Below are 57,671 nucleotides of genomic sequence, written 5' to 3'. Positions count from 1 at the left end.
TATCTTCTCTGAGCAAGTGACCGATACTGTTTTGGATGAAGCTGCGGTTCAGGCTGATCTTGAGAAGCATGCTTTCTTTGCGATCGAAAGTTTGCCTGGACAATTTGACCAACGTGCGGCATCTTCACAGGAAGCTTTGCTGTTGCTTGGTAGTTCAAATGATGTAACGGTGAACACAGCACAATTGTACTTGGTTAACAAGGATATTGATGCGAATGAGTTGGAAGCTGTTAAAAACTACCTCTTGAATCCAGTGGACTCTCGTTTCAAAGACATCACTGTTGGTATTGCGAAACAGGATTTCTCTGAGTCTGACAAGACCATTCCAAATTTGGATTTCTTTGAAACTTATACAGCGGAAGATTTTGCACAGTATAAGACAGAGCAAGGATTGGCCATGGAAGTGGATGATCTTCTCTTCATTCAAGATTACTTCAATTCTATTGGACGTGTTCCAACTGAGACTGAGTTGAAGGTGTTGGATACTTACTGGTCTGACCACTGCCGTCACACCACTTTCGAGACTGAGTTGAAAAACATCGACTTCTCAGCTTCTAAATTCCAAAAACAATTGCAAGCGACTTATGACAAATATATCGCCATGCGTGATGAGTTGGGACGTACAGAAAAACCTCAAACCTTGATGGATATGGCGACTATTTTTGGTCGTTATGAGCGTGCCAATGGTCGTTTGGATGACATGGAAGTGTCTGATGAAATCAATGCCTGCTCCGTTGAAATTGAAGTAGATGTCAACGGTGTGAAAGAACCATGGCTTCTCATGTTCAAAAACGAAACTCATAACCACCCAACGGAGATCGAACCATTTGGTGGAGCGGCTACTTGTATCGGTGGTGCCATTCGTGACCCATTGTCAGGGCGTTCCTACGTTTACCAAGCCATGCGTATCTCAGGTGCTGGCGATATTACAGCTCCAATTTCAGCGACTCGTGCTGGTAAATTGCCACAACAAGTCATTTCTAAAACAGCGGCTCACGGTTATTCTTCATATGGTAACCAAATTGGTCTTGCAACAACTTATGTTCGTGAATACTTCCACCCAGGTTTTGTTGCTAAGCGTATGGAGCTAGGTGCCGTGGTCGGTGCGGCTCCCAAGGAAAATGTGGTCCGTGAAAAACCTGAAGCAGGTGATGTGATTATCTTGCTCGGAGGTAAGACTGGACGTGATGGTGTCGGTGGTGCGACAGGTTCTTCTAAAGTTCAAACGGTTGAATCTGTTGAAACAGCTGGTGCTGAGGTTCAAAAAGGGAATGCCATCGAAGAACGTAAGATTCAACGTCTTTTCCGTAATGGGGAAGTGACACGTCTTATCAAGAAATCAAATGACTTTGGTGCTGGTGGTGTCTGTGTGGCTATCGGTGAATTGGCAGATGGTCTTGAAATTGATCTAGACAAAGTGCCATTGAAATACCAAGGATTGAACGGTACCGAAATTGCCATTTCTGAATCTCAGGAACGTATGGCTGTAGTGGTTCATCCAGAAGATGTAGATGCCTTCATTGCAACATGTAACAAAGAAAATATTGACGCGGTTGTCGTTGCGACAGTGACTGAAAAACCAAATCTTGTTATGCACTGGAATGGTGAAACCATCGTCGATTTGGAACGTCGTTTCCTTGATACAAACGGGGTACGTGTCGTCGTAGATGCTAAGGTAGTTGACAAGGATGTCAAGCTTCCAGAAGAACGCCAAACATCGGCTGCAACCCTTGAAGCTGATACTCTTGAAGTTTTGGCTGACCTTAACCATGCCAGTCAAAAAGGGCTACAAACCATCTTTGATAGTTCAGTTGGACGTTCAACAGTCAATCACCCACTAGGAGGTCGCTACCAAATCACACCAACTGAAGCTTCTGTTCAGAAATTGCCAGTCCAACATGGTGTGACAACAACTGCTTCTGTTATGGCGCAAGGGTTCAACCCTTATGTAGCAGAATGGTCTCCATATCATGGTGCTGCTTATGCGGTCATCGAAGCAACCGCTCGTTTGGTTGCTGCTGGTGCAAACTGGTCTAAGGCTCGTTTCTCTTATCAAGAATACTTCGAGCGTATGGATAAACAAGCAGAGCGTTTTGGCCAACCCGTAGCTGCTCTTCTTGGATCCATTGAAGCTCAGATTCAACTTGGTTTGCCATCTATCGGTGGTAAAGACTCTATGTCTGGTACATTTGAAGAATTGACAGTACCACCAACCTTGGTTGCTTTTGGTGTCACAACTGCAGATAGCCGTAAGGTTCTTTCTCCAGAATTTAAGGTTGCTGGTGAAAATATCTATTATATCCCAGGTCAAGCTTTGGCACAAGAAATTGACTTTGATCTTATCAAGTCTAACTTTGCTCAATTTGAAGCCATCCAAGCTGACCACAAAGTGACAGCTGCATCAGCTGTCAAATATGGTGGTGTCGTTGAAGCTCTTGCCCTTGCAACATTTGGGAACCATATCGGTGCCACTGTTCAATTAGCTGACCTTGACAGCAGCTTGACAGCCCAATTGGGTGGATTCATCTTCACTTCACCTGAAGAGATTTCAGGTGTTGCCAAGATTGGACAAACAACAGCTGACTTTACACTTACTGTCAATGGTGTAACGCTTGATGGACACAAACTTGACAGTGCCTTCCAAGGTAAATTGGAAGAGGTTTACCCAACGGAATTTGCACAAGCAACTGAGTTGGAAGAAGTACCTGCTGTGGCATCAGATGCTGTGATCAAAGCCAAAGAAACAGTTGAGACACCAGTGGTTTACATCCCAGTATTCCCAGGTACTAACTCTGAGTACGATTCAGCTAAGGCCTTTGAAAAAGAAGGTGCAAAAGTCAACTTGGTACCATTTGTAACACTGAATGAAGAAGCTATTGTCAAGTCTGTTGACACCATGGTTGACAATATCGGAAAAGCTAACATTATCTTCTTTGCAGGTGGCTTCTCAGCCGCTGACGAACCCGATGGATCAGCTAAATTTATCGTGAATATCTTGCTTAACGAAAAAGTACGTGCAGCCATTGATAGCTTCATCGAACGCGGAGGTTTGATTATCGGTATCTGTAATGGATTCCAAGCTCTTGTCAAATCAGGTCTTCTTCCATATGGGAACTTTGAAGATGCAAGCAGTACTAGTCCAACCCTCTTCTACAATGATGCCAACCAACACGTGGCTAAGATGGTTGAAACACGGATTGCCAACACGAACTCACCATGGCTTGCTGGCGTGAAAGTTGGTGACATCCATGCCATCCCAGTATCACACGGTGAAGGTAAGTTTGTCGTGACAGCTGAGGAATTTGCGGAGCTTCGTGATAATGGTCAAATCTTTAGCCAATATGTTGACTTCGAAGGAAAACCAAGCATGGATTCTAAATACAATCCTAACGGATCTGTGAATGCTATCGAAGGTATCACCAGCAAGAACGGTCAAATTATTGGTAAGATGGGTCACTCAGAACGTTTCGAAGACGGTCTTTTCCAAAATATTCCAGGGAATAAAGACCAATATCTCTTTGCATCAGCGGTTAAATACTTTACTGGGAAATAGGCTTTGCAGATTTTCTAATAGATAACCATCAGTAAATGTAAAATCAAGTAAATCTAACTTACGACAATTGCAAATGATTTATTGTTGCGAGTGAAACGAGCTTCTGCCGTATCATTCCGTTCTAGTATCGTTAAGGAATGATACACAAATAAAAATTAGGTATATAAAATGACATACGAAGTAAAATCTCTTAATGAAGAATGTGGTGTTTTTGGTATCTGGGGTCACCCAGACGCTGCCAAATTGACCTATTTTGGACTCCATAGTCTTCAGCACCGTGGTCAGGAGGGGGCAGGAATCCTCTCCAATGATCAAGGGAAATTGAAGCGTCATCGTGATATGGGGCTATTATCAGAAGTCTTCAAAAATCCTGCGAATTTGGATAAATTGACAGGAACTGGAGCGATTGGGCACGTGCGTTATGCGACTGCGGGAGAAGCTTCTGTAGATAATATCCAACCTTTCCTCTTCCGCTTTCACGACATGCAGTTTGGTTTGGCTCATAATGGGAATCTGACCAATGCAGAATCGCTCAAGCAAGAATTGGAACAAAGAGGAGCGATTTTCAGCTCAACCTCTGACTCTGAAATCTTGGCTCACCTTATTCGCCGTAGCCACAATCCAAACCTGATGGGTAAAATCAAGGAAGCACTCAGTCTTGTTAAAGGTGGTTTTGCTTATCTCTTGATGTTTGAAGATAAGTTAATTGCAGCGCTTGACCCAAATGGCTTCCGTCCTCTGTCAATCGGGAAAATGGCTAATGGAGCAGTAGTGGTTTCATCTGAAACCTGTGCCTTTGAAGTAATCGGTGCTGAGTGGATTCGCGACGTAAAACCAGGCGAGATTGTCATTATTGATGACAATGGCATCCAGTATGACAGCTATACAAACGATACTCAGTTGGCTATCTGTTCCATGGAGTATATCTACTTCGCACGTCCTGACTCCAACATCCACGGTGTCAATGTCCATACGGCTCGTAAGAGAATGGGGGCTCAACTGGCACGTGAGTTCAAACATGAAGCAGATATTGTGGTCGGTGTACCTAACTCTTCACTTAGTGCAGCCATGGGCTTTGCGGAAGAATCAGGTTTGCCAAATGAAATGGGGCTCATCAAGAACCAATATACGCAACGGACCTTTATCCAGCCGACTCAAGAATTACGCGAGCAAGGGGTTCGGATGAAGTTATCTGCTGTTTCTGGTGTCGTTAAAGGCAAACGCGTTGTCATGATTGATGACTCGATTGTACGAGGCACGACATCTCGTCGCATTGTCCAACTTTTGAAAGAAGCGGGGGCATCAGAAGTACACGTTGCCATCGGGAGTCCTGCTCTTGCCTATCCATGTTTTTACGGGATTGATATTCAGACACGTCAGGAGCTGATTGCGGCCAATCATACGGTCGAAGAGACTCGCCAAATCATTGGTGCGGATAGCCTGACCTATCTTTCGATTGATGGCTTGATTGATTCTATCGGCATCGAAACAGATGCGCCAAATGGCGGTCTCTGTGTGGCTTACTTTGATGGGAAATATCCAACTCCTCTCTATGACTATGAAGAAGAATATCGTAGAAGTTTGGATGACAAGATCAGTTTTTACAAATAGACGGCTAAAGACTCTCGATTAAAGAAAAGGAATGAATAAAATGACGAATAAAAATGCTTATGCGCAGTCTGGTGTGGATGTTGAAGCGGGTTATGAAGTTGTTGAACGCATCAAAAAACATGTGGCACGTACGGAGCGTGCGGGTGTTATGGGAGCTCTTGGTGGTTTCGGTGGTATGTTTGACCTTTCAAAAACAGGTGTTAAAGAGCCAGTTTTGATTTCAGGAACTGACGGTGTTGGAACCAAGCTCATGCTTGCTATCAAGTACGACAAACACGATACTATCGGTCAAGACTGTGTGGCTATGTGTGTTAACGATATCATTGCTGCAGGTGCTGAACCTCTTTACTTCCTAGATTATGTGGCGACTGGAAAAAATGAACCAGCTAAGCTAGAACAAGTGGTTGCTGGTGTGGCCGAAGGTTGTGTACAAGCAGGTGCGGCCCTCATCGGTGGGGAAACTGCTGAAATGCCTGGTATGTATGGTGAAGACGACTATGATTTGGCAGGTTTCGCGGTAGGTATCGCAGAAAAATCTCAAATCATTGACGGTTCAAAAGTGGCTGAAGGTGATGTGCTTCTTGGACTTGCCTCAAGCGGTATCCACTCAAATGGTTACTCACTCGTGCGTCGTGTCTTTGCTGATTACACAGGTGAAGAAGTTCTCCCAGAACTTGAAGGCAAAAAACTTAAAGACGTTCTTCTTGAACCAACTCGTATCTACGTTAAAGCAGCTTTGCCACTCATCAAAGAAGAATTGGTTAACGGTATTGCCCACATCACAGGTGGTGGGTTCATCGAAAATGTACCACGGATGTTCTCAGATGATTTGGCTGCTGAAATTGATGAAAGCAAGGTTCCAGTCCTTCCAATTTTTAAAGCCCTTGAAAAATATGGTCAAATCAAGCACGAAGAAATGTTTGAAATCTTCAACATGGGGATTGGTCTCATGCTTGCGGTTAAACCAGAACATGTGGAACGTGTCAAAGAGCTTCTTGATGAACCTGTTTATGAAATCGGTCGAATTGTGAAGAAAGATGGCGCAAGTGTGGTGATTAAATAATGACTAAAAGGATTGCTGTATTTGCCTCTGGCAACGGCTCAAACTTTCAGGTGATTGCGGAACAATTTCCAGTAGAATTTGTCTTTTCAGATCACCGGAATGCCTATGTCTTAGAACGTGCCGAAAAGCTCGGTGTTTTAACCTATGCTTTTGAACTCAAAGAGTTTGAAAACAAGGCATACTACGAAAGTGCCATCGTCGAACTTTTGGATGAGCACCAGATTGACTTGGTTTGTCTGGCAGGCTATATGAAAATCGTCGGTCCAACCTTGCTAGCAGCTTATGAAGGCCGTATCATCAATATTCACCCAGCTTTTCTCCCTGAATTTCCAGGCGCTCATGGTATTGAGGATGCTTGGAATGCAGGTGTGGACCAGTCTGGCGTGACTATTCACTGGGTGGACTCTGGTGTGGATACCGGTAAGGTAATTAAACAAGTCCGTGTGCCACGCCTTGAAGAGGATACCCTTGATACTTTCGAGACTCGCATCCACGAAACAGAGTACAAACTCTATCCAGAAGTCTTGGATAGTTTGGGAGTTGCACGAAAATAAGGAAACCCTCGAGCTGAAAGGGAATTTTCGACTGTAGCACTGTAGCAAAGAAAGAACTTTTTTAAAAAGGAAAAGAAAGAACATGACTAAACGAGCACTTATTTCAGTCTCAGATAAAGCGGGCATTGTAGAATTTGCCCAAGAACTCAAAAAACTTGGTTGGGACATCATCTCAACTGGTGGTACTAAAGTTGCCCTTGATAATGCTGGTGTTGATACCATTGCCATTGACGATGTGACTGGTTTCCCAGAAATGATGGACGGCCGTGTCAAGACTCTCCATCCAAATATTCACGGTGGTCTCCTCGCTCGTCGTGACCTCGATAGCCACCTAGAGGCTGCAAAGGACAATAAGATTGAATTGATCGACCTTGTTGTGGTCAACCTTTACCCATTCAAGGAAACCATTCTTAAACCAGACGTGACTTATGCGGATGCCGTTGAAAACATCGATATCGGTGGTCCATCCATGCTTCGTTCAGCAGCTAAAAACCACGCTAGCGTGACCGTTGTTGTAGACCCTGCTGACTATGCAGTGGTTTTGGACGAGTTGTCAGTCAATGGTGAAACGACTTACGAAACTCGTCAAGGTTTGGCAGCCAAGGTTTTCCGTCACACAGCGGCTTATGACGCCTTGATTGCAGAATACTTCACAGCTCAAGTGGGTGAAGCAAAACCTGAAAAACTCACTCTGACTTATGACCTTAAACAACCAATGCGTTACGGTGAAAATCCTCAACAAGATGCCGATTTCTATCAAAAAGCCTTGCCAACGGATTACTCCATAGCATCTGCTAAACAGCTCAACGGTAAGGAATTATCCTTCAACAATATCCGCGATGCTGATGCTGCTATCCGTATTATTCGCGATTTCAAAGAACGTCCAACCGTTGTGGCTTTGAAACACATGAACCCGTGCGGTATAGGTCAAGCTGATGATATCGAAACTGCTTGGGACTACGCTTATGAGTCTGACCCAGTGTCTATTTTTGGTGGAATTGTCGTTCTCAACCGTGAGGTGGATGCTGCGACAGCTGAGAAGATGCACGGCGTTTTCCTTGAAATCATCATCGCACCAAGCTATACAGATGAAGCGCTAGCTATTTTGACCAACAAAAAGAAAAACTTGCGCATTCTTGCCTTGCCATTTGATGCCCAAGACGCTAGCGAAGTAGAAGCAGAATACACAGGTGTTGTCGGTGGACTCCTTGTGCAAAACCAAGACGTGGTTAAAGAAAGTCCATCTGACTGGCAAGTGGTTACTAAACGCCAACCAACTGAAACAGAAGCGACAGCTCTTGAGTTTGCTTGGAAGGCTATCAAGTACGTCAAATCAAACGGAATCATCGTGACCAACGACCACATGACACTTGGTGTTGGCCCTGGTCAAACCAACCGTGTGGCCTCTGTCCGTATCGCCATTGATCAGGCTAAAGACCGTCTGGATGGCGCTGTCCTTGCTTCGGATGCCTTCTTCCCATTTGCAGATAACGTGGAAGAAATCGCTAAGGCAGGTATTAAAGCCATCATCCAACCAGGTGGATCAGTACGTGACCAAGAGTCGATTGAAGCAGCTGATAAACATGGTTTGACAATGATCTTCACAGGTGTGAGACATTTTAGACATTAAGAAAATGAAAGGGAAGAAAACAGTTTCTTTCCTTTTTTGCTTAAAAAAGCTTAACGAAACAAGATTAAAACGAACGTTTATGATATAATGTTAGTAAATAATTCGCAAAAGAGGTTAAGAGATGAAACTGTTAGTTGTCGGCTCAGGTGGTCGTGAGCATGCGATTGCCAAAAAGTTGTTGGAGTCTAAAGACGTTGAGCAAGTTTTCGTGGCTCCTGGGAATGACGGGATGACCTTAGATGGACTTGATTTGGTAAATATCTCTATTTCCGAACATTCTAAGTTGATTGACTTTGCAAAAGCAAATGACATTGCTTGGACCTTCATTGGTCCAGATGATGCTCTTGCGGCTGGAATCGTGGATGATTTCAATGCAGCTGGTCTCAAAGCTTTTGGCCCGACTAAATCTGCAGCTGAGCTGGAGTGGTCTAAGGATTTTGCTAAGGAAATCATGGTCAAATACGACGTTCCAACGGCAGTCTATGGCACATTTTCAAATTTCGAGGAAGCCAAGGCCTACATCGAAGAAAAAGGCGCTCCAATCGTCGTCAAGGCAGACGGTCTGGCCCTTGGGAAAGGTGTCGTCGTTGCGGAGACAGTTGAGCAAGCCGTCGAAGCTGCTCACGAGATGCTTTTGGACAATAAATTCGGTGATTCAGGTGCGCGTGTAGTCATCGAGGAATTCCTTGACGGGGAAGAGTTCTCTCTCTTTGCCTTTGTCAATGGGGATAAGTTCTACATCATGCCAACGGCTCAGGACCACAAACGTGCCTACGATGGTGACAAAGGTCCTAACACTGGTGGGATGGGTGCCTATGCGCCAGTTCCTCATTTGCCACAGAGCGTGGTTGACACAGCGGTTGACACCATTGTCAAGCCAGTCCTCGAAGGCATGATCAAAGAAGGTCGTCCTTATCTTGGTGTACTTTATGCCGGTCTTATCTTGACAGCTGATGGGGCCAAAGTCATAGAGTTCAACTCTCGTTTTGGCGATCCTGAAACACAAATTATCTTGCCTCGTTTGACATCTGATTTTGCACAAAATATTACTGATATTTTGGATGGCAAAGAGCCGGCCATCACTTGGACGGACAAGGGTGTGACACTGGGCGTGGTTGTAGCCTCAAATGGTTACCCGCTAGACTATGAAAAAGGTGTCAAGCTTCCAGCCAAGACAGACGGTGACATCATCACTTACTATGCCGGTGCTAAATTCGCTGAAAATGGCCAAGATCTCCTCTCAAACGGCGGACGTGTCTATATGCTAGTCACAACAGCAGACACCGTCAAAGACGGTCAAAACATTATCTACAAGGAACTCAACAACCAAAACACAGAAGGCCTCTTTTACCGAACAGATATCGGTAGCAAGGCAATTAGATAAAGATATAAGAAAAGGCGACGCAGTCGCCAAACCCGATAATGGTCACCGTGGTGAAAAGACCAGAACAATTTCTGTTCTGGTCTAGGGAAAATTTGAGACTTAGGCTCAAATTTTAGGAATGAAACCGAAGGTTTGCTTCCGTCCCCACCACCTAAGACCATTATCAAAAAAGGAAGAAAAAGGATTAAAAATGAAACCAGTAATTTCCATCATCATGGGCTCAAAATCCGACTGGGCCACCATGCAAAAAACAGCCGAAGTCCTAGACCGCTTCGGTGTAGACTATGAAAAGAAAGTTGTCTCTGCTCACCGTACACCAGATCTCATGTTCAAACATGCCGAAGAAGCACGTAGCCGTGGCATTAAGCTCATCATCGCAGGTGCGGGTGGTGCAGCTCACTTGCCGGGAATGGTTGCTGCTAAAACAACACTTCCAGTTATTGGTGTGCCCGTCAAGTCACGGGCCCTTAGTGGTGTGGATTCACTCTATTCAATCGTTCAGATGCCAGGTGGAGTACCAGTCGCAACTATGGCGATCGGTGAAGCAGGTGCGACTAACGCTGCCCTCTTTGCCCTTCGTCTTCTTTCAGTAGAGGATCCGTCTATTGCGACAGCTTTGGCTGATTTCGCAGAAGAGCAAGGAAAAATCGCAGAGGAGTCGACAAATGAGCTCATCTAAAACAATCGGAATTATCGGTGGCGGTCAGCTGGGTCAGATGATGGCTATTTCTGCCATTTATATGGGGCACAAGGTTATCGTGCTGGATCCTGCGGCGGATTGCCCAGCCTCTCGCGTGGCGGGAATCATCGTGGCTCCTTATAACGATGTGGACGCCCTTCGTCAGTTGGCAGAGCGCTGTGATGTTCTTACTTACGAATTCGAAAATGTCGATGCTGACGGTTTGGATGCTGTCATCAAGGATGGACAACTCCCACAAGGGACAGATCTGCTTCGCATTTCTCAAAACCGTATTTTTGAAAAGGACTTTCTCTCAAACAAGGCACAAGTCACTGTGGCACCCTACAAAGTCGTGACTTCTAGCCAAGACTTGGCGGATATCGACCTTTCTAAAAACTATGTCCTCAAGACTGCGACAGGTGGCTACGATGGCCATGGTCAAAAGGTTATTCGCTCAGCGGAAGATTTAGAAGAAGCCTATGCACTAGCGGATTCAGCTGACTGTGTTTTGGAAGAATTTGTCAATTTCGACTTGGAGATTTCTGTCATCGTGTCTGGGAATGGTAAGGATGTGACGGTTTTCCCCGTTCAGGAAAATATCCACCGCAACAACATCCTGTCTAAGACTATCGTTCCAGCTCGTATTTCTGAGAGTCTAGCGGAGAAAGCTAAAGCGATGGCTGTGAAAATTGCTGAGCAACTTAACCTGTCTGGTACCCTCTGTGTAGAAATGTTTGCGACAGCTGATGACATCATCGTCAATGAAATTGCTCCACGTCCGCATAATTCAGGGCACTACTCGATTGAAGCTTGTGACTTTTCACAGTTTGACACGCATATTTTGGGTGTTCTCGGAGCACCATTGCCAGTTATCCAACTACATGCGCCTGCCGTCATGCTCAACGTACTCGGCCAGCATGTTGAGGCTGCTGAAAAATATGTCACAGAAAATCCAAGCGCCCACCTCCACATGTATGGTAAAATAGAAGCGAAACACAACCGCAAGATGGGACATGTGACTTTGTTTAGTGATGTGCCGGATGAGGTTGGAGAATTTTAAGGTGGGATAAAAATGGGAGAGTTAAAATTAAAGAATAATAACCTCATTGAAGAACAAGAAAGTAGAAGCCAACTTGATATTAAGCTTTTTCAGAACAAAAATAAGACATTTGAAAATGTCGGAAATTATTTTATGGCTATTGTTAATACCTATAACGAAGTGAAACAGAATATTGACCCTAAAGAAGTGTATGTTGTTAAATTTACTAAAGATCAACTAGATAGATTTAACAGGGGTGATATAAATTTTCAAAAAACATCAGATATGAAATCTTTATTGCCAAATTTTGTATCAAAAGGTACTAATAATGAGATTGTTTCAATGGCTAGGCTTGAGAAAATTGTATTAAATAATCCAGAGGCTTTACAAAAAATTGTGTCAAACGTAAATCAGTTGGTAGAAACTCAAAAAGTAAATGAACTGGGGCAATTGCTGTCAGAAGTGAAACAGATTGCGGTAGATATTAAACAAGGTCAAAAAGACGATAGACGCTCTAAAATATTAGGTGCAGAAAGTACAATAGAGCAAGCATTATTAATGAGTGATGAAAATCCTCAAAAAGAGTATCTATTATTGAATGCAATTAATCAGTTAAACGAAGGACGAGCATCTATTATAAAAGAATTTGAGGGGGTTGTAGCTAAAAATTTATCCATACCTAAAAATAAATTATTTTTGCTTCTTAAATCGACCATTGATGATAAATTTAATGAGGAAATTTCAAATAGCTTTATAGAATTAAATGATCAATTCTCTTATATTGTGAAGGCAAGTGATTTATTGGCAAAAACGTACACATTAACAGGAAATAGTATATTGATTGACAGTGTATATGAACCAATTAAGACATTGATAGAGAATAACCATGAATATGTCTCTAAACTACTAGAATTACAGGAAGTAAGTGCCGAGGAGAGGAAGAGATTAAAATGGTGTATAGAGCCAAATGATTTTATTGAAAAAATTGGAGCAATTGAACTGTCAGGTGATGACATTATTACAATTGAATTTTCAGGTCAGGATTTATTAAAGGAAGTAGAAAATGGATAAGAAACAAATACATAAAATTGGGAAAAATATGAATAAACCAATTAAAGTGATAAAAAATCATGCAGGAGTTATTGTATCTGTTGTCGTACCTTTAGTTGCTACAGTTGTTTTAGGGAAACAAAGTAAAAAATAGGAGACTATTGATTGCTCATCCGATGTTTCACGCTGTGAGGAAAGCGTAAGCGACGGAAATCTTGAAACTCTAGGCTCAAGATTTAGTCATGAGATTCCAAAGGAAGCTGCTGACGTCCGCCTCACTTAAGTGGAACCTCAAAAGAAAGGAAAAGAAAACATGATTGATAGATATAGCCGCCCAGAAATGGCGAACATTTGGACTGAAGAAAATAAATACCGTGCTTGGCTTGAGGTGGAAATCTTGGCTGACGAGGCATGGGCTGAGTTGGGGGAAATCCCTAAGGAAGATGTGGCTTTGATTCGCGAGAAGGCGGACTTTGACATCGACCGTATTTTGGAGATTGAGCAGCAAACTCGTCATGATGTGGTGGCTTTCACTCGTGCGGTTTCTGAGACGCTTGGTGAAGAACGCAAGTGGGTCCACTATGGTTTGACTTCTACTGATGTGGTGGATACGGCCTACGGTTACCTTTACAAGCAGGCCAACGACATCATTCGTCGTGACCTTGAAAACTTCACCAACATCATCGCTGACAAAGCCAAAGAACACAAGTTCACCATCATGATGGGTCGTACCCATGGTGTGCACGCTGAACCTACAACTTTTGGTCTTAAGTTGGCAACTTGGTACAGCGAAATGAAACGTAACATCGAGCGTTTCGAGCATGCAGCAGCTGGCGTAGAAGCTGGTAAGATTTCTGGTGCGGTGGGTAACTTTGCCAACATCCCGCCATTCGTTGAGCAATACGTCTGCGACAAATTGGGTATCCGTGCTCAAGAAATCTCTACACAGGTGCTTCCTCGTGACCTTCACGCTGAGTACTTTGCAGTTCTTGCCAGCATCGCGACTTCTATTGAACGTATGGCAACGGAAATCCGTGGTTTGCAAAAATCAGAGCAACGTGAAGTGGAAGAGTTCTTTGCCAAAGGGCAAAAAGGTTCTTCAGCAATGCCTCACAAACGTAACCCTATCGGTTCTGAGAACATGACTGGTCTTGCGCGTGTTATCCGTGGTCATATGATTACAGCCTATGAAAACGTTGCTCTCTGGCATGAGCGTGATATCTCTCACTCGTCAGCTGAGCGTATCATCACGCCAGATACAACTATCTTGATTGACTACATGCTCAACCGTTTCGGAAACATCGTCAAGAACTTGACAGTCTTCCCAGAAAACATGATCCGCAACATGAATTCTACGTTTGGTCTTATCTTTAGCCAACGTGCTATGCTTACCTTGATTGAAAAAGGTATGACCCGTGAGCAAGCTTACGACTTGGTACAACCTAAGACAGCTCAATCATGGGATAACCAAGTTGACTTCAAACCACTTCTCGAAGCAGATCCAGAGGTGACATCACGCCTTACCCAAGAAGAAATCGATGAAATCTTCAACCCAACTTACTACACCAAACGAGTGGATGAAATTTTCGAACGCATTGGTTTGGGTGACTAATCATAAAATAAAAAAGCGAGATTGTATCTCGCTTTTTATTTATGCTTAATCTTTTTTCTTGCTAAGTCCATAAGCTGTGAGTGCAGCCATAAGACCAGTAGCAATCAACCATTCTGAACCTTGGCTTCCTGTCTCAGGAAGTTTATTTTCTTTTGCCACAGGAGCTGGGGCTTGAGGAAGAGCTTTGTTTTCCTCAGCAGGAACAGTTGCTGGAGCTGGTTTACTTGGAATCTCTAATTTCGGTTTTTCTTCTGCAATAGGAGCCGGTATATTTGGAATCTCTAGTGCTGGTTTTTCTTCCGCAACAGGAGCTAGACCTTTTTCATCTCCCACATGTGTTACAAGAGTCCCAACTTCGATGATTTGAGTAACTGGTTCTTGAGCGACAACACTAGTAACCAATGTTTTCACTTCGCTTCCGTCAGCAACAGTAGACACAGAGTAGAAATGACTACGACGCCCCTTAACACCTTCAGTTACGACACGAGTTTCTCCCTTAGGTAAGGCATCAGTTTCACGAGTGATAGTTGTAAACGGAATTTCTTCGTCCTCGATCACAACACGTGGTTTTTCTTCTGCAACAGGAGCAACTCCTTTTTCATCTCCCACATGTGTTACAAGAGTCCCAACTTCGATGATTTGAGTAACTGGTTCTTGAGCAACAACACTAGTGACCAATGTTTTCACTTCGCTTCCGTCAGCAGCAGTAGACACAGAATAGAAATGACTACGACGTCCCTTAACACCTTCAGTTACGATACGAGTTTCTCCCTTAGGTAAGGCATCAGTTTCACGAGTGATAGTTGTAAACGAAATTTCTTCGTCCTCGATCACAACACGTGGTTTTTCTTCTGCAACAGGAGCAACTCCTTCTTCGTCGCCGACATGGGTGACAGGAGTTCCAACTTCAACCACTTGATTGATAGCTTCTTTTGTGACTTTGCTTTCAAGAACTGTTTCGGTTTCCTTACCATTTTCAGTAGTAACTGAGACGTAGATTGTACGTTCACCTTTGGCACCTTCAGTGACAACTTTTTCTTGTCCTGCTGGAAGGTTAGGATTTTCCTTCTTGACAGTTTCAAACGGGATTTCTTCCGTTCTTGTGATAAGCTCTGGTCGGTTTTCAACGTTGGCAGCAACTTCATTTTCATCAAGGCTTCCTGAGTGAGTTGCAGCTGGTTTGAGACCAAGTCTTGCTGCTTTGAGGCTAGCTACAAGTGTATCCAACTCAGCTTGTTTATTACGGTTGAGATTGTAGTTCAGTGCTTCTTTAGCAGCCTTGAGAGCATCGAGACTTTCTGTGCTATATCCTTCTAAGTTCTCAGGGATTTGAGCAAGTTCCTCGCGTAGAGCCTTGTAATCGGCACGGAAGTATTCTTTGTTGTGATCTGCAAATGCAGTCATGAGCTCAAAGATTTCTTCTTCTTTGTACTCAGCGCTTGGTCTATCTGCCCAGATAGCTACCATACTACCAACAGTAGGTAAATCAACCTCAGGATATTTAGTTGAAGCTAGCTGGTTGAATGGAGTTTTTTCAGTGTTTTCGATAGCTTTCTTGAGGAAGCCTCCACCATCTTCAGGTTTTTGACCGAGGATATAGTACCAATCTCCGTTAGTGTTAAGGAACTTATACCCCTTGCTTGCTAGATATTGAGGAGATGCAAGGTTGTAACCCCACCAACCTTTAGACCAGTAAGAGATGATAACATCTTTATCAAACTCAACATCGTCCTTATCTTCATAGTAGAAACCATCGTTAAAGGCCATTGGTTGCAGACCTTTTTCTTTAGCCATGGCAGCTAGACCATTAGCATAATCTGCAAACTTACCATAGAGTCCATACCACTTGAGGTAGTACCAACCTTGAGCGTTAGTAGCGTCGTTGGCATACTCATCTGTACCATAGTTAAAGATCTTAGTCTTGCCTGCAAAGAAGTCCATGTATTTGCCGATAAGGGCTTTTGTAAAGTTCATTGCTTCTTCATTTTCAAGGTCCATTGTTGTTTTTGAAACCTTGTCAAAGTTAGCTTGAGGGTTTGCAATGCCCAATTTTTCCATAGCGACAAGCATAGCATCCATGTGGCCAGGACTGTTGATAGCAGGGATGATTCCAATACCTCTATCCTTAGCATACTGGATGAGTTCAGTGATTTCAGCCTGGTTCAAAGTTGTTCCATTTGGATCGTCGTAGTAAGATTTTGTTCCTTCAATGATGGCATTTTTTACATCGTCACTTGCATAGGTCTTGCCGTTTGCAGTGATTGTCATGTCATCCAAGAGGAAGCGAAGTCCATCATTTCCAAGGAGGAGATGAAGGTCAGAGTAACCAAGTTCGCTGGCTTTATCTACGATACGTTTGAGTTGGTCTAGAGTGAAGTATTTACGTCCAGCATCGATTGAGATAACCTTGTTTTTGGCAAGTTTTTCAACTTCACGTTTGGCATCTTCTTCTTTTTGAGCTTCTGGTGTGAAGGTTAAGTTGCTAACAGCTTCTTGGAGTTTTGCAATCGCTTGGTCAATGCTATCTTGTTCAGCACGGCTAAGGTTGCTATCAAGAGAACGAATGGCTTTTTCAGCTTTTTTAACGGCTGCAATACTTTCTGCAGTATAGCGACTAAGGTCTGTTGGGACTTCTTTAAGAGCTTGTTCAGCAGACTCGTAGTCAGCGGCGAAATATTCAGCATTTGAGTTCGCGAATTGACGCATGAGTTTGAAGAGGCGGGATGGAGAGTAGCGGGCAGATGGAGTATCGGCCCAAGCAGCTACCATACCACCGATGATAGGGATATCGGCACCTTCAGTTTTTGGAACAGAAGTAATCGGTGTGCTCTTAATACCGTTCAAACCTTGGTCTAGGTTATACCAACCCTGTCCATCAGCATTACGGCCGAGAACATAGTACCAAGCATCATTAGTGTTGAGGATTTCGTGTCCTTTTTCAACTAGTAGTTTAGAAGAAGCGACATCGTAACCGCCCCAGCCACCGGTCCACATAGACACGATGATGTCTTTATCAAAGGTACCAAAAGTAGTATCGCTATTATAGTAGATACCATCATTGAAAGCCATTGGTTTCAGACCGTGAGATTTGACGATACGAGCTAGGTCATTAGCATAGGCGATGAATTTATCATAACCCTTGTCTGGGAAACCATCTTCTGGATACCATTTATAGGCTTGAAGAACACTCCATCCTTTGGCATTAGTAGCATCGTTAGCATACTCATCCAAACCGATGTTAAAGATTTCAGACTTGCCAGCAAAGTAAGCAGCGTATTTATCAATCAAAGCTTTTGTAAAGGCAACAGCCTTTTCGTTGTCAAGGTCAACAGTACGTTCTGATTCTTTACCAAAGTAGTTAAAGTTAGGTTTTTCAATGCCAAGTTCTTTCATGGCGTTGAGGATAGCATCCATATGACCTGGGCTATTGACTGTTGGGATAAGTCCAATTCCTTTATTCTTAGCATAACCAATCAAGTCGGTCATTTCACTTTCAGTTAGATGATTACCGTTTGGATCATTGTAGTAGGCATTGGTTCCATTTTCAACAGCACGTTTGACATCATCGCTTGCGTAAGTTTTGTCACCTACAGTTAGAGACATATCATCAAGCATGAAGCGCAAGCCATCATTTCCGACTAAAAGGTGAAGATCAGTATAGCCATAGTGTTTTGCTTTGTCGATGATTTCTTTCAGTTGGTCTGGAGAGAAGTATTTACGTCCAGCATCGATAGAAACAATTTTCTTTTTAGCCAGTTTTTCATTCACTTGAGCTGCTCGTTCTGTAGCGACTGCGGGTGCTTCGACCTTAGCAACTTCTTTGTTTTCTTCTTTTTCAGATACTGTCTTCTTAGCTTCTTCAGTTACTTCTGATTTAGCTGGAGTTTCTTCTGCTGTGACAGGCTCTGCTACGGCAGGTGCAGGAGCAACTTCAACTTTTGGAGCTTCAGTAGTTGCTACTGGAGCAGCTGGAGTAGCATTTTCTGTTGTTGGAGCAGTCTCGAGTTTTTCTTCACTCGTCGGTGGAGTGATTTCTCCAGTAGTTTGGGCAGCAGGCTGATTTTCTGTTGGAGTAGGTACGACTCCGTCAGCAGCAACAGCTTGAGCCTGAAAGGCAAAGCCGATCAATACAGAAGCCGCTCCGACTGCATATTTACGAATAGAGAAGCGCTGTTTATTTTCTGGTTTCATTAAAAAACCTCCCCTTTTATATTTTTGATAGCGTTTTCACATACTAACTCTATTTTATGTTCTAACTAAAATAAAGTCAAGTTTTTGAGGAAATTACTATAAAAAATAGAATAATTTATAAATTAAGATATATTTTTCTAATTTTGACTATTTTTTAGTAAAAAGGTTACTAATTATAGAATAGCTTGAAATGCTATTTCCAGGGAAGGGAGCTGATGCTATAATGGGTATATAAAAACCCTGAGACAGTTGCCTCAGGATTTTTATAAATTAGTGACCACGGTCACAAGAAATGAATTTAATTTTGTAGAAATCAGAACGTTTATAAGTTTCGATGTATTCCAAAACTTGACCAGTTGCTTCAAGCTGAGTTGTCTTAGTTTGGAAAACAGTTGGGAATTTAGTGTCGATTCCTAAAATAGAAGCGGCATGTTTTGGAGTCGGAAATACAATTTCGTTAATTTCTTCAAAATGCTCGTCATTCATGTGAATGTGGTAGTCCAATTTGAAACGAGTATAGATAGAACTATAGTATTCAAGATTTGGATAGTTGGCATTGATGTATTGTTCAGGAATATATGAATTGTGATAGATATAGGTAACGCCATTTGTTTCACGAACACGTTCAATCTTATAATAGAATTGATCGCCACGTAGGCCGAGTTTTTCTAAATATTTAAGATCGTTCCCACGTTCGATAGAAAGAACAGTTACTTTATCATCTTTGGTTTCAAAGATTTCCACATCAGAAAATTCAACGAGTTTGTGTTTACGTGCACGAGCTACGAAAGTTCCTTTACCTTGTTGGCGGACAATATATCCATCTTTAGCAAGGTCGTTCAAGGCACGAACGACTGTGATTGAACTAACATCATACATGGAAATCAATTCTGCCTCAGTGTAGAACTTATCTCCACTAGCAAATTGACCAGAAATGATCTTATTTTTCAATTCATCTTTAATGTATTGATACTTTGGAATTGCCATATTTTCACCTCATTTTTTTCCTTCTCCACTTATCATTTTAACATAAATTCTTAAAAATAGCTGAAAAGCACTTAAAAAAATTAAAATATCGGAATAAGAATTTAGGATAGATATAAATAATTCGTGATTTCCTTCTTGTTTTAGTTAGTTGCCCAGAATGCTGATCTTATGGGATTTGTGAAGATTTTTAGAAAAGATTCAGTAAAAAAATAGAAAAAATTTAAAGAAAATTTCAAAAACTATTGACATTATTCCCCGATTGGTTTATAGTTGATATAACAATAAATGAAAGCGCAAACTTTTCGCTTTTAGGGGAGGAAGAATGGCAAGATTTGAAATTAAAGATGATTTCTATCTGGATGGGAAACCATTCAAGATTTTGTCTGGGGCCATTCACTATTTTAGAGTTCCTGCGGAAGATTGGCATCATTCATTGTACAACCTCAAAGCATTAGGCTTCAATACAGTTGAGACTTACGTCGCTTGGAACATGCATGAACCTGTTGAAGGACATTTTAATTTTGAAGGTGCTCTTGATTTAGAGAGATTTCTTCAAACTGCACAAGATTTGGGCTTATATGCAATTGTACGTCCTTCTCCATTTATCTGTGCAGAGTGGGAATTCGGTGGTTTACCAGCATGGCTCTTGACCAAGGATATGAGAATTCGGTCATCTGACCCGGCTTTCATTGACATGGTTGGTCGCTACTATGATCAGTTGCTTCCACGTCTAGTTCCGAGATTATTGGAAAACGGTGGGAACATTCTCATGATGCAAGTCGAAAATGAGTACGGATCCTATGGCGAGGACAAGACCTACTTGAGGGAAATTCGACGTTTGATGGAAGAACGAGCAGTTACTTGTCCGCTTTTCACATCAGATGGACCATGGCGAGCAACTCTTAAGGCTGGAACCTTAATTGAGGATGATCTCTTTGTGACAGGGAACTTTGGTTCCAAGGCTACTTATAATTTCTCACAGATGCAAGAATTCTTTGATGAGCACGGCAAGAAATGGCCACTCATGTGTATGGAATTCTGGGATGGCTGGTTTAATCGATGGAAAGAACCAATCATCAAGCGTGAACCTGAGGAATTAGCAGAAGCTGTCCACGAGGTTTTAGAGCAAGGCTCTATTAACCTTTACATGTTCCACGGTGGAACGAACTTTGGTTTTATGAATGGTTGTTCAGCTCGAGGAACCATTGATTTACCACAAGTAACATCTTATGATTATGACGCTCTTCTTGATGAAGCTGGAAACCCAACTGCTAAATATTTTGCAGTGAAAGAAATGATGGCGACTTACTATCCTGAGTATCCGCAATCTGAACCGCTTTACAAAGAGAGTATGGAAGTTGAAAACATTCCACTGGTCGAGAAAGTTTCTCTTTTCGAAACCTTGGATAGCCTGACAAGTCCGATTGAAAGTCTCTACCCTAAGAAAATGGAAGAGCTGGGACAAGGTTACGGCTACCTACTCTATCGTACGGAAGCAAGTTGGGATGCGGATGAAGAACGCATTCGAATCATTGACGGACGCGATAGAGCTCAACTCTTTATCGATGGTAAATGGGTGGCAACACAGTACCAAACAGAAATCGGTGAAGATATCTTTTATCAAGGTAAAAAGAAAACGCTCTCTAGATTTGACATCCTTATTGAAAATATGGGGCGTGTCAACTATGGACACAAATTCTTAGCAGATACACAGCGAAAAGGGATTCGCACAGGTGTTTGTAAAGATTTGCATTTCTTGCTCAACTGGGAACACTATCCACTTCTATTAGATAATCCTGAGAAGATTGATTTTTCTAAAGGATGGACAGAAGGGCAACCAGCCTTTTACGCCTTTGACTTTGAAGTTGAGACTCCAAAGGACACCTATTTAGATTGTTCTGAGTTTGGTAAAGGGATTGCCTTTGTCAATGGTCATCATCTAGGACGCTTCTGGAACGTTGGTCCGACCCTATCTCTTTATATTCCACATAGTTACCTCAAAGAGGGTGCCAACCGCATCATTATCTTTGAAACTGAAGGGGAGTACAAAGAGCACATACATTTAACTAGTAAACCTACATTTAAACACATAAAGGGGGAAAACTTATGACAATAGTAGGATGCCGTATCGATGGACGTTTAATCCACGGTCAAGTAGCCAATCTTTGGGCTGGGAAGCTAAATGTTTCTCGCATTATGGTTGTAGACGACGAAGTTGTTAACAACGATATTGAAAAGAGTGGTTTGAAACTTGCTACACCACCAGGTGTAAAACTTAGTATCTTGTCGGTTGAAAAAGCGGCAGCGAATCTTCTTGCTGGTAAATATGACAGCCAACGTCTCTTTATCGTGGCTCGTAAACCAGACCGTTTTCTTGGTTTGGTAGAAGCAGGTGTTCCGCTTGAAACTCTCAATGTCGGCAATATGTCGCAAACACCAGAAACACGTGCTATCACTCGTTCTATCAACGTAGTTGATAAAGACGTGGAAGATTTCCGCAAATTGGCGGAAAAAGGTGTTAAACTTACTGCTCAAATGGTTCCAAATGATCCAGTTTCAGACTTTTTGAGCTTATTAAAATAGGAAAAAATTTTTAGGAGGTCATTGTTATGATACAATGGTGGCAAATTTTACTTCTCACTTTGTACTCAGCTTATCAAATCTGTGATGAGTTGACGATCGTTTCTTCTGCAGGTTCCCCTGTATTCGCTGGTTTCATTACTGGTTTAGTCATGGGAGATTTGACAACTGGTTTGTTTATCGGTGGTAGCTTGCAGTTGTTCGTACTTGGGGTAGGTACCTTCGGTGGTGCTTCTCGTATCGACGCAACTTCTGGTGCGGTTCTTGCAACTGCTTTCTCAGTTTCACAAGGAATCGAAACAGACCTTGCGATCACTACAATCGCTGTACCAGTAGCAGCACTTTTGACTTACTTCGACGTACTTGGTCGTATGACTACAACATTCTTCGCTCACCGTATTGATGCTGCGATCGAACGCTTTGACTATAAAGGAATCGAACGTAACTATCTTCTTGGTGCAGTTCCTTGGGCTCTATCTCGTGCCCTTCCAGTATTCTTCGCCCTTGCTTTCGGTGGAGAATTCGTACAAGGTGTTGTAAACCTTGTTAAAGAATACCAATGGGTTGCAGACGGTTTGACTCTTGCAGGTCGTATGCTTCCAGGTCTTGGATTCGCTATCTTGCTTCGTTACCTTCCAGTTAAACGTAACCTTCACTACCTTGCTATGGGATTCGGTTTGACAGCTATGTTGACTGTACTTTACTCATACGTAACAGGTCTTGGTGGAGCAGTTGCTGGTATCATTGGCACTCTTCCTGCTGACGTTGCTGAAAAAATTGGCTTTGCTAACAACTTCAAAGGATTGTCTATGATCGGTATCTCTATCGTAGGTATCTTCCTTGCGGTTGTTCACTTCAAGAACAGCCAAAAAGTTGCTGTAGCAGCACCTTCTACACCATCAGAAAGTGGGGAAATTGAAGATGACGAATTCTAATTACAAATTAACAAAAGAAGATTTTAATCAAATTAACAAACGTAGCTTGTTCACTTTCCAATTGGGATGGAACTACGAACGTATGCAAGCATCAGGTTACCTTTACATGATCTTGCCACAATTGCGTAAAATGTATGGAGATGGAACTCCTGAGTTGAAAGAAATGATGAAAGTTCATACTCAATTCTTCAACACTTCACCATTCTTCCACACAATCATCGCTGGTTTTGACCTTGCCATGGAAGAAAAAGATGGCGTTGTCTCAAAAGACGCGGTTAACGGTATCAAGACAGGTTTGATGGGACCATTCGCTCCTCTTGGAGATACAATCTTTGGTTCACTTGTACCTGCTATCATGGGATCTATCGCTGCAACAATGGCTATCGCTGGTCAACCTTGGGGTATCTTCCTTTGGATCGCAGTTGCAGTAGCGTATGACATCTTCCGTTGGAAACAGTTGGAATTTGCATACAAAGAAGGGGTTAACCTTATCAACAACATGCAAAGTACTTTGACAGCTTTGATTGAAGCTGCATCTGTACTTGGTGTATTCATGATGGGTGCTCTTGTAGCAACAATGATCAACTTTGAAATTTCATACAAATTGCCAATCGGTGAAAAGATGATTGACTTCCAAGACATCTTGAACTCAATCTTCCCACGTTTGCTTCCAGCAATCTTCACTGCATTCATCTTCTGGTTGCTTGGTAAGAAAGGCATGAACTCTACAAAAGCTATCGGTATCATTATCGTGCTTGCCTTGGCTCTTTCTGCTCTTGGTAAATTTGCACTTGGAATGGGCGCATAATTTATGACTAAATCATTGATTTTAGTGAGTCACGGTCGTTTTTGTGAAGAACTTAAAGGTAGCACAGAAATGATTATGGGACCACAAGACAACATTCATGCGGTGGCTCTTCTTCCAGAAGATGGACCAGAAGAATTTACTGCTAAATTTGAAGCTGCTATTGAAGGATTGGATGATTTCCTAGTCTTTGCAGATCTTCTTGGTGGAACACCATGTAACGTGGTGAGCCGTCTGATTATGGAAGGTCGTGACATTGAACTTTATGCAGGAATGAACCTTCCAATGGTTATTGAATTTATCAATGCAAGCCTAACAGGCATTGATGCGGACTATAAGAGTCGTGCTTCAGAAAGCATTGTGAAAGTTAATGATTTATTGGCTAGCTTCGATGACGATGAAGATGAATAAGATGTCAAAAACCATCTTATAAAAAATATACATGGGAATGGGAGCGACTCCCATTCCCATGTTTTCAATCATGAAACAATATTAGATTAGAGGTTTTCAATGCTAGATTATACAAAAGAAGATTTGCTTGAGTTGGGAGCAGAGATCACCACACGCGAAATTTACCAACAACCAGATGTTTGGAAGGAAGCTTTTGAATCCTATCAAGCCCGCCGTGATGAAATTGCCGCATTCTTGCAAGGGATTGCAGCTAAACATGACTACATCAAGGTTATCCTGACTGGTGCTGGAACTTCAGCTTATGTAGGCGACACCTTAGTTCCATACTTCAAGGAAGTCTATGACGAACGTAAATGGAATTTCAATGCTATTGCGACAACAGATATCGTTGCAAACCCACAAACTTATTTGAAAAAAGACGTGGCGACTGTTTTGGTATCATTTGCACGTAGTGGAAACTCACCTGAGAGTGTAGCAACAGTTGACTTGGCAAAAGCTTTAGTTGATGAGCTTTATCAAGTAACAATCACATGTGCGGCTGAAGGGAAATTGGCTCTTCAAGCACATGGAGATGATTGTAATCTATTGCTCTTGCAACCTGCAGCTTCAAATGACGCTGGATTTGCAATGACATCAAGCTTTACTTCTATGATGTTGACAGCACTTTTGGTCTTCGATCCAACTGAATTTGCTGTTAAAGCTGAACGTTTTGAAGTGCTTTCTAGTCTTGCTCGTAAAGTTCTTGACAATGTGGCAGATGTGAAAGAATTGGTTGACCTAGACTTTAATCGAGTAATTTACTTAGGTGCAGGTCCATTCTTCGGGCTTGCTCATGAGGCACAACTGAAAATTTTGGAATTGACTGCTGGTCAGGTTGCGACAATGTATGAAAGCCCAGTTGGCTTCCGTCATGGTCCAAAATCTCTTATCAATGAAGATACTGTAGTTTTAGTTTTTGGTACTACAACAGACTATACTCGTAAGTATGACTTAGACTTGGTTCGTGAAGTTGCAGGGGACCAAATCGCTCGTCGCGTTGTTCTCTTGAGTGATCAAGTCTTTGGACTTGAAAATGTTAAGGAAGTAGCACTTGGCTGTGGCGGAGTTTTGAATGACGTTTACCGTGTATTCCCTTATATTGTTTACGGACAGTTGTTTGCTCTTTTGACTTCACTTAAAGTTGGCAACAGACCTGATACACCATCACCTACAGGTACAGTAAACCGCGTCGTTCAAGGTGTCATTATTCACGAATTTAAATAATAAGGAGAGAAGGATGAAAGCATACACAGAACGTGTATTTGGGAAAGTTGATGACAAGGATGTTGTCGCTTATCGCTTTGAAACAGAAGCAGGTTACCAACTAGAAATCATGACCTATGGTGCAACGATTCTAGGCTATGTAACTCCTGATAAGGCTGGTAATTTTGCCAATGTTATCCTAGGCTTTGATGATTTTGACAGCTATGTAGGTAACAGTCCTAAACATGGAGCGAGTGTAGGTCCAGTTGCAGGTCGTATCGCAGGTGCGACATTCGAATTGAATGGGAAAACCTATGAACTCGAAGTCAACAACGCAAGCAACTGTAATCACAGCGGTTCAACAGGTTGGGATTCTAGCTTGTTTGAGCTAGTCGAGGTGAGCGACCATGGTTTGACTCTTTACACAGAAAGAACAGACGGTACAGGAGGTTTCCCTGGAAATCTTAAAATTTGGATTAGCTACCACTTGGAAGAAAATGGTGCTTATGAAGTTAGCTATAAGGTGACGACGGACCAGGATACCTTGGTTAATCCGACCAATCATAGCTACTTTAACTTGTCTGGGGATTTCACTCAGACTGTTGACCGCCATGTCTTCCAATTGAACACTGTGGGTATCTATCCAATCGCTCCTGATGGAGTACCAGCTAAAACTCCAGATGTTAATCGTGATGTGGTCAAACATATCTACAATGGTGCCTTGTTGAAAGATATCTTTGCAGACGAAGATGAACAGATTCAACTCGTATCTGGATTGGACCATCCATTTGCTCTTCCTGCAGGACATGATAATGCTGGTTTCCTTTATGACCAAGGCTCAGGTCGTTTCTTACTCTTTAAAACAGAAGCTCCTTGCTTTGTAGTCTACACAGCTAACTTTGTGGATGAGAGTGTCATTATCGCTGGGCAACCAATGATTCAACACAATGGGATTGCTCTTGAAGCACAGGCTTTGCCAGATGCTATTCATAGTGACCTGAAAGATCAAGTGATTCTCAAAGCAGGTGAAACTTTTAACAGCAAAACTCGTTACGAAATTGTCGTTAAATAAAAAAATTCTCTGAAGTCATAGGATTTCAGAGAATTTTTTATTATTCTTCATCTGGCGTGAGAATCATCGGAATGATGATTGGTTCACGTTCAGTGTTTTCGTAAAGGAATGGTCGAATGGCGTTTACGATAGCACCATTGACAGATTGGACGCTGGCATCCTTGTTTTTCAAAGCGATACGAATAGCATTGAAAAGGATGCGTTGACTTTGACGGATCAAGTCGCCAGATTCGCGCATGTAGACGAAACCACGACTAAGGATATCTGGTCCAGAAATAATCATTTGAGACTCAAAGTCTACCGTTGCGACAGCAAGTACAACACCATCTTCGGATAGGTCTCGGCGGTCTTTTAGGACTGCTGCTCCGATTTCACCGATCCGATTTCCATCGACGTAGATATCTTGAGCATTGAAGTGACCTGCGATACGAGCAGAGTTTGCAGTAAGGGCAAGGACATCACCATTGCTCATGATAAAGATATTGTCCTTCTCAACTCCAGTATCTACGGCAAGTCCAGCATGAACTTTCTGCATACGATATTCACCGTGGACAGGCATGAAGTATTTTGGTTTGATGAGGCGGAGCATGAGTTTTTGTTCCTGCTGACCACCGTGTCCAGATGTATGGATGTTGTTAATCTTACCATGGATTACTTCAACACCAGCTTCAGAAATGATATTAATCAATTTGTTAACGCTAGTGGTGTTTCCTGGAATTGGGCTAGATGAGAAGATAACCGTATCACCAGGTTGGAGTTGTACCTGACGGTGGGTTCCGTTAGCGATACGAGAGAGAGCCGCCATAGGTTCACCCTGGCTACCCGTACAGAGGATAAGAATCTCACCCGCAGGGTAATCTTTGATTTCATTTGGTTCGATGAAGGTTCCCTTTGGCGCTTTGATGTAGCCAAGCTCAATCCCATTGACAATAGCTTTCTCCATAGAGCGGCCAAAGACAGCAATCTTACGACCTGTTTTAACAGCAGCATCAGTCGCTTGCTGGAGACGGAAGATATTTGAGGCAAAGGATGCAAAGATGATACGTCCTTCGATACCTTGGATAATCTTCATGATAGACTGGCCGACAACCTTCTCAGAGTTTGTAAAGGTTGGCACTTCAGCATTTGTCGAGTCAGAGAGTAAGCAAAGCACTCCGTCTTCACCTAGAGCTGCCATACGGTGCAAGTCTGCAGGTTCACCAACTGGTGTAAAGTCAAACTTGAAGTCACCCGTACAGACGATTTTCCCTTGAGGTGTATGGATGACGATACCCAAAGGTTCTGGGATAGAGTGAGTAGTTCTAAAGAAAGTTGCTTTAAGATTTTTAAAGGTCAACTCAGTGTTGTGGTTGATTTCGTGAAGTGTAGCATTGCGCAAAAGACCATGCTCTTCGAGTTTTCCACGGATCAAAGCGAGGGCTAGTGGACCTGCATAGATAGGGATATTTGCTTGCTTGAGCAAGAACGGAATCCCACCAATATGGTCCTCGTGTCCGTGGGTAATCAAGAGAGCCTTGACGCGGTCGATATTTTCGACAATGTAAGAGTAATCAGGGATAACGTAGTCGATACCAAGAAGATCATCCTCGGGGAATTTAATCCCTGCATCAACGATGATGATTTCGTCTTGATATTCGATTCCGTATGTATTTTTACCGATTTCTCCTAGACCACCAATGGCAAAAACGCCCACTTCTTCTGGTTTAAGAGTATAGGCCATATTAGAACTCCGTAATTTCGAATGCGCCAGTTTCTTTTTCGTAGTCTAGCAATTTGTCTGACAAGAGCTCGATATATTCAACGTTGAATTCTGGACGGTTTTTTTCAACAAGTTCACGGGCAATAATGCGTCCTTCAAGTTCTGAACTAGCATCGATGTCTAAGTAAAGTGAGCGTGTTGTTTCACGACGTGGGCTACGGTCTTTAGTTTCTTGATAAAAAACTTTGTAAATCATGTGTTTCCTTTCTGTTTTCAGGTCAGCTGTATTCAAAAAATTACCAGCTTGAAGCTGTTTGTTTCTATTTCATTTTCTGCCTGTATTGACCTTGATTCGTTACAATTATCTCAATTATAACATAAAAAGGGGAATTAGTAAAAGCAGGAAACATGAAAGTAAGGAGCTTGAAATGCGTTTCATTTTACCTTGTATAAGTATTTGAAGACATAAGATGCAAGTGCTATAATAAAGTTAGAAAAGAGGTTTTTCCTTATGAAGGAGGGCAGGATATGTTTCAACTAGCTATTATCATTCGTCTTCTGGCCTTTGCGGTATTCGTTGCCTGTGTTTACGGAGGAAATGTTTTGTATACTCGGCTAGAGTATCGGAAAGCCAAACTCATTTGGAAGATTGGCTTCGTGACCCTTTATTCGTTTTTCCTTCTCCTGGTGACCTATGTGGTCTGGTTCGTATTTTACTTTGGTTTGAATACTTAAGTGCTTGTCCTGTCTGTTTGGCAGGACATTTTTGTTTGGAAACAAAGAAAATTCCCATGTGGCGGCTTTTGTAGTATAATAGTAAGCAGACAAAAAGATAGGAATGTGTTATGAAAGTATTAGCTTTTGATACGTCCAGTAAGGCTCTGTCTCTAGCTATTTTAGAGGACAAGCAGCTTCTTGCTGAGACGACGATTAATATTAAGAAGAATCACAGTATTACCCTCATGCCTGCCATCGATTTTTTGATGACCAATCTAGATTTGACACCCAAAGATTTGGATCGAATCGTCGTGGCAGAGGGGCCTGGTAGCTATACAGGTTTGCGAATCGCAGTAGCCACTGCCAAGACCTTGGCTCATACCCTAAACATTGAGTTGGTTGGGATATCGAGCCTTCTAGCTCTGGTACCGAGCCAGCAGCAAGGTCTGGTTGTTCCCTTGATGGACGCACGTCGTAACAATGTTTATGCAGGTTTTTATGAACATGCTCAACCTGTCTTTCCAGAAGCGCATCTGTCCTTTGCGGAAGTCCTTGAGCAAGTCAAGGATGCTGACCAGGTAACCTTTGTCGGTGAAGTGGGTCCCTTTGTCGAGCAGATTCAAGAGCAATTACCACAGGCTAACTATCAAGAAACCTTACCAAATGCAGCGAATCTAGCTCTTTGGACCTGGGATAAGAAAGCGGACTCCTTGCACGACTTTGTGCCGAATTACCTCAAACGAGTCGAAGCTGAGGAAAATTGGCTTAAGAATCACGCCGAGTCTGGCGAGTCTTACATTAAACGCCTATGATAGAAATCAAACGAATCCAACAGCAGCCTGATGTGGCACAAGCTATCTACGAAGTGATGACGGATGTTTATCCCGTCAGTCCTTGGACGTTGGAACAAATCCAAGCAGACCTGTCTCAAGACCAGACTTGGTATGCTCTAGCTTATGATGGGGAAGAAGTGATAGGTTTTCTAGCAATTCAGGAGAATCTTTTTGAAGCAGAAGTCCTGCAAATCGCTGTCAAGAAAGCCTATCAAGGACAGGGGATAGCCTCAGCCTTGTTTGCGACATTGCAAACAGACAAGGAGATTTTCCTCGAAGTCAGAAAGTCTAATCAACGAGCGCAAGCATTTTACAAGAAAGAAAAAATGGCGGTCATCGCTGAGAGAAAGGCCTACTACCATAATCCAGTTGAGGATGCCATTATCATGAAGAGAGAAATAGATGAAGGATAGATATATTTTAGCATTTGAGACATCCTGTGATGAGACCAGTGTCGCCGTCCTGAAAAACGACGATGAGCTCTTGTCCAATGTCATTGCTAGTCAAATTGAGAGTCATAAACGTTTTGGTGGCGTGGTGCCAGAAGTGGCTAGCCGCCACCATGTTGAAGTCATTACAGCCTGTATCGAGGAGGCGTTAGCAGAAGCAGGAATTACTGAAAACGATGTGACAGCTGTGGCGGTTACCTACGGACCAGGCTTGGTCGGAGCCTTACTTGTTGGTTTGTCAGCTGCCAAGGCCTTTGCTTGGGCACATGGACTTCCTTTGATTCCTGTGAATCACATGGCTGGTCACCTCATGGCAGCTCAAAGTGTCGAACCTTTGGAGTTTCCCTTGCTAGCCCTTCTAGTCAGCGGTGGACACACAGAGTTGGTCTATGTGTCTGAGGCTGGTGATTACAAGATTGTTGGTGAGACCCGTGATGATGCGGTTGGTGAAGCCTATGATAAGGTCGGCCGTGTCATGGGTTTGACCTATCCAGCAGGTCGTGAGATTGATGAGTTAGCTCATCAAGGTCGGGATGTGTATGATTTCCCTCGTGCCATGATTAAGGAGGATAATCTGGAATTTTCATTTTCAGGTTTGAAGTCTGCCTTTATCAATTTGCACCACAATGCCGAGCAGAAGGGAGAAAGTTTATCTAAGGAAGACCTATCTGCCTCTTTCCAAGCAGCAGTCATGGATATTCTCATGGCAAAAACCAAGAAGGCCTTGGAGAAATATCCTGTTAAAACCCTAGTCGTGGCTGGTGGTGTGGCGGCCAATAAAGGTCTTAGAGAACGCTTAGCAGCTGAAATCACAGATGTCAAGGTTATCATTCCTCCTCTGCGACTGTGCGGAGACAATGCAGGAATGATTGCCTACGCTAGCGTTAGCGAGTGGAACAAAGAAAACTTTGCAGGCTTGGAGCTAAATGCCAAACCTAGCCTGGCTTTTGATACCATGGAATAAAGAGTTAGCCTAGGGTTAGCTCTTTTATCTTGGACAAATGCCCGAGTTTTTTAGTATAGTAGAAATATGAGATTAAAAAAAACAATGAGTGTTGTGCTTGCTCTTGGAGCTTTATTGCTTTGTATGTCAGCTTGCCAGCATATTCCAAAGACACAATTGATTCTATTTGAGTCACTGTCATTCAATATGCCCCTCAAATCTCTTGAAAAAGTGTTTGGAGAAGCTGATGAAGTGATAGAAGAAACGGAAATCGCCTATCGGGACACTTGGCATGCAAGGGATCCTTATTTCTATAAAACAGGCCGGCTTTTCTATCATTACGAAAATATTGCATTGAATGGTTATACAGGTCGAGCAGATTTCACATTTTCAAAATCACATCGCTTGGAAGAAGTGACAGTTCATATTCCTGTAGCTTCAAAAATGGAGCAACAAGTAGCGCTCTACAATTTATCCCAGACTATAAAAAAAGAAATTGAAGCTCTTCCGACTTTCAAATCCGTAACTACCGAGACAGTAGGATTATACGATGATGGCTATCGCTATAAAGTCAAATTGCAAGGCCAAAGGAGAGAGCTCTGGGCTGATGTCTACCCGATAGAAGATGAATATACTGAAAAAAATGAAGGCTATAAGTATAGAATTCGAATTGATCAATTTCTCATGTATCCATAATGAACCATACTGTTCAGGGGCTGATACTTGCTATTAGTTTCAAATTCCAGACTGTTTTCTCCTCTTTGAATGTGTTATAATAATTTTTGCTGTGACTGTCTGGAAAGCAGTTGATGAAGGAATGAATAGTGAGGAGGTTTATGAAAGAAAAAGGATTTTGGGATGGTGTGCAGGCTGCGGTGCCAACGGCTCTGGGCTATGTTAGCATTGGTCTTGCTTGTGGCATTATCGGTTCCCCTTATGTAACCCCTGTAGAGATGGGCTTGATGAGCCTCTTTGTCTATGCGGGGAGTGCTCAGTTTGCCATGATAGCCTTGATAGCAGTTCAAGCCCCTGTGGCAGCCATTGCTATGACGGTCTTTTTGATTAATCTGCGTCTCTTCTTGCTGAGTTTGCATGCGTCGACCTATTTCCGTCATACTAGCTTATGGCATAATATCGGAATGTCCAGTCTCTTGACCGATGAGACTTACGGGGTCTTGATGGGAGAGCTAGTTCATACGGATAATGTCAACCCTATGTGGATGCATGGAAACAATCTCAATAGCTATATTTCTTGGTTTTTGGGAACAGTTGTCGGAACTGCTCTAGGTGGCCTTTTGCCAAATCCGGAAGTTTTTGGTCTAGATTTTGCCCTAGTGGGAATGTTTATCGGGATTTTCACTTCCCAGTTTCAAATTATGCAAAAACGGATTCCCTTACGCAATCTCTTCATCATTCTTGGAGTTGTTGCTGTTTCCTTTTTTGTGCTCTTGACAGTAGTGTCTCAGTCGCTAGCTGTCCTATTTGCGACCTTGTTGGGTTGTACCATGGGGGTGATTTTGGATGGTCAGTAAGTATATTTTAATGGCAATCGTCTTTTCTGGCTTGGTGACTTGGATTCCGAGAATGATTCCTTTTATCCTTGCCAAGTACAAGGGGCTGCCACCTATCGTAGAGCACTTTTTAAAATTCCTCCCAGTTTCTATTATCTTCGCTTTGATTCTTTCAAGTGTTGTGAGCGGAAAAGCTGGAAGCCTCCCGCAGATAAAATGGTTGGACTTTTTAGCAGTCTTTCCGACAGCCTTTGTAGCCTTTCGCTATCGCAATCTGGTGGGGACGGTTCTCTTTGGAGTGGTCTTGATAGCAGTCCTACGTTTGGTCTTTTAATCAGCCATAAAGAAAACCTATCACAAATATAGAAATCATATAATGGCGCAATCCTAATTTTTCTGTTAAGATTAGACTGTATTTTATTTTGGAGGATTTATCATGAAAAAAATCGTTAAATATTCATCACTTGCTGCCCTAGGGCTTATTGCCGCGGGCGCATTAGCAGCTTGCTCAGGTGGTGAGAAGAAAGATGCTGCAACTAGTGAAGCAACATCTGGTAAGAAAGAAATTATCGTTGCAACCAACGCTTCACCAAAACCATTTAATTATGAAGAAAATGGTGAGTTGACTGGTTACGAAATCGAAGTTGTTCGTGCTATCTTTAAAGACTCTGACAAATATGATGTCAAGTTTGAAAAGACAGAATGGTCAGGTGTCTTTGCAGGTCTTGACGCAGATCGTTACCAAATGGCGGTTAACAACATCAGCTACACTAAAGAACGTGCAGAAAAATATCTTTACGCAGCACCAACTGCTAAAAACCCTAACGTTCTTGTAGTTAAGAAAGATGACAACAGCATCAAATCACTTGATGATATCGGTGGAAAATCTACTGAAGTCGTTCAAGGAACAACATCAGCGAAACAGTTGGAAGAGTACAACAAACAACACACAGATAACCCAACTGTCCTTAACTATACAAAAGCTGACTTCCAACAAATCATGTCTCGTTTGAGCGATGGACAATTTGACTATAAGATTTTTGACAAGATCGGTGTAGAAACAGTTATCAAAAACCAAGGTTTGGATAATTTGAAAGTCATCGAACTCCCAAGTGACCAGCAACCTTATGTTTACCCACTTCTTGCCAAAGGTCAAGATGAGTTGAAGGCTTTTGTGGACAAACGCATCCAAGAACTCTATAAAGATGGAACGCTTGAAAAACTATCTCAACAGTTCTTTGGTGGCTCTTACCTGCCAGCAGAAGCTGACATTAAATAGTTAAAAACTACCTCTGTTAGTGACAGGGGTATTTTTTATGTAAGCACATTCAAAAAAGCGGCTGGAATACCTCATATTCTTTGACAAAGGCCATCGGAATGGTTTATAATATTAAATAATACATTTAAAGGAGATTGTTATGAAACACAAAAAGTTTTTATCCTCATTTACATTAGCTGCGGCTTTGTTAGCAGCGGGTGCAATGAATCATGAGGTTCAGGCTAATGAAAAACCAGTAGATGGTAAGGAAAAAGCTGTCGCACAATCATCATCTGAAAAACAGATTACAGATGCGCAAAAGGAAGTTAAGAAAGCTCAAGCGTCTGTAGATGAAAAAGCTTCAAAAGAAGCGGAGGCTAAAAAGGACTTAGCAAAGGCTGATAAAAAGGTTGCTGAGACCAAAGAAGCTATCAATATCGCTAAAAATGCTGATGCTATCATCGAAGAAGAATCAAAAGTAGCATCTGAGAAGAGTGCTGAAAAAACAGAAGCTGACAAAGCTTTGGCAAATGCAGAATCTACAGCAACAGCAGCTCAATCTGCAGAAACTGCTGCTAAAGAAGCTAGCCAATCTGCCAATGAAAAGCGTGATGCTAAAGCGGCAGAGGTAAAAGCTAAACAAGCTGAACTAGATGGTATGACTGATGAAAGTCTTAAAAATCAAATCTCTAATACAGAAAAAGAGGTTAAAAAGGCAGAGCAGTCTCTTCAAGAACAGACTAAAGCAGCAAGTGAAGTAGCGAATAAGATAGCAGATAAACAAAAGGAACTTGACAATTACAAACCAACAGTTTTGAAAAAAGCCTTGAATCCAGAAGAACAAGGCCGTAAAGCTCCAGCGTCTGAGGATGGTTATGACTATAACAAACAATATCGTCCTAAAGACGCCTCAGGTAATCCTTTGATGGAAAATGTTGCCTTCCAAGGTGTTCGTGAAGTTGAAGTGGAAGCAACTGACGAAATGAAACGCTTCACTAAGGCGCTGGCTGATTATAATGCAAACCCATATGATGAAGTCAACCATAAATATAAAGCTAGACCAACCTTTAAGTTTGTTGTGGATAATCGCAAATTGACTGAAGCTTTCATTGAGGTAGCAAATGAACTCCGTCGCGCTAATGGTGTTACACACGACTTAGCTCTAGACGAAGCCTACATTAAACATGCAGAAGAACGTTCAAATGAAATGGCTACCACTGGAGTTTTAAGCCATGATACCAAGTTCACACACCCAGATGGAGAAGATGTTCGTGTAGAAAATATTGGAATGAAATATCTAATTCCTGGATCCGATGGTGGACCAAACTTTGTGGAAGTTAAAAATGGTCAAACGATTTATAATTACGATAAGATTATGAGTTATAAACAGTTTGCTTATGAATCCCTTTTAGCTTGGTATGCAGACTTTAATAATATAAAAGGAATCGACTACGGACACCGCAGAGCCCTTCTTACACCGGTTGGAGGGAAAGTAGGAGTTGCCCAAGGAACGATTGAAGGAAAAAATCCTAATAACATTTATTATACATATACAAGTAATGCCTATTCACCTGAAACAGTGAAGGAATACACATCTAATTTCTATGCCTTTAAGGAAGATGATAAATTGCATCCGACTTTCTATGGTAAACGCATGAAGTTCTTGCCTGAGCATCACTTTGTATACGTTGAAAAAACAGTTATTGATAAATCTGCTGACATTAAGGCTGAACTGGCATCATTGCAAGCAGAAAAAGCTGACAAAGATGCTAAAAAAGTAGCTACTGAAACTAAAAAATCTGATTTGTTAGCAACCTTGGATAAATTAAATAAACAAGCCAATAATTTATCAAGTTCACGTGAACAAGTTAAAAAGGACTTGGAACAAGCGAAATCTGATTTGGCATCCTTGACTGCAGATGCGAAAGCAAAAGCTGACTTAGTTGCTACAAAATCACAAGAGGCAACTAAAGCAAGTCAAAATCTAAAAGCCTTGCAAGCCAAGGTAGCAGAATTGGCTACAGCCATTAAAAATGCAGAAGAAAAACGCGATAAAGCAAAAGCCTTGAAAGGTCAAGCATCAGATTTGGAAACAACCTTGAAGCAAGCAGAAACTGATAAAGCAAATGCACAGAAAGTTAGTGATCAAGCAGAAGCTGAATTGAAATTGGCTCAAACAGCTCTAGCAGAAGCTAAAGCGAAGCTGCAAGCTTTATTAGATGTACTTGAAGCAGAAAATATGCTAAGAATTGGTGAAAAAGACGGAATTATTATTGGACTACCAAAAAATGCACCAATTCAAGACCAACTTCCAGAATTTGATCTTCGTAAACTTGCTGACAAACCTCAAGGAGCAAAAGCTAATAAACTCGGCAAAAAAGCTTCTACTAAAGCATTGCCAAATACAGGAACAAACTCAGGTGTAGATGAACAAACGACTCTGTTTGGAGTTTACGGTTTACTTGCGAGTCTCGGCTTAGCAGGCATCGTAACACGACGCAGAAGACAAGGTGAATAAATCTTAAAAGCTATCTAGCAATCAGCTAGATGGCTTTTTTATAGAATGATAAATCCGAGGATAGGTCTAATATCAGCTTAATATGTATAGTTTCAAACTATATGTCTGCCTATCTATTAACAATTTGCTAAATCAAATAAAGTATGAGATACTATTACGGTATTATTTTTAAAGGAGAATGAATCATGAAAATCAAAAAATGGTTAAGCGTAGCAGCTATCGCTACAGTAGCAGGCCTTACACTTGCAGCTTGCGGAAATTCAGACAAGAAAGCGGACAATACAACTACAGTTAAAATTGCGACTGTTAACCGTAGCGGTTCAGAAGAAGCACGTTGGGACAAAGTCCAAGAATTGGTTGAAAAAGACGGAATTAAATTGGAATTCACAGAGTTTACAGACTACTCACAACCAAATAAAGCAACTGCTGATGGTGAAGTAGACTTGAACGCTTTCCAACACTACAACTTCTTGAACAACTGGAACAAAGAAAACGGTAAAGATCTTGTAGCGATTGCAGATACTTATATCTCACCAATCCGCCTTTACTCAGGTAAAAACGGAGAAGAAAACAAGTACACTAAAGTGGAAGAAATCCCAGATAACGGTGAAATCGCAATTCCAAACGATGCTACTAACGAAAGCCGTGCCCTTTACCTTCTTCAATCAGCTGGTTTGATCAAGTTGGATGTTTCAGGAACTGAACTTGCTACAATCGCAAACATCAAAGAAAATCCAAAGAACTTGAAAATCACTGAATTGGATGCTAGCCAAACAGCTCGTTCATTGACATCAGTTGATGCAGCTGTTGTAAACAACACTTTTGTTACAGAAGCCAAATTGGACTACAAGAAAGCACTCTTTAAAGAGCAAGCTGACGAAAACTCAAAACAATGGTACAACATCATCGTTGCGAAAAAAGATTGGGAATCATCACCTAAAGCTGATGCAATCAAGAAAATTATCGCAGCTTACCACACTGATGAAGTGAAAAAAGTCATCGAAGAAACTTCAGACGGCTTGGATCAACCAGTTTGGTAATAAACACAGGGAGGTGGGAGAGATTTTTTCCACCTCTTGCTTTTATATAGAGCCTCAAGCAAATGAAATCCACTTGTATTGATTCTAAAGGTACAAGTCCTAGTAGAAAGGTAGAGAGAAAATGGTTTTCCCTAGCCAAGAAGAACAAATTGAAAAGTTTGAAAAGGATCATGTAGCGCAACATTATTTTGAAGTTTTGCGTACCTTGATTTCTAAAAAATCAGTCTTTGCCCAACGAGTTGGCCTGAAAGAGGTGGCTCGTTATCTAGGTGAGATTTTTAAACGTGTTGGTGCAGAAGTTGAGATTGACGAGAGTTATACGGCGCCTTTTGTCATGGCACATTTCAAAAGTTCACGACCAAATGCCAAGACTATCATTTTCTACAACCACTATGACACAGTACCAGCAGATGGTGACCAAGTTTGGACCGAGGATCCGTTTACTCTTTCTGTCCGTGATGGTATCATGTATGGGCGTGGGGTGGATGATGACAAGGGGCATATCACTGCTCGCTTGAGTGCTCTGAGAAAATATATGCAACACCATGACGACCTTCCTGTCAATATCAGCTTCATCATGGAAGGGGCAGAGGAATCGGCCTCTATGGATTTGGATAAATATCTAGAAAAACATGCGGACAAGCTCCGAGGTGCAGATCTATTAGTCTGGGAACAAGGAACCAAAAATGCCTTAGAGCAGTTAGAAATCTCAGGTGGAAACAAGGGGATTGTGACCTTTGATGCCAAGGTTAAGAGTGCCGATGTGGATATCCACTCTAGTTATGGCGGCATTGTTGAGTCAGCTCCTTGGTACCTCATTCAAGCCTTGACCAGTTTGCGAGCTGCAGATGGGCGTATTTTAGTTGAGGGTTTGTACGATGATGTTCAAGAGTCGAACGAACGCGAGTTGGACTTGGTTGAAACCTATGCTCAACGCAATCCAGAGGAAATCAGCCAGATTTATGGCTTGGAATTACCACTGTTACAAGAGGAACGTACTGCATTTCTAAAACGTTTTTTCTTTGAACCAGCTCTCAATATCGAAGGAATCCAGTCAGGATATCAAGGGCAAGGGGTCAAAACAATCTTGCCAGCAGAAGCTAGTGCTAAGCTAGAAGTTCGTTTGGTTCCTGGCCTCGAACCTCATGATGTTTTGGAGAAAATTCGGAAACAACTAGACAAAAACGGTTTTGATAAGGTAGAATTGTACTATACTTTGGGTGAGATGAGCTATCGAAGTGACATGAGTGCGCCAGCTATTCTCAATGTCATTGAACTGTCCAAGAAATTCTATCCACAGGGCGTATCTGTTTTGCCGACAACGGCTGGAACAGGTCCTATGCATACCGTATTCGATGCCTTGGAAGTACCTATGGTCGCTTTTGGGCTAGGAAATGCCAACAGCCGAGACCACGGTGGAGATGAAAACGTGCGAATCGCCGATTACTACACCCATATTGAATTAGTAGAGGAGCTGATTAGAAGCTATGAGTAGAGATATTATCAAGTTAGATCAAATCGATGTGACTTTTCATCAAAAGAAAAGAACCATCACAGCGGTTAAAGATGTGACCATTCACATCCAAGAAGGGGATATCTACGGAATCGTTGGATATTCTGGAGCAGGAAAGTCAACCCTGGTTCGTGTTATTAACCTTTTACAAAAACCATCTGCAGGTCGAATTACTGTAGATGATGATGTGATTTTCGATGGTAAAGAAACCTTAACTGCCGGGCAATTACGTCGTAAGCGTCAAGATATTGGGATGATTTTCCAACACTTTAACCTTATGAGTCAGAAGACAGCAGAGGAAAACGTAGCTTTTGCCCTCAAACATTCTGGACTTAGTGAGAAAGATAAGAAGGCTAAAGTAGCTAAATTGCTTGACTTGGTTGGTCTTGCAGACCGTGCTGAAAACTATCCTTCACAACTATCTGGAGGTCAAAAACAACGTGTGGCTATTGCGCGTGCCTTGGCTAATGATCCAAAAATTTTGATTTCGGACGAGTCAACTTCAGCTCTTGATCCAAAGACAACGAAACAAATCTTGTCACTCTTACAAGAATTGAATCGTAAACTAGGTTTGACCATTGTCTTAATTACACATGAGATGCAGATTGTCAAAGATATTGCTAATCGTGTGGCAGTTATGCAGGATGGCCGCTTGATTGAAGAGGGCAGCGTTCTTGAAATCTTCTCAGATCCTAAGCAACCATTGACCCAGGACTTTATCTCAACGGCGACAGGTATCGATGAAGCTATGGTCAAGATTGAGAAACAAGAAATCGTAGAGCACTTATCTGAAAACAGCATTTTGGTACAACTCAAGTATGCAGGCGCTTCTACAGATGAACCACTTCTGAATGAATTGTACAAGCACTACCAAGTAACAGCCAATATTCTTTATGGAAATATTGAAATTTTGGATGGCACTCCTGTTGGTGAACTTGTGGTTGTCTTGTCAGGGGAAAAAGAAGCCTTGGCAAGCGCTCAAGATGCCATCCGTCAGGCTGGTGTGCAACTAAAAGTATTGAAGGGAGGACAGTAAGATGGCAGAATTGATTAAAGCATACTTACCAAACGTCTACAAGATGGGTTGGTCTGGTCAAGCTGGCTGGGGAACAGCAATCTACTTGACCCTGTATATGACGGTTCTTTCCTTTATCATTGGAGGTTTCCTAGGGCTGGTTGCAGGGCTTTTCCTTGTCTTGACAGCTCCAGGTGGTGTCTTGGAAAATAAAGTTGTTTTCTGGATTTTAGACAAGATCACGTCAATCTTCCGTGCGGTGCCATTTATTATTCTCTTGGCAGTCTTGTCACCCTTCTCTCATCTAATCGTAGGGACAAGTATCGGGCCAAATGCGGCTATTGTACCCCTATCTTTTGCAGTCTTTGCCTTTTTTGCCCGTCAAGTACAGGTGGTATTGGCAGAACTAGATGGCGGTGTCATCGAGGCAGCTCAAGCTAGCGGAGCTACTTTCTGGGATATCGTGGGTGTTTACCTATCAGAAGGTCTACCAGACTTGATTCGTGTGACGACTGTGACCTTGATCTCCCTCGTCGGTGAAACAGCTATGGCGGGAGCAGTTGGGGCTGGAGGTATTGGTAACGTAGCTATCGCTTATGGATTTAACCGTTTCAATCATGATGTGACAGTCCTTGCGACACTTATCATTATTCTGATTATCTTTACAATTCAGTTCTTGGGAGACTTGTTGACCAAGAAATTAAGTCATAAATAAAAAAAGAGCCGTGTGGCTCTTTTTATTTAACTTTTATGTGTCAACTTCTTACTAAGTGTTTGTCCAATCAGGGCACCAAGTAAAGCGCCGATGAGAACACTTGTGATAAAGAGGAGGATATTAGCAGGATTCGGTGCAACCATAATGCGATCGATATAGTCCTGAGATTTTCCACGAGCGACTAGAGTTGCGATATAGGCTTGAGGGGTCAACCACATGAGTAGGATGGGACCAGTAGTACCAAAGGCAAAAACTAGGAAGGAAAGAAGGTTTTTAACCTTATCCTTGTAATGTCCTAGGTGAGCGATGCCATCTGCTGCAAGACCACAGATAATACCTGGCAGAAAGGCTCCAGCACCATGCTTGCTCCCGAGGAAAAATAGAGAAATTACAAGTCCAATCGTAGTAATCGCTCCAAAACGAGGAACCTTTGCTAAAAGGATCATATAGACGCTACCACCCACAAGAGCAGAAAAGGCAGGGGCGTAAAACATATTTCCAGTGTGGTCGACAAGGTTCCCTAGTAGAACCCCCACTCCGATACAGAGAAAGTAGACAAGGGCAGCAACAAGGGTTGTCAAGATATTCTTTTTCATAAGTTCTCCTTCGTATATCTGATGGTTTTCATTGTATCATGCCTGTGGGAGATTGTAAATACTGGCTTGGAACTAGTATTTATTAGGAAATGTGGTAAAATAGGAAAAAATAAAAGACGAGTGGTAAGAGGAGGAAGAATTTAGGAAAAGTTTTTAAAGAGTTAAGGGAGTCCAGAAAAATCTCCTTGAGAAAAGCAACAGGTGGACGCTTTTCAGCATCCTTATTGTCGCGTTTTGAAAATGGTCAGAGTGACATATCTGCTCCAAAGTTAATCACAGCTTTGGAGAATATTCATGCGAGTATGGAAGAATTGTTATTTTTGGCGAGAGGTTTTCATCAGGATGCCTATTCTGAATTTAGAAACAGAATGTTTGAGGCTATCGATCCACAAGATTTAATATCCCTGAGTACTCTCTATCAGAGAGAATACCAACAACATCCTTTTTCAAAGGATAAACAGCAACACATTCTCAATGCTATTTTGATAAAATCCTATATGAAAGCTATTGATGTGACAGTTACATTGACCTCTGAGGAAGAAAGAGTCCTACATGATTATCTATTTTCTGTTGAAATTTGGGGGCTCTATGAACTTTCGTTCTTTTCTTCCTACTCTCCTCTTTTATCAGTCCAGCTTTTGACAAAGTATACTCGGGAAATGTTGCGGAAGTCAGATTTCTTGCAAGGAGTTGGGAAAAATCGGAATATGATGCACACCTTGCTCCTCAATGGTTTTATGGCCTGTATTGAAGTTGATGATTTTACCAATGCCCTTTATTTCAAAAAACAAATTGAAAAGAACTTCTTTGAAGAAAATGAAACCTATTTTCGAATAGTCTACCTATGGGCAGAAGGTTTGCTTGATAGTAAACAAGGAAGGGTAGAAGAAGGTCGAAAAAAGATGGAAGATGCTGTCCGTATTTTCGAGATAATTGGTTGTAGCAAATCTGCAGACTATTATAGAAGTGTCATAGAGTGTTGAATATCTGCAACTGGATAAATTAAATTGAAACGATAGGGCTAGGAAGATACCAATTAACATTAGACAAATTCTAGCGTTTTCGTTATTCGTTTAATCTGTTGCATATATTCAAAAAATATTCTCAAGGGCTTCTTGATGCTATACTAGAGCTACCATAAAAGTAGAATGTGAGAAAGAAAGGAATCTATATGAAACTATTACTAAGAAATCAAGCATACAGAGTTTTGAGCTTATCACGATTTTTCAATGCTTTTGGCGCTTCCATTTTTAATTTAGTATTTGTGGTCTATGCCTCGACTTTGCCAGAGGCTTCTGTTGCCGTTGCTATGGCGAATGTTGTGATGATGCTTCCAACTCTTTTTACAGTTTTTGTGGGAATTCGGGCAGATTATACCAAGGACAAGGTCAAATGGATGACCTATGTCGGTTTATTTCAGGCGGTTTTATTTTTTCTAGCAGCCCTAGTTGTTCAGCAAGCTAGTTTCTTTGCCTTTTCGACCCTTTGCCTCATCAATGTCATTAGTGATGTAGCCAGTGATTTTGCTGGTGGCTTGCGAATGCCTCTCGTTAAAGAAAAGGTAGCAGAGTCAGATCTGATGGAGGCCTATTCCTTTTCGCAGTTTATTACCTACATCTCTGCGATTGGCGGCCAAGCTTTTGGAGTTTGGCTATTAGGGGTGTCAACACAGAACTTTTCGCTCGTAGCGGGAATCAATGCCATATTTTTCCTAGTGTCAGCTCTCATTCTCTTTTTAGGAAGGGCTGAATTAAGCTTACCAACTCCGTTTGCGGATAGTAAATCACTGAAAAATGAGAAGCTTTCTATCAAAGATCAGTTTTTTACGATTTACCGAAATCTACGTCTCGTTTTTCTTAAAAGTGGACAGAAAAACTTTGGTTTTATGCTCTTTGCTATCCTGCTTATCAATGCATTGGGTGGTGCCTTAGGTGGTATCTATAACATCTTCCTTTTAAATCATTCCTTACTGAATTTTTCCTACAAGGATGCATTGTTTATCTTACAATTGATTACCTTATTAGCTGTTATCATCAGTAGCCTTACTGGCAATGATTATTTTGGGAAGCAATCTCTGCCTAGATTGATGATGTGGGTTACATTAGGAGCCAGTCTAGTTGGTCTATCTAATTTGTTAAACCAAGTCTTGCTCGGGATGCTTTTCGTCTTTTTTACCATGTATGTTTCTGGGAAAATTTCTCCAAAGATTAGTGCTCTGCTCATGAAAAATCTTGCTCCAGAGGTTCTCTCTCGTACCAGTAATTTTTTAGGTTTGTTGTTTACTCTATCTATACCAGTGGGGACGGCCTGTTTTTCACTGGTGGCAGTATGGGATATACAGTTAACATGGTCTCTGTTTGTTGGGCTTTCCTTGCTTGCAATTCTCCTAGCTAGTCTTAATCTCAAAAATGAAATTTAGGTGTTAGTCTTCTTTTCTCACTGTCCCAATCCCGTCATTTATGGTAAAATAGGACTATTAAGTTATAAAGAGGATTCCCTATGAAATTACAAAAACCAAAAGGAACGCAGGATATTTTACCTGCTGAGTCTGCCAAATGGCAGTACGTTGAAGGCTTTGCGCGTGAAATCTTCAAACGCTACAACTACGCAGAAGTGCGTACCCCAATATTTGAGCACTACGAAGTCATCAGTCGTTCTGTTGGAGACACAACTGATATCGTAACCAAGGAAATGTATGATTTTTACGACAAGGGAGACCGTCATATTACCCTCCGTCCAGAAGGAACTGCTCCAGTCGTTCGTTCTTATGTGGAAAACAAACTCTTTGCACCAGAAGTTCAAAAACCAAGTAAGTTCTACTACATGGGGCCAATGTTCCGCTATGAGCGCCCACAAGCAGGTCGTTTGCGCCAATTCCACCAGATTGGTGTGGAGTGCTTTGGCTCTAGCAATCCAGCTACTGATGTAGAAACGATCGCTATGGCAGCCCACTTCTTGAAAGCAATCGGTGTTCAAGGTGTCAAACTACACCTCAACACCCTTGGAAATCCTGAGAGCCGTGCAGCATACCGTCAGGCCTTGATTGACTACTTAACACCGCTCAAAGATAGCTTATCTAAGGATAGCCAACGTCGTTTGGAGGAAAATCCTCTCCGTGTCTTGGACTCGAAGGAAAAAGAAGACAAGGTAGCTGTGGAGAATGCACCATCTATCTTGGATTACCTGGATACAGAAAGCCAAGCTCACTTTGATGCTGTTCGTCAGATGTTGGAAAATCTCGGAGTAGCCTATATCATCGATACCAACATGGTGCGTGGTTTGGACTACTATAACCACACGATTTTTGAGTTTATCACAGAAATCGAGGGCAATGAATTGACAGTCTGTGCAGGTGGTCGCTATGATGGCTTGGTTGCTTACTTTGGCGGTCCTGAAACTGCTGGCTTTGGCTTTGGACTTGGTGTAGAGCGTCTTCTTCTAGTCCTTGAAAAGCAAGGAGTGGTTCTCCCTATCGAAAATGCCCTAGATGTCTATATCGCAGTCTTGGGAGAAGGAGCAAATGTTAAGGCCTTGGAATTAGTACAGGCTCTTCGCCAACAAGGTTTCAAAGCAGAGCGTGATTACCTCAACCGCAAGCTTAAAGCTCAGTTTAAGTCAGCCGATGTTTTTGCTGCTAAGACTCTTATCACTCTGGGAGAGAGCGAAGTCGAAAGTGGACAAGTCAAGGTTAAGAACAACCAAACTCGAGAAGAAGTAGAAGTTTCGCTTGATGCTATCTGTCAAAATTTCTCAGAAGTATTTGAAAAATTAGGCTTTTAATAGTAAAGTAATGAACCAGGGTTTTATTCCTGGTTTTTATTTAATAAAAAATTCGACCATTGAAGTCTTTTTTGTATAAAAGGTTGAAAAAAACTGAATGTTTTTGGATGGGAAAGAGGGATATTATAAAAATCACTTGTAAACGAATTCAAAAAATGCTATGATATATTTGATTAATCAAAAGGAGTCAACCATGAATTATTTTAAAAAGAACACGATGCGCGTGTTTGCATTTTTGGGTATAATCGTGTTATCTTTGACGGTACTGACAACAGTATTTGCAGCTGATGTTACAGACTATACCAATAAAACATCAATCACTGTTGATGGTCAACCATTGACATCGGACACTCAAATCGGAACAGGTAAAGTTTTGGAAGCAACCAATACCATTTCTTTCCCTGATACTCAACAAATTAACGAAGGCGATGTACTGGTACTTGACCTTCCTAAAGAATTGGGCTTGATCACCAAGCTAGAATTTCCAATTACCCATAGCAGTGGTGAAGTAATTGGGAATGCTGTGACAGATCCAAGCACTCAAAAAGTAACGATTACTTTTACAGATTATTTCTCTAAGAATTACAAGGATAAGGTAATGTCTTTGAAATATTCTGTTCGTCCAAACGTAACCAACTTACCAGAATCAGGTAACTATACTTTCCAATTCGGGACAGAAAAATATACCCTCAATTACAATAAAACAGACGGTGAAGCTGGTGACTATGAAATGAAATATGGTTACCAAGATTCAGAAAATCCTAACCGCATCAAGTGGCGTGTTGTTTTGAACGCTGTTCAGGATAAATTGAACAACATGGTCATCAAGGATGACTTTAGCGATAGTGGACAAGTATTGGTAGAAAGCTCTTTCCGTGCAGTTCGTTATGCGACTCAACCAGAAAAAATTCCAAATGAAGCAGCACTTCTTAAATTGGAACCAATCGATAACTTTAGCAAAAAAGCTGAATTCACTCGAAATGCGGATGGTAAAATCACAGGATTCACCATTAACTTTGGTGACAACTGGAATTGGGCGATGTACATTGAGTACACAACAGAGTTGACTTCGGAACTTCCAAAAGATACTCAAGTTGCCAATGTTTTGGAATGGACAGCAAGCAACTTCGAAAAGCGTACTCCAATTAAGGCCTTGACCCGTTTAGAAACAGGTTCAGGTGAGGGTAGTGGAGATAAGACTACTACAACTACAACTACGACCACAACAACCACAACGACAACTTCTACAACTACAACGACAGAAGAACCAACGACAACTTCTACAACTACAACGACAGAAGAACCAACGACAACTTCTACAACTACAACGACAGAAGGTCCAACGACAACTTCTACAACTACAACGACAGAAGAACCAACGACAACTTCTACAACTACAACGACAGAAGAACCAACGACAACTTCTACAACTACAACGACAGAAGGTCCAGCGACAACTTCTACAACTACAACGACAGAAGGTCCAGCGACAACTTCTACAACTACAACAACAGAAGAACCGGCGACAACTTCTACAACTACAACGACAGAAGGTCCAGCGACAACTTCTACAACTACAACGACAGAAGGTCCAGCGACAACTTCTACAACTACAACGACAGAAGGTCCAGCGACAACTTCTACAACTACAACAACAGAAGAACCAGCGACAACTTCTACAACTACAACAACAGAAGAGCCAAAAACTACTTCAACAACAGAAGGATCAACGACAACTTCAACGACCGCATCAACAGAAGGGCCAACAACCACTTCAACAACAGAAGGATCAACGACTACAACAGATGAGAAACCAAAACTTCCTAAAACTGGAGAAGCCGTAGGAACTGGCTTGGTATTTGCAGGAATCGTCATCTTATCAGGCACAGTTGTATTGAAACGTAAATATTCTAATAAGTAATAGTTGAGTTTCTTTAGATAGGGGAGAGCATGGCTCTCTCCCTTTTTTAAAAAAGTAGATATTATGGAGTATTTAGATGAAACTATCAATTCTTATCACTCTTTTAAATGAAGAATTAGTTCTCGCTCAAACGCATAAAGCCATCTCTGAGCAGTTAGAGAGTATGATTTTATCGGAAGAACTGTCTGACTACGAAATTCTCTATGTGGATGACGGCAGTAGCGATAGCACACTAGAATTAATCGATGCTATTGCCAATGAAAACCCACGGGTCAAGTATATCAGCTTTAGTAGAAACTTTGGACGCGAGAGTGGAATTCTTGCAGGTTTTAAGTATGCGACTGGTGATGCAGTTATGGTGATGGATGGTGATTTGCAACATCCGCCCTACCTTATCCCTCTCTTTGTAGAAGCTTATAAAGAAGGATATGACATTGTCAGCGGTCAGAGAACTCGAGAAGGGGAGTCATTTGTAGGAAGCTTCTTTGCTCGTAGTTTTTATAAATTCTCGAACCATTCCATGGATGTCAAGTTAACAGACGGGAAATCTGAATTACGACTCCTCAGCAAGAGAGCTGTGGATGTGTTTGTTTCGCTGCCTGAGTACAACCGATTTAACAAAGGGCTTTATGAGTGGATCGGTTTTAAAGAGAAGGTTATTCCTTATAAAAATGAAGTTCGTAAGGCAGGAAAAAGTAAATTCGGCTTTAAGAAGTCTATGAACTATGCTTTCCAGGGGATTATTTCGTTTAATGATCGTCCTCTTAGAATTTGTATCCAATTTGGATTTGTCAGCATGGCTCTGTCTCTTCTCTACATTGTTTATGAATTTTGTAAATTTATCTTTTCTTCCGACTATACGAGTGGCTATTTCACTACAATAGCAGCCATTATCTTGTTTAGTAGTGTGCAACTCATTTTCATAGGAGTACTTGGAGAGTATATTGGAAAGATTTATTACGAGGTGAAGCAACGTCCTCACTTTATCGTCGCAAAAAGTAATATTGACCAAGCTGAAAAAGATAAGATTGGTTAAAATGGTATAGGAGAAAACAAACATGGATAAGTGGTTAATGCGTTGGCAAGAATTGAAAGGGAAACACCCTAAAGCCTTGCTTTATACGATGAGTGCCTTACTACCGATGACCATTATGCTGGTAGTTTGGTTTTTCATGGGTAGCTATCCTTTTGGGAATAAAAGCCTGATGGCAGTTGACTTTGGTCAGCAGTATATCAGCTTTTTTGGCTTGCTTAAAAATGCGATACTTACTGGTGATTTGAGTAGCCTGACTTACTCTTTTACTAAATCTCTCGGTGGAGACATGATAGGGGTTTTGGGCTATTACTTGATGAGTCCCTTTAATATTTTTTATATTCTTATCCCCTTCAAACACTATGGTTTAGCTGTCTTTCTGACCATTTGGCTCAGATACGGTGCAATCGGACTTTCTTTCTCTCATTTCCTGATTAAGCGCTATAAAGGTGCAGAATCACGTGTGTGGTTGGTGCCTTTATTTGCAACAGCCTATGCTCTTTCAGGGATGCTCGTTTCTTACCAGATGAACGTCATTTTCTATGATGCCATGATTATGCTACCGCTCGTTATCGTTTATCTGGAAGAGATTTTGGATGGAGGAAGACCCTATCGTTATGCCTTTATTTTAGGACTAACAGTCTTTCTGCAGTTCTATATGGGGTATATGATTTCGATTTTTATCGTCCTATACTCTTGTTATTATGTTTCACCACGCCTCTCTATTCAGGGAACTCTGAAACAGAAGCTGAAACACTTCTTGAGTCCTCTGGTAAAAACATTTGCCTTCTCTGTCATTGGGGTTGCTACGGCATCGGTATTGATTGTGCCAGTTTTCTATAATCTCCTTGAGAGTAAGGGGCAAGTTGGAGATGCCATGAAATTCTCCTTGGCCTTTCAGATTAATCCTGTGGATATTCTGTCTAAACTAGCTATCGGTGGTTTTGATACTGCCTCAGGCTGGTCAGCTGGACCAAACCTTCCCAATATCTACATCGGCGCTTTAGGATTTCTAGGTTTTATCCTCTACTTTACGTCAAAGCAGATAGCTAAGGAAAAACGTTGGGCTGCAGGAGCAGTCACCTTCGTCTTCTTCCTTTCCTTTGTCAATGAGTTTGTAAGTAAAATCTGGCATATGGGACAAAATCCAGCTGGATTCTTCTTCCGTTTCTCATGGTTATTCTCGTTCTTTATGCTCGTTTTAGCCTATCAGGTAGTTAAGGGACAAGTAGAAATTTCTCGCAGAGGGAAGTTGCTTTCAGCTGTGTTACTAGTTTTATCAGCAATTTATCTCTATACAAAGAAATTCACCTATCTTCCAAAAACACAGCCAGAAGCATTGACTCAATTTCTAACAAAGAATGTTATTGTATTTTGGATTTTACTATTAGCTATCACTGCAGCCTGCTCTTATCTCTATTGGAGTCGTTCACGTAAAGCACCTCAAGTGAAAAAAATGGTGCTATTGATAGCTGGGGCTGTCGTCCTTCTTTTAGGCATTCTTCTCCAAACAGGTTATCTCTTATCTCAGGTTGTATTAACCTTGCTGGTCTACTTGGCGGTTATCTTCTTACTGCGCTCAAGAATGACAAGATTAGCCATTCTTGCCTTATCTACCTTAACAATCTTTGAGTTGGGTTACAACGCTTATCTATCTCAAGCAACCTTTGGGTATGCGGATGTAGATAAGTTTGTAGATGCAACGGTATCTGTAAAACAAGTGACAGATGATGTTCAGAAACAAGCAGACCAACCATTCTATCGAATCGCCTCCACCTTTGCCTATTCAAAAACAGTGCCATCGCTTGTTTCCTACCCAGGTTTAAGTACCTTTAGTTCTAGCTTAGAGCGTACGACCATGGATCAATTCGCCTACATGGGTGATCAAGGGATTAATGCGGCGACAGAGTATGAAAATGGGACCCTCTTAACAGATGCCCTATACGGTGTTCGTTACTATATGGATGTCAAGGATCTGGATCCTACAGAGAAAGAAGCTCATCCTGAGAGAATGTATTTCACTCGTTTTGCAAGTCGTTTTGATATGCAACGTTATTTCACGCGTAAGGTATATGAAGATGAGCGTTATATTGTGTACGAAAACCCAAATTCTTTCCCATTAGCTTATGGAACAAATGATTTGGTAAGAAATATCAACTTCGGTAAAAACAACGCTATTCAAAATCAAAATATCATCCTTAACTCTATGGAAGGTGTGAAAAAAGGCGAAGAGAATTATCTCGACTACTTCAAACCCCTAGCCTACGGAGATGTTGAAACAGAAAATCTTACTGAGGAAAATGTCGACAAAGAAAAAGGAACTGCAGTTTACAAGCGTGTAGATTCTTCTAAGGATGCAATCGTTCGCTACCGAATTACTCCTCGAACAGATTTAACTTATTACTTCTTCGTACCTGCAGGTCTAAATACAGAGAAAGATTATTCCGTCCTTCTGAACGGCAAGTGGTTTACTCATTCTAAGAGAAATACGCAACGTCAACTCTGGCAAATTGCAGATAATGCGGAGAATCAAGAATCTGTACTTGAGTTCCGCTTTAAAACAGATAAGGTTGACCTTTCAAACGCAGGGGTTTATCGAGCAGAAATCAGTCAAATTCAAAGTGCTTTAGAAAAAAGGAAGGCACAAGGTCTACAAGTTGAGAAATTCTCGAATACTCATATCGTCGGTTCAGTGAATATTACTGACGACAGTAAATATATGATGACTTCTATCCCTTATAGCGAGGGTTGGAAGGTGAAAGTGGATGGTAAGTATGTCCCTGTGACAAAAGCATGGAACAGCTTTATTTCCTTCCCGATTACTTCTGGACAACACAAAGTAGAATTTGTCTTCTCACAAAAAGGAAGGGTTACAGGTGCTGTATTGACTCTCATCAGTCTAACAACGCTTTATATTGTCAGAAGAGATTATAAAAAGGATGATAAAAACCAGCTGAAAGAAAGTCAAAGCGCTCCATCAGCTGAGTAAGCAATCTTTTATCAAATAAAAAAATACGGTCAGGATACCACTTCTGACCTTTTTCTTTTACAAAATGACAAAAATCTTAAACTTTTTGACAAATATACTTGTCAAAAATAAAAAGATGTGTTACAATGAAATCAAGTTAAGAACAAAGGAGTAAAGACATGCTAAAAAATCGTCTAAAAGAGCTTCGAGCTCGCGATGGCCTGAATCAAACAGAGCTGGCCAAACTAGCTGGCGTGTCCAGGCAAACCATCAGCTTGCTTGAGCGAGATGAGTATACCCCATCCATCGTCATTGCCCTGAAGATTGCTCAGATATTCAATGAGCCAGTCGAGTCAGTCTTTCGCTTAGAGGAGGATGAGTGATGAACAAGTATAAAGTGATTTATTATCTATCTATAGTTGTGTTTATCGTAAATCTTTTGGCGATGATTGGAAGCCTATTTGGTTGGTTTTCTATCGTCGAAAGTAAATATCTCTTCTGGATTAACATAGTTTTACTATTAGTCTTTAGATGGGTAGAGAGAAAGATAAAGTTTAAAGAAATCGTAAAAGGAGAAAAGTTATGAAAGAGTTTTTAGCAGGCTTTCAAATCGATACAGAGAACAAAGCACTTGCAGGTGTTTGTGCAGGTTTAGGAAATTATTTTAACATTCAAGCCAATATCGTTCGTTTGGTGACAGTCTTCTTGTTTCTCTCTTCTACGGAGATTGGGATTATAACAGTAACTCTCTATGCCTATCTAGCAGGTTGGCTTGGCAATGAACCCTTGGGGGATGGAGCAAAAAAAGCTAGAAACCAAGCTATTCTCTTACTTGCTGTTTGTTTGATTTTGGCATCACTTGGGACAGAAGGCTTGACCGCTATCTTCGAATCAGGTAAAGCTTTTGGTCAATGGTTGTCTGGCTTGTTTTAGAAAGAGGTTGAAATATGGAAAAGAAACATATCATTTTTGCACTGAAGATTTTTCTTGCAAGTGCTTTATTAGGAATATTTGCTGGTTTCCTTGATCTTAATCCTTTAGGTATCACTCAAGCTCAAGTAGTCGTTGCATTGAAATCATTCTTTCTTGGTTTAGGGATGCTTACGGTGATTCTAACTTTTTATTTCACTAGAAAAAGCCATCAGGCCTATCAGAGTTATCAAAGAGAAGAGGAGGACGAAGAAAACGAACAAGACTACCTTGCCACGTATCGCTTCTTAGATTATGCTTCAGTAGCTTGGAATGTTTGCCAAATTTGTATGCTATCCTGTCTACTTTTAGGTTTGGGAGGTTTAGGTCTATCAGCAACATCCTTACTTTTGCTGGTTGTAGGTATCTGGTCGGGTGTTTACTGTCTCAAAATCACCAGCAAGATTCGTAACTACAAACTTTCTATTACGGCGACTCCCAAGGAAGTTTTGGACTACCTTGACACTTATGATGAGGGAGAAAAACAGGCTGAGATGGAAGAAGCTTACTTGATCTTGTTCAAGGTTAATCAGCTCCTCATTCCTGGTATCTATGTTGTCTTAGTAGTTTTATCTGTGGTATTGGGACAAGTACAGTTGGTGGCTCTACTCGTGGCAGTTGTCATCCATATGTACATGAATGTGGCACAATTGCGCAAAACAAAACGTTATTTCAAATAGGAGAATATTATGAAAACACTTAAAAACATTGGCTGGTATAGCCTTACTTTCTTATCATTTATTATGATCTATAGTTTTATTCAGGGCGTAGGTTTAGTGGCTATGAAAATGGGTGCGCCTGAATATGTTGCTGTCCCAATTTATGTCTTATTGGCAGGAATTTTCACCTTCGTTACCTACAAGTGGTATAAGACAGGAACCGTTACGATTGAAAAAACAGCCCTTAACAAATACATCTGGTTGCCTGCCTTGGTATTGGTTCTTGTCATAGCAGCACAAAATTTCTTACCAAATGATCCATCAGTCAATCAACAGATGTTAGAACAAATGACTCATAATCAACCTCTTTTCTCTTTCTTTATGATAGTGGTCTTTGCGCCTCTGACAGAAGAATTGACCTTTAGAGGAATGTTAGCCCGCTATGTCTTTCCTCAACAAGATAACGTCAAGCAGACAGTTCTCTTTCTTCTTGTAAGCACCATCATTTTTGCACTTGTTCATTTCCCTGGCACTCCACAACAATTCCTAGTTTATGCTTCACTTGGCTTTAGCTTGGGTTTGGCCTATATTAGTAAGGGTGGTTTGGCTTATAGTATGGCTCTTCACGCCTTGAATAATTTAATCGGATTTTTAATGATTATCATGCTATAATAGACTCAGGAGGAAGTCATGAAACGAGTGATATTATTAGCAGTGATTCAGGCAGTTGTTCTCTTCCTTATTATTGGAGCGCTTGCCTATGCTTTTAAAGGGGATTTCTTTTATAATCATCTAGCAGTTATCTTTGCACCAATTGCAGGTATTATGCGATTTGCGACAGCCTATGCAACGGAGATTGTTCTCCCTAAAAAGGCAGCGGAGATTGCTGAAAAGCGAAAAAAATAAAGAAAACCCAAATCCAGCGAAAGACTTTGCTGGATTTTTTCATTTATCGCAGGAAACTCTCAACTTTTCTGATGATTTTCATGAAGAGCCTGCGCTTTTATGGTAAAATAGTAACAGAATACAAGAGGAGAGAAGAAATGAAACGCAGTATGTATGCTGGTCGTGTTCGTGAGGAACACATCGGACAAGAAATTACCTTGAAGGGTTGGGTTGCCCGTCGTCGTGACCTGGGTGGCTTGATCTTTATCGACCTTCGTGACCGTGAAGGGATTATGCAGTTGGTTATCAACCCTGAAAAAGTATCGGCAGAGGTGATGGCAACAACTGAAAGCCTTCGTAGTGAATACGTCATCGAGGTGACTGGTCAGGTTGCAGCACGTGAGCAGGCAAATGATAAATTGGCGACTGGAGCAGTTGAGCTAAATGTAACGGCTCTTACTATTCTGAATACAGCCAAAACAACACCTTTTGAAATCAAGGATGGCATTGAGGCAAACGATGATACGCGTCTACGTTACCGTTATCTTGACCTTCGTCGTCCAGAGATGTTGGAAAACCTTAAACTTCGTGCCAAGGTGACCCACTCTATCCGCAACTACTTGGATGAGTTAGAATTTATCGATGTGGAAACACCATTCCTTTCTAAGTCAACACCAGAAGGGGCGCGTGACTATTTGGTGCCATCTCGTGTCAATAAAGGGCATTTCTACGCCCTTCCTCAAAGTCCGCAGATTACAAAACAGTTGTTGATGAATGCTGGCTTTGACCGTTACTACCAAATCGTCAAATGTTTCCGTGATGAAGACTTGCGTGGTGACCGTCAACCTGAGTTCACACAGGTCGACTTGGAAACTTCATTCCTTACTGAGCAAGAAATTCAAGACATTACAGAAGGCTTGATTGCGCGCGTGATGAAGGAAACAAAAGGAATCGAAGTAACGCTTCCATTCCCTCGTATGAAGTACGATGATGCTATGGCCCTTTATGGTTCTGACAAACCTGACACTCGCTTTGAGATGTTGCTTCAGGACTTGACAAAAGTTGTCAAGGGTGTAGACTTCAAAGTCTTCTCAGAAGCTCCTGCGGTTAAAGCCATCGTCGTCAAAGGTGCTGCAGATAACTACTCACGTAAAGATATCGATAAGATGACAGAAGTAGCCAAGCAGTATGGGGCTAAAGGTCTTGCTTGGGTCAAGGTTGTTGACGGTGAATTAAACGGTCCGGTTGCTAAATTCTTGACTGGCATTCAAGCAGACTTGACAGCAGCGCTTGGTCTTGAGGACAAAGACTTGGTACTCTTCGTGGCTGATACACTTGAAGTAGCCAATGCAACTCTTGGTGCCCTTCGTGGACGTATCGCCAAAGAGCTTGGCTTGATTGATAACGACAAATTTAACTTCCTCTGGGTAGTTGACTGGCCAATGTTTGAATGGTCTGAAGAAGAAGGTCGTTATATGAGCGCCCACCATCCATTTACTCTTCCTCAAGCAGATACTACTCATGAGCTTGAAGGTGATTTGGCTAAGGTTCGTGCTATTGCCTACGACATCGTCTTGAACGGTTATGAACTTGGTGGCGGTAGCCTTCGTATCAACCAAAAAGAACTCCAAGAACGTATGTTCAAGGCCCTTGGATTCTCAACAGAAGAAGCAAATGACCAGTTTGGATTCCTTTTGGAAGCCATGGACTATGGATTCCCACCACACGGTGGCTTGGCTATCGGACTTGACCGCTTTGTAATGCTCTTAGCAGGCGAAGAAAATATCCGTGAAGTGATTGCTTTTCCTAAGAACAACAAAGCAACTGACCCAATGACCCAAGCACCATCAACAGTAGCTCTTAAACAATTAGAGGAACTCAATCTACAAGTAGAACAAGATGAAACAAACGAAACTAACTAAAAAGTGGTACCATTATCTGCGCCGCTTTGCTTATCGGGTGAAGATTTTACGTGTTTTGCAAAGTATCTCCCGAGAAAAATACGATGAAAAAATTTCAGCTTCTCTGGTATATGGTTTTCTATCAGCAGTAGCCGTCAATTTCTTCTTCCAGCCAGGACACGTTTATTCAAGTGGAGCAACAGGTTTAGCTCAGATTATCTCAAGCCTTAGTAACTACTGGTTTAATTTCCATATTCCAATTTCTGTAGCTTTCTATTGTATCAATATACCACTCATGATTTTAGCTTGGCGCCAGATTGGGCATAAGTTCACGATATTTACCTTTATCACGGTATCCATGAGCTCGCTCTTTATCCAATTTGTGCCAGTGGTGGTCTTGACAGAGGATCCCATCATCAATGCTCTCTTTGGTGGGGTAGTCATGGGACTTGGTATCGGCTTTGCTCTACGCCATAACATTTCCAGTGGTGGAACGGATATTGTCAGTCTTACCATTCGTAAGAAGACGGGGCGTAACGTCGGAAGTATCTCCTTCCTAGTGAACGGGACAATCATGCTGATTGCTGGCTTGACCTTTGGTTGGAAATATGCCCTCTATTCTATGATTACCATCTTTGTATCAAGCCGTGTGACAGATGCAGTTTTCACCAAACAAAAACGCATGCAGGCTATGATTGTTACTAGTAATCCAGATGCAGTCATTGAGAAAATTCACAATAAATTACACCGTGGTGCGACCATGATCCATGATGCTGAGGGAACCTATAATCACGAACGTAAGGCAGTTTTGATTACGGTTATCACTCGTGCAGAGTTTAATGATTTTAAACTAATCATGAAGCAAGTGGATCCAACAGCCTTTGTATCGGTCTCAGAGAATGTTCATATTCTTGGACGATTTGTCGAGGTTGAAAACTAATCAGTCAAACAAAAAAGATTACACAAAAAACCAACTCAAAATAGAGAGTTGGTTTTTTATTTTTCAACGATTTCGTGTGCAATCACCTGACGATAGCAGATTTGACGATTCTCTTTGACATCATTAATGATTTGCAGAATGGTTTCAAATGAAGTTCGGCCAAGAGCAAGGCTATTGATATCAACATAGGCAGCTAGATTCAATCTTGGATTCACCGAATCAAAGCTTAGAACAGGAACATCAAGCTGGTGTTCGTTGAGGTAGTTACAGACACCTTCAGCTAAGAGACTATCTGTTGTAATAATAGCATCGGTCTGAGGGTCGTGTTTAAAGAGTTGTTTACTAAAGTTATAGCCCTTTTCTTCTAGAAACTCGTCTGCAAAGAAGGTACGTTGACTATCAAGAGGTAGATCGTGTTCTTGAAGTGCTTGCTCGTAACCTGTCAGACGGTCCTGGGTAACGAAGAGCTTCTTGGTACCACCGATAAAGGCAATTCGACTGCATCCTTTTTTGATGAAATATTCGGTCGCATCAAATCCGGCTTGGATGTTATCATTATCAACAAGCGGAATGAAAGGAGAAAGTGATTTTCCAAGAATGAGGAAGGGAAATTGCTCATCGACAACTAATTGCACCAAGGGATCATTTTCTTGAGCATACAAGAAGATAAGCCCATCTACACGTTTTCCATAGACCATTTGTGAAATGGCGTTTAAACGCTCTTTCTCATCCTTACCAGTCGCAATCTGAATGGCATAGTGATTTTCCGAGGCAACCTGTGCAATCCCTCTCAGAACAGAAGGGAAGAAAGGGTTTTGGTAGAAAACGTCTGAGTCATCCGGAAGAACCAAGCCAATGACTTGCGTATAACTGCTAACGAGACTTCGAGCATTTAGATTAGGATGATAATTGAGTTCTTTCATTGCTTTTCGAACTCGTTTTTTGGTTTCGTCACTAATCGTTGATTTGTTTTGAATAACACGGGTTACGGTTGAAGGTGAAACTCCTGCAGCCTTGGCCACGTCTTTAATCGTAACAGGCATAATAATCTCCTACTTTTGGTAGTCTGGATCACGATAATGAGTCTTATAAAAGATAGTGACCAGGTATAGAACAAATAAAATGTTTTGAACAGTAATCAAAGTTGCCATATTCTGTCCCAAAAGACCTAGAATCAGGGTAATTAAAGTTGGTAATCCTAAACAGTTCAAAATAAAATGATAGCACTCTTTATAGGTCTTAAATGAGAAGAGACGAGATTTTTTCGTGAAGTAGAGCAAAAGGCTCGCACCTAAAGCTACAATGAAAAAATTAAGTCCAAAGAGGAAACTAGCACCTAAGACCAGGAAGAGGCTGATATAGACACGGTTCTGTTGATACCAGTCTTTAGAAATGGCCTGAGTCAAGCTC

At 41.6% G+C, this 57,671-nt stretch carries 52 protein-coding genes (2 of these 52 cut by a window edge); 45 read left to right on the top strand and 7 right to left on the bottom strand.

Going from position 1 to position 57,671, the window contains the following annotated elements:
- The 11 genes from QM857_RS05065 to purB all read left to right on the top strand — a co-directional run.
- Positions 1 to 3,553: the 3' portion of a phosphoribosylformylglycinamidine synthase gene (locus QM857_RS05065; RefSeq protein ID WP_414275268.1), read on the top strand. 173 nt of this gene lie to the left of the window's left edge; only the last 3,553 of its 3,726 coding nucleotides appear in the window; the start codon falls outside the window, past its left edge; its stop codon occupies positions 3,551 to 3,553.
- 168 nt (positions 3,554 to 3,721) lie between these two features.
- Positions 3,722 to 5,164 (top strand): amidophosphoribosyltransferase, encoded by a 1,443-nt coding sequence (purF, locus tag QM857_RS05060; RefSeq protein ID WP_414275267.1) that lies wholly within the window; start codon positions 3,722 to 3,724, stop codon positions 5,162 to 5,164.
- Positions 5,165 to 5,204: 40 nt separating this feature from the next.
- The gene (gene purM / locus QM857_RS05055; protein ID WP_414275266.1) at positions 5,205 to 6,227 is read left to right on the top strand and encodes a phosphoribosylformylglycinamidine cyclo-ligase; all 1,023 of its coding nucleotides are present in this window, start codon (positions 5,205 to 5,207) and stop codon (positions 6,225 to 6,227) included.
- Positions 6,227 to 6,781 (top strand): phosphoribosylglycinamide formyltransferase, encoded by a 555-nt coding sequence (gene purN / locus QM857_RS05050; RefSeq protein WP_414275265.1) that lies wholly within the window; start codon positions 6,227 to 6,229, stop codon positions 6,779 to 6,781. Before purM ends, purN begins: the two co-directional genes overlap by 1 nt.
- A gap of 82 nt (positions 6,782 to 6,863) precedes the next feature.
- Entirely contained in the window at positions 6,864 to 8,411 is a 1,548-nt protein-coding gene (gene purH, locus QM857_RS05045; RefSeq protein WP_414275264.1) for a bifunctional phosphoribosylaminoimidazolecarboxamide formyltransferase/IMP cyclohydrolase, read from the top strand.
- 121 nt (positions 8,412 to 8,532) lie between these two features.
- Positions 8,533 to 9,795, top strand: coding sequence for a phosphoribosylamine--glycine ligase (gene purD / locus QM857_RS05040; RefSeq protein ID WP_414275263.1), 1,263 nt, complete (start codon positions 8,533 to 8,535; stop codon positions 9,793 to 9,795).
- Between the two features lie 190 nt (positions 9,796 to 9,985).
- On the top strand, positions 9,986 to 10,474 hold the full coding sequence (gene purE, locus QM857_RS05035; RefSeq protein WP_414275262.1) for a 5-(carboxyamino)imidazole ribonucleotide mutase: 489 nt from the start codon (positions 9,986 to 9,988) through the stop codon (positions 10,472 to 10,474).
- The gene (gene purK, locus QM857_RS05030; RefSeq protein ID WP_414275261.1) at positions 10,461 to 11,534 is read left to right on the top strand and encodes a 5-(carboxyamino)imidazole ribonucleotide synthase; all 1,074 of its coding nucleotides are present in this window, start codon (positions 10,461 to 10,463) and stop codon (positions 11,532 to 11,534) included. The genes purE and purK overlap by 14 nt, the downstream gene beginning before the upstream one ends.
- A 12-nt stretch (positions 11,535 to 11,546) precedes the next feature.
- Positions 11,547 to 12,584: a hypothetical protein gene (locus QM857_RS05025; protein WP_414275260.1), complete on the top strand. Its 1,038-nt coding sequence runs from the start codon at positions 11,547 to 11,549 to the stop codon at positions 12,582 to 12,584.
- The gene (locus QM857_RS05020; RefSeq protein ID WP_414275259.1) at positions 12,577 to 12,717 is read left to right on the top strand and encodes a hypothetical protein; all 141 of its coding nucleotides are present in this window, start codon (positions 12,577 to 12,579) and stop codon (positions 12,715 to 12,717) included. The genes QM857_RS05025 and QM857_RS05020 overlap by 8 nt, the downstream gene beginning before the upstream one ends.
- Positions 12,718 to 12,876: 159 nt before the next feature.
- Positions 12,877 to 14,175: an adenylosuccinate lyase gene (gene purB / locus QM857_RS05015; RefSeq protein ID WP_414275258.1), complete on the top strand. Its 1,299-nt coding sequence runs from the start codon at positions 12,877 to 12,879 to the stop codon at positions 14,173 to 14,175.
- Positions 14,176 to 14,220: 45 nt separating this feature from the next.
- On the opposite strand, the gene QM857_RS05010 is transcribed toward purB, so the two are convergent.
- Together QM857_RS05010 and QM857_RS05005 are read right to left on the bottom strand one after the other, a co-directional pair.
- Positions 14,221 to 18,366: a family 20 glycosylhydrolase gene (locus tag QM857_RS05010; protein ID WP_414275257.1), complete on the bottom strand. Its 4,146-nt coding sequence runs from the start codon at positions 18,364 to 18,366 to the stop codon at positions 14,221 to 14,223.
- 270 nt (positions 18,367 to 18,636) lie between these two features.
- On the bottom strand, positions 18,637 to 19,353 hold the full coding sequence (locus tag QM857_RS05005) for a GntR family transcriptional regulator (RefSeq protein ID WP_006153065.1): 717 nt from the start codon (positions 19,351 to 19,353) through the stop codon (positions 18,637 to 18,639).
- Between the two features lie 322 nt (positions 19,354 to 19,675).
- Between QM857_RS05005 and QM857_RS05000 the strand changes: the two genes are divergently transcribed.
- From QM857_RS05000 to QM857_RS04970, 7 genes are all read left to right on the top strand, one after another.
- On the top strand, positions 19,676 to 21,463 hold the full coding sequence (locus QM857_RS05000) for a glycoside hydrolase family 35 protein (RefSeq protein WP_414275256.1): 1,788 nt from the start codon (positions 19,676 to 19,678) through the stop codon (positions 21,461 to 21,463).
- The gene (locus QM857_RS04995; RefSeq protein WP_178894414.1) at positions 21,460 to 21,936 is read left to right on the top strand and encodes a PTS sugar transporter subunit IIB; all 477 of its coding nucleotides are present in this window, start codon (positions 21,460 to 21,462) and stop codon (positions 21,934 to 21,936) included. The genes QM857_RS05000 and QM857_RS04995 overlap by 4 nt, the downstream gene beginning before the upstream one ends.
- A 26-nt stretch (positions 21,937 to 21,962) precedes the next feature.
- Positions 21,963 to 22,868: a PTS mannose/fructose/sorbose/N-acetylgalactosamine transporter subunit IIC gene (locus QM857_RS04990; RefSeq protein WP_178894415.1), complete on the top strand. Its 906-nt coding sequence runs from the start codon at positions 21,963 to 21,965 to the stop codon at positions 22,866 to 22,868.
- Positions 22,855 to 23,676: a PTS system mannose/fructose/sorbose family transporter subunit IID gene (locus QM857_RS04985; protein ID WP_178894416.1), complete on the top strand. Its 822-nt coding sequence runs from the start codon at positions 22,855 to 22,857 to the stop codon at positions 23,674 to 23,676. Before QM857_RS04990 ends, QM857_RS04985 begins: the two co-directional genes overlap by 14 nt.
- Positions 23,677 to 23,679: 3 nt before the next feature.
- Complete coding sequence (locus tag QM857_RS04980) at positions 23,680 to 24,084, top strand: PTS sugar transporter subunit IIA (protein WP_006149628.1); 405 nt, start codon at positions 23,680 to 23,682, stop codon at positions 24,082 to 24,084.
- A gap of 99 nt (positions 24,085 to 24,183) precedes the next feature.
- Positions 24,184 to 25,347 (top strand): SIS domain-containing protein, encoded by a 1,164-nt coding sequence (locus QM857_RS04975; RefSeq protein WP_414275255.1) that lies wholly within the window; start codon positions 24,184 to 24,186, stop codon positions 25,345 to 25,347.
- A gap of 13 nt (positions 25,348 to 25,360) precedes the next feature.
- On the top strand, positions 25,361 to 26,398 hold the full coding sequence (locus QM857_RS04970; protein WP_414275253.1) for an aldose epimerase family protein: 1,038 nt from the start codon (positions 25,361 to 25,363) through the stop codon (positions 26,396 to 26,398).
- Positions 26,399 to 26,438: 40 nt separating this feature from the next.
- Here QM857_RS04970 and rnjA read toward each other — a convergent pair whose 3' ends face one another.
- Positions 26,439 to 28,118, bottom strand: a complete 1,680-nt coding sequence (gene rnjA / locus QM857_RS04965; RefSeq protein ID WP_004250408.1) for a ribonuclease J1 — start codon at positions 28,116 to 28,118, stop codon at positions 26,439 to 26,441.
- 1 nt (position 28,119) lies between these two features.
- Entirely contained in the window at positions 28,120 to 28,353 is a 234-nt protein-coding gene (locus QM857_RS04960) for a DNA-dependent RNA polymerase subunit epsilon (protein WP_006149161.1), read from the bottom strand.
- Between the two features lie 272 nt (positions 28,354 to 28,625).
- Here QM857_RS04960 and QM857_RS04955 point away from each other — a divergent pair, with 272 nt between their 5' ends.
- From QM857_RS04955 to QM857_RS04895, 13 genes are all read left to right on the top strand, one after another.
- Complete coding sequence (locus tag QM857_RS04955; RefSeq protein ID WP_414259842.1) at positions 28,626 to 28,832, top strand: hypothetical protein; 207 nt, start codon at positions 28,626 to 28,628, stop codon at positions 28,830 to 28,832.
- Between the two features lie 110 nt (positions 28,833 to 28,942).
- A complete protein-coding gene (gene tsaB / locus QM857_RS04950) occupies positions 28,943 to 29,626 on the top strand; it encodes a tRNA (adenosine(37)-N6)-threonylcarbamoyltransferase complex dimerization subunit type 1 TsaB (RefSeq protein WP_414275252.1) in 684 nt (227 codons plus the stop codon).
- A complete protein-coding gene (rimI, locus tag QM857_RS04945) occupies positions 29,623 to 30,060 on the top strand; it encodes a ribosomal protein S18-alanine N-acetyltransferase (RefSeq protein WP_414275251.1) in 438 nt (145 codons plus the stop codon). The genes tsaB and rimI overlap by 4 nt, the downstream gene beginning before the upstream one ends.
- Complete coding sequence (gene tsaD / locus QM857_RS04940; RefSeq protein WP_414275250.1) at positions 30,050 to 31,060, top strand: tRNA (adenosine(37)-N6)-threonylcarbamoyltransferase complex transferase subunit TsaD; 1,011 nt, start codon at positions 30,050 to 30,052, stop codon at positions 31,058 to 31,060. Before rimI ends, tsaD begins: the two co-directional genes overlap by 11 nt.
- 66 nt (positions 31,061 to 31,126) lie before the next feature.
- Positions 31,127 to 31,735: a hypothetical protein gene (locus QM857_RS04935; RefSeq protein ID WP_414254164.1), complete on the top strand. Its 609-nt coding sequence runs from the start codon at positions 31,127 to 31,129 to the stop codon at positions 31,733 to 31,735.
- A gap of 140 nt (positions 31,736 to 31,875) precedes the next feature.
- Positions 31,876 to 32,571, top strand: a complete 696-nt coding sequence (locus QM857_RS04930; protein ID WP_414254163.1) for an AzlC family ABC transporter permease — start codon at positions 31,876 to 31,878, stop codon at positions 32,569 to 32,571.
- Positions 32,561 to 32,884, top strand: coding sequence for an AzlD domain-containing protein (locus tag QM857_RS04925; protein WP_414259837.1), 324 nt, complete (start codon positions 32,561 to 32,563; stop codon positions 32,882 to 32,884). Before QM857_RS04930 ends, QM857_RS04925 begins: the two co-directional genes overlap by 11 nt.
- Before the next feature lie 102 nt (positions 32,885 to 32,986).
- A complete protein-coding gene (locus QM857_RS04920; RefSeq protein WP_414275249.1) occupies positions 32,987 to 33,829 on the top strand; it encodes an amino acid ABC transporter substrate-binding protein in 843 nt (280 codons plus the stop codon).
- Positions 33,830 to 33,968: 139 nt separating this feature from the next.
- Positions 33,969 to 36,326, top strand: a complete 2,358-nt coding sequence (locus tag QM857_RS04915) for a hypothetical protein (RefSeq protein ID WP_414275248.1) — start codon at positions 33,969 to 33,971, stop codon at positions 36,324 to 36,326.
- Between the two features lie 185 nt (positions 36,327 to 36,511).
- Positions 36,512 to 37,366: a MetQ/NlpA family ABC transporter substrate-binding protein gene (locus QM857_RS04910; RefSeq protein ID WP_414275247.1), complete on the top strand. Its 855-nt coding sequence runs from the start codon at positions 36,512 to 36,514 to the stop codon at positions 37,364 to 37,366.
- 121 nt (positions 37,367 to 37,487) lie between these two features.
- Positions 37,488 to 38,861, top strand: a complete 1,374-nt coding sequence (locus QM857_RS04905) for a M20 family metallopeptidase (protein WP_414275246.1) — start codon at positions 37,488 to 37,490, stop codon at positions 38,859 to 38,861.
- Entirely contained in the window at positions 38,854 to 39,915 is a 1,062-nt protein-coding gene (locus tag QM857_RS04900) for a methionine ABC transporter ATP-binding protein (protein WP_414275245.1), read from the top strand. Before QM857_RS04905 ends, QM857_RS04900 begins: the two co-directional genes overlap by 8 nt.
- A gap of 1 nt (position 39,916) precedes the next feature.
- A complete protein-coding gene (locus QM857_RS04895; protein WP_414275244.1) occupies positions 39,917 to 40,609 on the top strand; it encodes a methionine ABC transporter permease in 693 nt (230 codons plus the stop codon).
- 26 nt (positions 40,610 to 40,635) lie between these two features.
- Here the strand turns inward: QM857_RS04895 and QM857_RS04890 are convergent, their stop codons facing one another.
- Positions 40,636 to 41,205, bottom strand: coding sequence for an MptD family putative ECF transporter S component (locus QM857_RS04890; protein ID WP_414275243.1), 570 nt, complete (start codon positions 41,203 to 41,205; stop codon positions 40,636 to 40,638).
- Positions 41,206 to 41,384: 179 nt separating this feature from the next.
- Here QM857_RS04890 and QM857_RS04885 point away from each other — a divergent pair, with 179 nt between their 5' ends.
- The 14 genes from QM857_RS04885 to QM857_RS04820 all read left to right on the top strand — a co-directional run bounded on the left by QM857_RS04885 (position 41,385) and on the right by QM857_RS04820 (position 56,261).
- Complete coding sequence (locus QM857_RS04885; RefSeq protein ID WP_414275280.1) at positions 41,385 to 42,188, top strand: Rgg/GadR/MutR family transcriptional regulator; 804 nt, start codon at positions 41,385 to 41,387, stop codon at positions 42,186 to 42,188.
- A 188-nt stretch (positions 42,189 to 42,376) separates the two neighbouring features.
- Positions 42,377 to 43,624, top strand: coding sequence for a transporter (locus QM857_RS04880; protein ID WP_414275242.1), 1,248 nt, complete (start codon positions 42,377 to 42,379; stop codon positions 43,622 to 43,624).
- Positions 43,625 to 43,704: 80 nt separating this feature from the next.
- Positions 43,705 to 44,985: a histidine--tRNA ligase gene (hisS, locus tag QM857_RS04875; protein WP_414275241.1), complete on the top strand. Its 1,281-nt coding sequence runs from the start codon at positions 43,705 to 43,707 to the stop codon at positions 44,983 to 44,985.
- Between the two features lie 193 nt (positions 44,986 to 45,178).
- Positions 45,179 to 46,906 (top strand): Ig-like domain-containing protein, encoded by a 1,728-nt coding sequence (locus QM857_RS04870; RefSeq protein WP_414275239.1) that lies wholly within the window; start codon positions 45,179 to 45,181, stop codon positions 46,904 to 46,906.
- 76 nt (positions 46,907 to 46,982) lie between these two features.
- Positions 46,983 to 47,942 (top strand): glycosyltransferase PgfS, encoded by a 960-nt coding sequence (gene pgfS, locus QM857_RS04865; RefSeq protein ID WP_414275238.1) that lies wholly within the window; start codon positions 46,983 to 46,985, stop codon positions 47,940 to 47,942.
- Between the two features lie 22 nt (positions 47,943 to 47,964).
- Positions 47,965 to 50,928, top strand: a complete 2,964-nt coding sequence (gene pgfM1 / locus QM857_RS04860) for a glycosyltransferase PgfM1 (protein ID WP_414259828.1) — start codon at positions 47,965 to 47,967, stop codon at positions 50,926 to 50,928.
- A gap of 158 nt (positions 50,929 to 51,086) precedes the next feature.
- The gene (locus tag QM857_RS04855; protein WP_000916945.1) at positions 51,087 to 51,290 is read left to right on the top strand and encodes a helix-turn-helix transcriptional regulator; all 204 of its coding nucleotides are present in this window, start codon (positions 51,087 to 51,089) and stop codon (positions 51,288 to 51,290) included.
- Positions 51,290 to 51,493: a hypothetical protein gene (locus QM857_RS04850; RefSeq protein ID WP_263394260.1), complete on the top strand. Its 204-nt coding sequence runs from the start codon at positions 51,290 to 51,292 to the stop codon at positions 51,491 to 51,493. The genes QM857_RS04855 and QM857_RS04850 overlap by 1 nt, the downstream gene beginning before the upstream one ends.
- Positions 51,490 to 51,840: a PspC domain-containing protein gene (locus QM857_RS04845; protein ID WP_414259827.1), complete on the top strand. Its 351-nt coding sequence runs from the start codon at positions 51,490 to 51,492 to the stop codon at positions 51,838 to 51,840. Before QM857_RS04850 ends, QM857_RS04845 begins: the two co-directional genes overlap by 4 nt.
- A gap of 14 nt (positions 51,841 to 51,854) precedes the next feature.
- Positions 51,855 to 52,556, top strand: coding sequence for a DUF3169 family protein (locus QM857_RS04840; RefSeq protein ID WP_049496763.1), 702 nt, complete (start codon positions 51,855 to 51,857; stop codon positions 52,554 to 52,556).
- 9 nt (positions 52,557 to 52,565) lie between these two features.
- The gene (locus QM857_RS04835) at positions 52,566 to 53,207 is read left to right on the top strand and encodes a CPBP family intramembrane glutamic endopeptidase (RefSeq protein WP_049496764.1); all 642 of its coding nucleotides are present in this window, start codon (positions 52,566 to 52,568) and stop codon (positions 53,205 to 53,207) included.
- Positions 53,208 to 53,225: 18 nt separating this feature from the next.
- Positions 53,226 to 53,441, top strand: coding sequence for a hypothetical protein (locus QM857_RS04830; RefSeq protein ID WP_049496767.1), 216 nt, complete (start codon positions 53,226 to 53,228; stop codon positions 53,439 to 53,441).
- A gap of 137 nt (positions 53,442 to 53,578) precedes the next feature.
- Entirely contained in the window at positions 53,579 to 55,342 is a 1,764-nt protein-coding gene (gene aspS, locus QM857_RS04825) for an aspartate--tRNA ligase (protein WP_414275237.1), read from the top strand.
- Entirely contained in the window at positions 55,320 to 56,261 is a 942-nt protein-coding gene (locus QM857_RS04820; RefSeq protein WP_414254147.1) for a YitT family protein, read from the top strand. The genes aspS and QM857_RS04820 overlap by 23 nt, the downstream gene beginning before the upstream one ends.
- Positions 56,262 to 56,317: 56 nt before the next feature.
- Here QM857_RS04820 and QM857_RS04815 read toward each other — a convergent pair whose 3' ends face one another.
- Positions 56,318 to 57,304: a LacI family DNA-binding transcriptional regulator gene (locus tag QM857_RS04815; RefSeq protein ID WP_178894440.1), complete on the bottom strand. Its 987-nt coding sequence runs from the start codon at positions 57,302 to 57,304 to the stop codon at positions 56,318 to 56,320.
- A gap of 9 nt (positions 57,305 to 57,313) precedes the next feature.
- Positions 57,314 to 57,671, bottom strand: the end of a protein-coding gene (locus QM857_RS04810; RefSeq protein WP_414275236.1) for a DUF1189 domain-containing protein. 443 nt of this gene lie beyond the right edge of the window; 358 of the gene's 801 nt are visible here — the last part of the coding sequence; the start codon falls outside the window, past its right edge; the stop codon is at positions 57,314 to 57,316.

The organism is Streptococcus infantis, assembly GCF_047463315.1.
Lineage (GTDB): Bacteria > Bacillota > Bacilli > Lactobacillales > Streptococcaceae > Streptococcus > Streptococcus infantis_AB.
The sequence above is the reverse complement of the archived record's forward strand: the minus strand, read 5'-3'. Positions and strand labels throughout refer to the sequence as shown.

Bases quoted from the DNA above. Each gene is read 5' to 3' on its own strand.
- QM857_RS04850 (WP_263394260.1), top strand. From the start codon at position 51,290: ATGAACAAGTATAAAGTGATTTATTATCTATCTATAGTTGTGTTTATC.
- QM857_RS04870 (WP_414275239.1), top strand. From the start codon at position 45,179: ATGAATTATTTTAAAAAGAACACGATGCGCGTGTTTGCATTTTTGGGT.
- purN (WP_414275265.1), top strand. From the start codon at position 6,227: ATGACTAAAAGGATTGCTGTATTTGCCTCTGGCAACGGCTCAAACTTT.
- rnjA (WP_004250408.1), bottom strand. From the start codon at position 28,118: ATGGCCTATACTCTTAAACCAGAAGAAGTGGGCGTTTTTGCCATTGGT.
- QM857_RS04840 (WP_049496763.1), top strand. From the start codon at position 51,855: ATGGAAAAGAAACATATCATTTTTGCACTGAAGATTTTTCTTGCAAGT.
- QM857_RS05005 (WP_006153065.1), bottom strand. From the start codon at position 19,353: ATGGCAATTCCAAAGTATCAATACATTAAAGATGAATTGAAAAATAAG.
- QM857_RS04855 (WP_000916945.1), top strand. From the start codon at position 51,087: ATGCTAAAAAATCGTCTAAAAGAGCTTCGAGCTCGCGATGGCCTGAAT.
- pgfM1 (WP_414259828.1), top strand. From the start codon at position 47,965: ATGGATAAGTGGTTAATGCGTTGGCAAGAATTGAAAGGGAAACACCCT.
- QM857_RS04960 (WP_006149161.1), bottom strand. From the start codon at position 28,353: ATGATTTACAAAGTTTTTTATCAAGAAACTAAAGACCGTAGCCCACGT.
- QM857_RS04990 (WP_178894415.1), top strand. From the start codon at position 21,963: ATGATACAATGGTGGCAAATTTTACTTCTCACTTTGTACTCAGCTTAT.
- rimI (WP_414275251.1), top strand. From the start codon at position 29,623: ATGATAGAAATCAAACGAATCCAACAGCAGCCTGATGTGGCACAAGCT.
- tsaD (WP_414275250.1), top strand. From the start codon at position 30,050: ATGAAGGATAGATATATTTTAGCATTTGAGACATCCTGTGATGAGACC.
- QM857_RS04935 (WP_414254164.1), top strand. From the start codon at position 31,127: ATGAGATTAAAAAAAACAATGAGTGTTGTGCTTGCTCTTGGAGCTTTA.
- QM857_RS04995 (WP_178894414.1), top strand. From the start codon at position 21,460: ATGACAATAGTAGGATGCCGTATCGATGGACGTTTAATCCACGGTCAA.
- purE (WP_414275262.1), top strand. From the start codon at position 9,986: ATGAAACCAGTAATTTCCATCATCATGGGCTCAAAATCCGACTGGGCC.
- QM857_RS04845 (WP_414259827.1), top strand. From the start codon at position 51,490: ATGAAAGAGTTTTTAGCAGGCTTTCAAATCGATACAGAGAACAAAGCA.
- QM857_RS05000 (WP_414275256.1), top strand. From the start codon at position 19,676: ATGGCAAGATTTGAAATTAAAGATGATTTCTATCTGGATGGGAAACCA.
- QM857_RS04975 (WP_414275255.1), top strand. From the start codon at position 24,184: ATGCTAGATTATACAAAAGAAGATTTGCTTGAGTTGGGAGCAGAGATC.
- QM857_RS04830 (WP_049496767.1), top strand. From the start codon at position 53,226: ATGAAACGAGTGATATTATTAGCAGTGATTCAGGCAGTTGTTCTCTTC.
- purF (WP_414275267.1), top strand. From the start codon at position 3,722: ATGACATACGAAGTAAAATCTCTTAATGAAGAATGTGGTGTTTTTGGT.
- QM857_RS05020 (WP_414275259.1), top strand. From the start codon at position 12,577: ATGGATAAGAAACAAATACATAAAATTGGGAAAAATATGAATAAACCA.
- QM857_RS04890 (WP_414275243.1), bottom strand. From the start codon at position 41,205: ATGAAAAAGAATATCTTGACAACCCTTGTTGCTGCCCTTGTCTACTTT.
- QM857_RS04925 (WP_414259837.1), top strand. From the start codon at position 32,561: ATGGTCAGTAAGTATATTTTAATGGCAATCGTCTTTTCTGGCTTGGTG.
- purH (WP_414275264.1), top strand. From the start codon at position 6,864: ATGACTAAACGAGCACTTATTTCAGTCTCAGATAAAGCGGGCATTGTA.
- QM857_RS04905 (WP_414275246.1), top strand. From the start codon at position 37,488: ATGGTTTTCCCTAGCCAAGAAGAACAAATTGAAAAGTTTGAAAAGGAT.
- QM857_RS04930 (WP_414254163.1), top strand. From the start codon at position 31,876: ATGAAAGAAAAAGGATTTTGGGATGGTGTGCAGGCTGCGGTGCCAACG.
- QM857_RS05025 (WP_414275260.1), top strand. From the start codon at position 11,547: ATGGGAGAGTTAAAATTAAAGAATAATAACCTCATTGAAGAACAAGAA.
- aspS (WP_414275237.1), top strand. From the start codon at position 53,579: ATGAAACGCAGTATGTATGCTGGTCGTGTTCGTGAGGAACACATCGGA.
- purK (WP_414275261.1), top strand. From the start codon at position 10,461: ATGAGCTCATCTAAAACAATCGGAATTATCGGTGGCGGTCAGCTGGGT.
- QM857_RS04835 (WP_049496764.1), top strand. From the start codon at position 52,566: ATGAAAACACTTAAAAACATTGGCTGGTATAGCCTTACTTTCTTATCA.
- tsaB (WP_414275252.1), top strand. From the start codon at position 28,943: ATGAAAGTATTAGCTTTTGATACGTCCAGTAAGGCTCTGTCTCTAGCT.
- hisS (WP_414275241.1), top strand. From the start codon at position 43,705: ATGAAATTACAAAAACCAAAAGGAACGCAGGATATTTTACCTGCTGAG.
- QM857_RS04820 (WP_414254147.1), top strand. From the start codon at position 55,320: ATGAAACAAACGAAACTAACTAAAAAGTGGTACCATTATCTGCGCCGC.
- QM857_RS04815 (WP_178894440.1), bottom strand. From the start codon at position 57,304: ATGCCTGTTACGATTAAAGACGTGGCCAAGGCTGCAGGAGTTTCACCT.
- purB (WP_414275258.1), top strand. From the start codon at position 12,877: ATGATTGATAGATATAGCCGCCCAGAAATGGCGAACATTTGGACTGAA.
- purD (WP_414275263.1), top strand. From the start codon at position 8,533: ATGAAACTGTTAGTTGTCGGCTCAGGTGGTCGTGAGCATGCGATTGCC.
- pgfS (WP_414275238.1), top strand. From the start codon at position 46,983: ATGAAACTATCAATTCTTATCACTCTTTTAAATGAAGAATTAGTTCTC.
- QM857_RS04900 (WP_414275245.1), top strand. From the start codon at position 38,854: ATGAGTAGAGATATTATCAAGTTAGATCAAATCGATGTGACTTTTCAT.
- QM857_RS04970 (WP_414275253.1), top strand. From the start codon at position 25,361: ATGAAAGCATACACAGAACGTGTATTTGGGAAAGTTGATGACAAGGAT.
- QM857_RS04915 (WP_414275248.1), top strand. From the start codon at position 33,969: ATGAAACACAAAAAGTTTTTATCCTCATTTACATTAGCTGCGGCTTTG.
- QM857_RS04955 (WP_414259842.1), top strand. From the start codon at position 28,626: ATGTTTCAACTAGCTATTATCATTCGTCTTCTGGCCTTTGCGGTATTC.
- QM857_RS04880 (WP_414275242.1), top strand. From the start codon at position 42,377: ATGAAACTATTACTAAGAAATCAAGCATACAGAGTTTTGAGCTTATCA.
- QM857_RS04910 (WP_414275247.1), top strand. From the start codon at position 36,512: ATGAAAATCAAAAAATGGTTAAGCGTAGCAGCTATCGCTACAGTAGCA.
- QM857_RS04980 (WP_006149628.1), top strand. From the start codon at position 23,680: ATGACTAAATCATTGATTTTAGTGAGTCACGGTCGTTTTTGTGAAGAA.
- QM857_RS05010 (WP_414275257.1), bottom strand. From the start codon at position 18,366: ATGAAACCAGAAAATAAACAGCGCTTCTCTATTCGTAAATATGCAGTC.
- purM (WP_414275266.1), top strand. From the start codon at position 5,205: ATGACGAATAAAAATGCTTATGCGCAGTCTGGTGTGGATGTTGAAGCG.
- QM857_RS04985 (WP_178894416.1), top strand. From the start codon at position 22,855: ATGACGAATTCTAATTACAAATTAACAAAAGAAGATTTTAATCAAATT.
- QM857_RS04920 (WP_414275249.1), top strand. From the start codon at position 32,987: ATGAAAAAAATCGTTAAATATTCATCACTTGCTGCCCTAGGGCTTATT.
- QM857_RS04895 (WP_414275244.1), top strand. From the start codon at position 39,917: ATGGCAGAATTGATTAAAGCATACTTACCAAACGTCTACAAGATGGGT.